This window comes from Mycobacterium arosiense ATCC BAA-1401 = DSM 45069, from assembly GCF_002086125.1.
Classification (GTDB): domain Bacteria; phylum Actinomycetota; class Actinomycetes; order Mycobacteriales; family Mycobacteriaceae; genus Mycobacterium; species Mycobacterium arosiense.
In genome coordinates, this window is the sequence record NZ_MVHG01000001.1 from 115,344 (window position 1) to 172,351 (window position 57,008).

Sequence of the window (57,008 nt, forward strand, 5' to 3'; positions counted from 1 at the left end):
CTGTCCGACGACGATCAGCGGTTCCTCGAAGAAGCGCGCGACTTCCTGCGCAGGCATGTGACGGAAGACGTCAAACGCCGGGACCGCGAAACGGGTGACAACTTCGACGAAGGAGTGCACCTGGCCTTGGGCGCCGCCGGCTACCTGGAACGCGAATGGAAGTCGCAGGCCGACGGCGGATTCAGCCGGCTGCGTCGCCGCATCTGGGAGCTGGAGAAGCGGCGCGCCCACGTGCCCTGGGTGACCTGGGGCACCACCGCCATGGTGGCCCGCTCGGTCGCGAAGTTCGGCTCGCCGCAGCTGCGGGACGAGGTGCTACCGGGCGTGTTCAGCGGCCATGTCCGGCTGTGCCTCGGTTACACCGAACCCGAGGGCGGGAGCGACATCGCCACCTGCAAGACCCGCGCGGTGCGCGACGGCGACGGCTGGATTATCAACGGCTCCAAGATGTTCACCACCGGCGCGCACAACTGCCAGTTCGTTTTCCTCATCACCAACACCGATCCGGGCGCGCAGAAGCACAAAAGCCTCACGATGTTCCTGGTTCCGCTGGACTCCCCGGGCATCGAGATTCAGGGCATCCGCACCGTCGACGGCGACCGCACCAACATCGTCTACTACAGCGACGTGCGCGTCGACGACAAGTATCGCCTGGGCGACGTGAACGCGGGCTGGACGGTGCTGCGCGAGCCCCTCAACACCGAGCACGGGGCGGTAGCGGCCGCGCCGGACGGGCTGCAGGACGTGTCGATCATGATGCACCAGGCCGGTTTCATGGCCGACGCCCTGGACAGGGCCGCGGCAACCGTTACGCGGCCGGACCCGAACGGGCGCAGGCTCATTGACGACGCCGCGGTGGCCTATCGCCTGGGACGCAGTGCCGCGCGGATGGAAGCCTCCCTGAGCGCCCCCAGCATCTTCGGGCGCGTCGCGCTGGCCCAGACGATGCGTGACATCGCCCCGGATCTGATGGACATCCTGGGCACGGCGTCGACGCTGCCCGCCGGCACCGACGGCGCGGCCGACGACGGCGCCGCCGAGTACGTGTACCGGTTCGCGCCGCTGGTCGGGATCTATGGCGGCACCCTCGAGGTGTTCCGCAACATGATCGCCCAGTACGTGCTGGGTCTGGGCAAGCCGGCGTACGCGCCGATCGCGCACAAAGCCTCGTAGCGTGTGAACTGCCGGCGGCTTTCGTCGGCGTGTCGTCGCCCAGGAATCACCCTGAAAGCCAACGATTCACACTCGACACAGCTCAGGTCGTGAGGATGGTCGCCGCGGCGGTGCCCGGCGCGCCGTACAACTGGGAGAATCCCACCTTGGGGTTGCCGGGCACCTGACGATCGCCCGCCTCGCCGCGCAGTTGGCGCACGATCTCGTGGATCTGCCGCAACCCGGACGCGCCGATGGGTTCGCCGTTGGCGATCAGCCCGCCGTCGGTGTTGACCGGCATCGCCCCGTGGATCTCGGTGGCGCCGTCGGCCAACAGCTTCTCCTGATCGCCGTGCTCGCAGAACCCGCACTCGGCCATGTGAATGATCTCGGCGCCGGCGTCGGTGTCCTGCAACTGGATCACGTCGACATCGTCGGGGCCGATGCCCGCCTTCTCGAACGCGGTGCGGGCGGCGTAAACGGTTGGGGCCACGCCCTCTTCGACGGGCGCGCACGTGGTGTTCACCTCGTACGCGCCATAGCGGCGGGTGCGGACCTCCACCGCCCGCAGATAGACGGGCTTGGAGGTATAGCGGTGCGCGACGTCCGCCCGGCACATGACCACGGCGGCGGCGCCCTCGTCGGGCGCGCAGAACATGTACTGGGTCAGCGGATAGTTGAGCATCGGCGAGCTGAGGATGTCTTCCTCGGTGATGGGCTTGCGGCGAAAGGCGTTGGGGTTCATGGCCCCGTTGCGGAAGTTCTTGGCGGCGACCTTGGCCAGGGTGTGCTGGGAGATGCCGTGGTCGTGCAGGTACCGGTTGGCTTTCATGCCGAAGAACTGGGTGGTCAGGTATTGGCCGTTCTCGGCATACCAGCGCGGCATTCCGACCAGGGCTGGGTCCTCGGTGAACGCGCCGCGTGGATGCTTGTCCAGGCCGATGGCGATGCCGATGTCGTAATCGCCCAGTCGGATACCGTCGGCGCACGCCTTGACGGCACTGGCCGCGGTCGCGCACGCGTTGAACACGTTGGTGAACGGGATGCCGGTCAGTCCGACCATGCCGACGATCGCGTCCGGGTTGGCCACCGTCCAGCTGCCGCCGGTGGCGAACTGGACGTCCCGCCAGGCGATACCGGCGTCGGCGACAGCGGCGTGGATGGCGTCGACGCCCATCTGCATCGCCGGCTTGCCCTCGAAGCGCCCGAACGGGTGTAAGCCCACGCCGATGATGGCGACATCATTCACTGCGCGCCACTCCTCACGCGATAGCCCCTGCATTCTTGAGTTCCTTGATCCGGTCCCAGTCCATGCCGAGCTCCATCAGGACCAGCTCGGTGTGCTCGCTGGCCTGCGGCGCGCGCGTCGTCGTCAGCGGCTCGTGGTTGAACTGGACGGGGCCGCGCACCACGCGGAAGGGCTTGCCGCCGCCGGCGAGCTCGACTTCGGCGATCATGTCGTTGGCGATCGCCTGCTCGTCGTCGATCAGGTCGACGAGGCTCTGGAACGGCGCCCATTGGCCCTTCATGGTCTTGAGGTGTTGGCGCCAATAGGCAAAGGGCTTGGCGGCGAAGGCCTTTGCGATCAATTCGGAGGCGGCGCCGGCGTTCTCGATCAGCGGGAGCACGTCGGAAAAGCGGGGATCGTCGGCCGCCTCGGGGATGCCGAGGTGTTCGAACGTGTCGCGGATCAGCCCGGTCGGGCTGATGATGCACAGGTTGATGGTGCCGCCGTCGGACGTCTCGTAGTTGCCCATGAACGGATTCACCGACATGGCGCCGGCCGAACCCGGCATGGGGGTGCGCATGACCTCGCCGGTCTCCATGCCCTGCGTCACGCTGGCGCCCGCCGCCCACCAGGCCGTGCTCAACAGGGACACGTCGAGCTCGACGGCCTCGCCGGTGCGTTCGCGGTGCAGCAGCGCGGCCGAGATGCCGCCGGCGATGAACATGCCGCCGATCGAATCACCGAACGCGGGAATGCCTTGTCCTAGTGCGCCGCCCAGCTCCTCGGGCGTCAGGGCGTAACCGATGCCGCTGCGCGTCCAGAACGCCGTGCCGTCGTAGCCGCCGGTGTCACGTTCGGCCCCCTTGTCGCCATAGGCCGAGCCGCGGGCGTACACGATGTTCGGATTCACCGCGCGAATGTGCTCCACGTCGAACTTGTGCTTCTGTCGCTGCGCGGGCATGTAGTTGGTGAGGAACACGTCCGCGGTCTTGGCCAGCTCGTAGATGACCTCCTGACCGCCGGGGGTGGAGACGTCGATGCCGACGCTGCGTTTGCCCCGGTTGGGATGTTCCATCAGCGGGTGCCGGTCCGGATCGACCTGAATGCCACCCATGTTGACGAAGCCGCGCTGGGTGTCGCCGCGTACCGGGTGCTCGACTTTGATGACGTCGGCGCCCCAGTCGGCCAGGATGGCTCCCGCCGCCGGAACGAAGGTGAACTGGGCGAGCTCGAGGACGCGAAAGCCCTGCATTACCTTGACCATTCCCGGGACCCTACTTGGCGTCGAAGGTAACCGGAAGTGCCGTCGGCGAGCGGAACGGATGACCGTGGATGTGCGGGCCATCGTCGGTCAACAACGTGACGTTGGTCAGCCGGTTCAGCAGGCATTCCATCGCGACGCGTGTTTCCAGCCGTGCCAGATGCAAACCCAGGCAGGTGTGCTCTCCGGCGGCGAACGAGATGTGTGGCGTGTGCCTGCGGAAGATGTCGAACTCTTCGGCGCGGTCCCAGCGGCGCTCGTCGCGGTTGGCCGAACCGATGCACACCCCGATCACCGACCGGGCCGGGATCTTCACGCCTTCCAACACGGTGTCTTCGGTCGTGAAGCGCTGCACGGTGGTCAGCGGTGTCTCGTAGCGCAGCCCTTCCTCGATGGCCGGTGCCAGCAGCTCGCGGTCGGCTTGCACCGCGGCGAACTGCTCCGGATGGGTGAGCAGCAGATACAGCAGGTTCCCCGACGAGCGATAGGTGGTCTCCAGGCCGGCGGGTAGCAGTAGACGCAGAAACGAGTAAATCGCTTCGTCGGTGAGCTTTTCGTTGTTGATCTCCGCGGTGACCAGGTCGCCGATGATGTCCTCGGTGGGCTTGGACTTGCGCTGTTCGATCTGCTCGACGAAATAGTCCTTGAGCGCCGTCGAGGCCTCGAAGGCACGTTCGTAGTTGACGTGATAGCTGATCAGCTGCACGGCACGGGTATGAAACATCGGCAGGTCTTCGTCGGGCAACCCGAGTAGGCGGGCGATGACCCGGGTGGGGAATTCGAACGTGAACTGCCGGACCAGGTCAGCCGTGCCGGTCGCGATGAACTCGTCGATCAGGGCATTGCAGATCGGCCGCACGACGGTCGGCTCCCAGCGGGCCAGCGCCTTGGACTTGAACGCCGCGGACACCAGGTTGCGGTGTTCACGGTGCTTTTTGCCCTCCATCGCCAGGATCGTCGGCCCCATGAACAGGCCGATGGTCTTGTCGTACGGCTTGGAGCTGAACGCCCGCCCATCTCGGAACACCGTGTTGACCGCGTCGAACGACATCACGGAGTACTCCTGCTTGGGCAGCAGCGATTCCGGGGTCTTGGAGTAGTCCATCACCGTGCCGGCGAACACACCGGCCTCCCGCCGCTTACGGGCAAAGAACGGGTAGGGGTCGCGCAGGCTGACGGTTTCGTCGCCGGCCCCGGCGGCGGTGTGAACGTTGGTCGTCACCTGATCTCCAGCGTCTTGATCTCAGCACGATCGAACACTTCTTCATAGAGATCCTACTGTAATAATTACAGTAGGCAATATGGGCACCGCTCTTGGGCCTCGGCGACGTCGGAAACTGTGCGCCAGCGGCCCAGCCGGAGACGGTCCCACACTTGGAAACGATTGAGCGTCAGCCGCTTTGCCCGCTTCGTCTCGTCTCGTCCTGCCTCTTCGGCGGTTACCGGCGTACCGGTCAGCCATTGACCGCCTGCTCGCGCGCCCATCGGTAGTCGGCCTTGCCGGACGGGCTGCGCTCGATGGCCGCGCGAAAGACGATCGCCTTGGGGAGTTTGTAGCGCGCCAGCGTCTGCGCGGCGTGGGCGACCAGTTCTGCGGGTTGCGCGCTGGCGCCCGGAGCGAGCGCCACCACGGCGACGACCTCCTGGCCCCACCGCTCGCTGGGGCGGCCGGCGACCACCACGTCGGCCACGGCGGGATGTGATGCGATGGCGGTTTCGACCTCCTCGACGAAGATCTTCTCGCCGCCGGAGTTGATGGTCACCGAGTCGCGGCCCAGCAATTCGATGGAGCCGTCGGTGCCGTGGCGCGCGCGATCACCGGGGACGGCGTAGCGAACGCCGTCGATCACCGGAAAGGTCTTGGCCGTCTTGGCCGCATCGCCCTTGTAGCCGAGCGGAACGTATCCCCGCTGCGCCAGCCAGCCCATCCCGTCGTGCCCGGGTGCCAGGATTGCCGAAAGATCCTCGGCGGCCACGAAAGTGTCCGGCCCGGCCTTGAACGTCCCCGTCGCCACCGCCCCCGACGTCGACAGGTGGTGCATCTGCGCCCCGGTCTCCGACGATCCGACACCGTCGACCACGACGGCGTTCGGCAGCGCCTCGATCAAGCGTTGCTTGACGTACGGGGTCAGCAGGGCGCCGCCGTTGGCGACGATCGCCAGCGACGACACATCGGCCATCCCCTTCTCGATGGCGGCGACCAGGGGACGCGCCATCGCGTCACCGACCACGGTGACCACCATGACCTTTTCCCGCTCGATGGTGCGCACCACGTCCTCGGCGTCCAAGTGGTCGACGACCGTGGGAAAGACGACGGACTGCCCCGTGGTGATCGCGGTCATCACGCTCCACTGGGCCGCACCGTGGATCAGCGGGGGCAGGATCATCAGCTTGGTGCCCGGCCCCGAGGCGGCGCGTTCGACGATCTCCTCGATGGAGCTCGACGGCTCGCCGGTCATCAGGTTCCGTCCGCCGAAGGACGTCATGAAAATGTCGTGCTGGCGCCACAACACGCCCTTCGGCATTCCCGTCGTGCCACCGGTGTACAGGACGTACAGGTCGTCGCCGGAGTGCTGCACGGGCGGCGGCTCCGGGGACACCGACGCCAGCGCGGTCTCGTAATCGACTGCGCCCTCGAGCAAGTCGTTACCCGAGTCGTCGGCGATCTGAATCAGCACGCGCAGCTGTGGCAGATCCGGCAAGATCTCCGCCACCCGCGGTGCGAACGCGGCGTGGTAAAGCAGCGCGGTGGCCCCGGCATCCGCCAGCAGGTAGTGCAACTCGCTCTTCACGTAGCGGAAGTTGACGTTGAACGGGGCGACGCGCGCCTCGAAGCTGCCCAGCAACGCCTCGACGAATTCGTTCCCGTTGTAGGCGTAGAGGCCCAGCAGATCTTGGCCCACTTCGTGGCCGCCGAGCGCGGAGCGCTCGGTGTGGCAGCCCAACCCCTGCGAATGCAGGTATGCGGCCAGCCGGGTGGAACGATCGATCACCTGCGCATAGGTGTAGCGCCGATCGCCCTGGATGATCAGCTCCCGGTCGGGGATCGCGGCGGCGACGGCCTTCGCAACGGCCGGAACCGTGAAGGTTGTTGTGGTGTCGAACATCGTGCCTCTCACGGCTGGTGGGGGAGCAGTCGGACCATCAGGCCATTGGCTTCGCTGAGCAAGGTTCCATCGGCGGCTATCATAGTAGCGTCAATGAAAACCTTCCTGCCTTCGATGTCGGCGATGCGGCCCTGGGCCGTCAGCGGCTGGTCGATCGGGGTGATGTTGCGGTAGTCGACGTGCAAATAGGCGGTGCGCGTGGGGCGGATGTCCGCGGTGGTCACCACCATGCCGAACAGCCAGTCATAGAACAGCGGGATCATGCCGCCGTGTACGGCCCGGTTCCCGCCGATGTGCGAGGTGGTGAAGTGACCGGCCATCGTCACGCCCCCAAGACCGGACTCCGTGACCAGCCAGGGCGGCATCAGGGGATGGGCCAGCCCGGGCAGGCTCAGCACCCGGCCTGCGACCGCCTCGGTCTCCGGGACCTGGTGGCCGTCCAGCAGCGCGCAGGCATTCTCCAGGTGCGCGGCCGCGGCGGCCCACACCGCGGGCTCCGGCCTGGTGGACACGGTCAGGTCCTGCAGGCGGCGCAGCGCGGCGACGAACGGGCCCAGTTCCGCTGGGGCGTCCTCGGCGGGTCTGACGTCGGGGAACCCGCCGCGAACCTCCGGTGCGGTATCGGTCATCGCGTTCCTTCGTCCCAAGTCCGCAGCAGCTCGTCGGTGCTGGTGATGGTGGCCAGCAGCGACAGCGTGTTGGCGATCATCGCTGCACCATAGTCGGCGGGGATGCCGGCGACCGCGTCGCGGGGGACGACCACCCGGTAGGCGGCGTTGACGGCGTCCATGACCAGGTTGGGGATGGCGATGTTCAGCGAAACACCCACCACGACAATGGTCGACACGCCGAGATTGCGCAGCACCGCGTCCAGGTCCGTGCCGCCCATCGGGCCCACACCGTGCCAGCGGCGCAACATTAAATCCGAAGGCTCCGGCCCCAATTCGGGCAGCAGTTCCGCGCCCGGCGTGCCGGGCGTGATGTCCACCCGGCTGACCCCGCCCAGCGCGAAGATCTTGGCGTTGCGGTTGGAGCCGAGCCCGTCGGACCGGCGCTGAACGAGGCAGTGCACGACGCGCACCCCCGCCGCCCGCGCCGCGGGCAGCAGGCGTGCGATGTTGGGCAGCGCCTCGCGTCGGGCTTCGGAGGCGAGCATCGCCAGTCCGGCGTCGGGACCCATCACCGCGCCCTGGCACTCCTGGGTGACGATCGCGGTGTGCGCGGGCGCGGTCAGTTCGGCCAGTCGATCCGTCATGCGTTGGCGCTCACCGGCGCGACGTCATAGAACTGCGTCGCCCACTTGCGCAGGGCCATATAACCTTTCGCGTCCGCCTGGGACAGCGGGGGTTGTTTTACGTACTTCTGGTAGCGCCAGATCTGCAAATCGTCGAACACGGTGGACAGGAACTGCTTCTCGATTACCTCCCGCAGTTTGCCCTCGGGCACGTCCGCGGTGTCGCCGGGCAGTCTCGGCCACCAGATCGAGTAGAACAGGTCTGAGCATTCGTCGTCGACCGGCGTGCAGGTGAAGATCAGCCGGTGGTTCTGCGCACCCTCGAAGACGCTGATCGCGCCGCCGAGGCCGAACAGGTGGCTGTGGAACCTCAGCGCGAGGTCGTCCGGGTTGTCGCTGCGCGCGTCGGGCCAGCCGGCGATGAATTGCCATTCCTGGTCGACGATCTTCCAGTCCAGCACCCTGGGCGTCACGGTGGCGTGATGAACGTACTCGAAATGCGCACTGTCGGGGGCATTCTCGGCCACGATCTGCGGGTGCACGGGTTCGCGCTCCGCGCGCCGGGAAAACTCCGGGTACGCCCGGTAGTACCGCGCCGGATCGGTCTCGAATTGAGGGAACTTGCCAAAGATGTCGGGCATTTCCCACTGCGGCTCCTTCCCGTCCGGCTGGTGCCAGACGAAGGCGCAGTCGTACTGCTCCCGAACGGGATAGACCCGCAGGCGTAGGCCGCGGTTGGGCCGCTCGGGTTGGTAGGGGATGTATTTGTTGCGGCCGTCCGGGCCCCAACGCCAGCCGTGGAAGGGGCACTCGACGCAGTCGGCGACGACCTTGCCGCCGTGGCCGAGGTGGGCGCCGAGGTGCTTGCAGTGCGCTTCCAGGACGTGCAGCTCGCCCTGCTCATCCCGGTAAGCCACCAGGTCTTCGCCGAAATAGCGCAGCGGCCGCGCCTCGCCGACGGGAAACTCTGGGGACCAGCCGACCATGAACCAGCCGGTGACCTTCCAGGTGAATGGGACTTTCACACCCGCGCCTCTCGCGATCGTTGATACTAAATTCATTACAGTATAGATTTCAGCAGTCCGGTCGGCGCGCGGCAAGGAGTGAAATGACTACAGCGGCTGACGACAACCTGAAGATCACCGGCGGTGACGATGGCAAAAGCTGACCCCTCGTTTTCGAAGCGAACCGGAGGACCTGCTGCACGAACTCGACGTCATCGTCTACGTCACCGGTTTTGACGCCATGACCGGTGCTCGTTGCCGCATCGATGTGCGCGGTCGCGGTGGAATGTCGATGGGCGAGTTCTGGGCCGCCGAGGGGCCGCTGTCGTATCTGGGCCTCGCGGTCGCCGGCTTCCCGAACCTGTTCATGGTTCAGGGGCCCGGCAGCCCGAGCGCCGCCACGAACTTTGTCGCTGCCCTCGAACAGCACGTGGAGTGGATCGGACGCATCCATCACAAGCTGGGTACAACGTCGCGATGCCGGTGCAGCCCGGCCACGGCTGCCGGCGACGCCAATGGCCGGTCTATCCCGACATGGATCCGCTGGGCAACGTGGCGGGCATGATGCGCGCGGTTTCCGAGGTGCGCGCCGTGGTGCGCTGGGTGCGGCCCCAGGCCACTTCGGTTGTGGTGGCCGGGATTTCGATGGGAACCCCGGTGGCCGCGCTGGTCTCCCACCTGGAAACGCAGACCGACGCCGTCGCCCTCTACGCGCCCATCCTGGGGCTCAACGCCATGATCGCGCGGCACCTGCAACGGTGGGGCTCATCGCGCGACGGATTCCGCGAACTGCTGGAATCGCCGGTGGTCACCGAGCTGACGTCGGTGATCGATCCCTTGGCGGTGATTCCGTCCCCGCCGCCGCAGCGCCGGCTTATCGTTGGGGCGTGGCATGACGGGATGGCGATGCGCGAGCCCGCGGACGCGTTGCAGGAACGCTGGGGAGGCCAACTGTACTGGTACGACGGCAGCCACGTCGGGCACATCTTCTCGCGACGGGCACAGCGCATCACCGACCGATTCCTGGGCGAGGTGGCCGCGCCGAAAGCGGACGGCGCGGTGCCCGACTGATGGCACCAACGTGGACCGCGCGAACCGTGGTCGAGCTCTACAACCTCGTCGTGTGGAATGAACGCAACATCGAACTGGCTGAGGACTTGTTGGGCGACACGGTGATTCGTCATGAGGTCGGTGGCGCTCGCACATTGTCGCACGGCGAAGCGGTGCAGCGGGTGGTGGACATGTGGAAGCTGGCCGAGTCGTTGCACTTCGACCTCAACATCGTCATCGAGGGCGACGACGGCGAGCACGTGGCGATCGTCTACGACTCGACGATCATCACCAAGGACGGCACCGAGACCAACATCGCCGGCATCGAGGTATTCCGCGTCGTCGACGGCAAGATAACCGAAGTGTGGAACGGCGGCTACCAGCAAGGGGTTTGGAATTGATACGGGCAGCGCTTGATGAATTGGGCTTCTACCTGCTGGCCGGGGCGGGCGGCGAGGGCCCGGCGACGTTGACCGACGAGGCCCGCCGCGGCGAGGAACTCGGCTTCGGCACCGCCTTCATCTCCGAGCGGTGGAACGTCAAGGAGGCGTCGTCTCTGGTCGGGGCGGCCTGCGCGGTGACCAACCGGATGCAGATCGCCACCGCCGCAACCAATCACAACACCCGCCATCCGCTGATCACCGGGTCGTGGGCCACCACCATGCATCGCCTGTCGGGCGGCCGGTTCACCCTGGGCGTCGGCCGCGGCATCGCCGCGATCTACGGGGCATTCGGCATCCCGGCGGTGACGACGGCGCAGATGGAGGACTGGGCCCAGGTCATGCGGCGGCTGTGGCACGGCGAGGTGATCTTCAATCACGACGGCCCGATGGGCAAGTATCCCATCCTGTTTCTCGATCCCGACTTCAACGAGGACATTCGGCTGGCGCTGGTGGCCTTCGGCCCCAACACCCTCGCCCTGGGCGGGCGCGTGTTCGACGACGTCATATTGCACACCTATTTCACCCCGGAGACCTTGCAGCGCAGCGTCCAAACCGTGAAGTCGGCCGCGGAAAAGGCCGGCCGCGACCCGGACGGCGTGCGGGTGTGGTCGTGCTTGGCCACCGTCGGTGACCATCTGCCCGAAGAACTGCGGCTGAAGAAGACCGTGGCGCGGCTGGCCACCTACCTGCAGGGCTACGGCGATCTGCTGGTGCGGACCAACAACTGGGATCCCACTGTGCTGCAACGCTTTCGCGAAGACTCGGTGGTCACCTCGATCGCGGGCGGGATCGATCACAAAGCCACCGCCGAGCAGATCGAGCACATCGCGACGCTGATTCCCGACGAATGGCTGAAGCCCTCGGCCACCGGGTCGCCGCAGCGGTGTGTGGATCGCATCCGTACGGAATTCGACTACGGGGCCGACGCGGTCATCCTGCACGGCGCCACCCCCGACGAGCTGGAGCCGATCGTCGCCGAATACCGCGAGACTGTAACCACCGACACCCGCACTCGGGAAACGCGTCGCTAGTTACAGTTTCGGGCCAGTGCTAAGGCATGATGACGGTCCGGGTGACCGGTTCGGCGGCGGCCTGCCGGCTGGACAGGCCGCGCTTCAAGGACGCCAGCAGCGCGTCGCGCGTCTCACGGGGGTCGATGAGTTCGTCGAAGCCCATGTGTTCGGCCGAGCCGAAGGACGCCTGCAGCTCGGCGTTGCGCAGCTTGGCCGAGAGGTCTTCGCCGGCGTGTGACGCGCGGCTGAGGGCCGCGGCGCTCATGGCGCCCATCGTCGCACCGGGATAGGCGAACGTCGCGACCTGATGGTCGAAGCCCAACAGCGACATGACCATGGACCCGAACCCATACGCCTTGCGCAGCGTGAGATGCAGCTTCAACGTGGTGGCGGCGGTCTGCGCGGCGAACATCCGCGCGCCGGCACGCAGCACGCCGCTGCGCTCGGAACGGCTGCCGGGCAGCATCCCGGGGTTGTCGGCGAGGAAGACGATGGGCAGGTGGAACGAGTCGGCCACCATGATGAAGTGCGCGGCCTTGTCGGCGGCGTCGGCGTCGATGGAGCCGGCCAGCACCTGAGGTTGGTTGGCCACCACCGCAACCGGGTGACCGCCGAGGTGGGCCAGCCCGCAGATGATCGCCTTGCCGAACTGCGGCTGTACCTCGAACCAGTCGGGGCTGTCGAAGACGACTTCGAGCACCGCGCGCATGTCGTAGACGCGGCGGTTGTCCCGGGACACGATGTCGAGCAGCTCCGGCGTCTGCCGCGGCTGGGCGGCCTCGTCCGCGGGAAGCGGCGGCGGGTAGGACCATGCGCTGGGCGGGAAGTAGGACAGGTAACGCCGGACGTCGTCAAGGACGGCCTCGTCGTCCTCGGAGACATTGTGGATCACGCCGCTCGGCAGGGCGACGGTGGGTCCGCCGAGGTCCTCCTTCGAAACCTCTTCTCCGGTGGATTCTTTGACGACAGGCGGTCCCGCGGTGAAGATCGCCCCCTGCCGGCTCATGATCCGGAAGTCGCAGACCGGCGCCACCAGTGCGCCGTGTCCGGCCGAGGGGCCGAGCACGGCCGCGACGGTCGGCACGCGGCCCGAGCACTGCGCCTGGGCCAGCAAGTCGGTGGGGGTCCGTCCGTAATGGCCACCGGTGGGGCGAAAGCCGGCCCCTTCGAGCAGCATCACCAGCGGAATTTTGTCCCGCACCGCCAGTTCGGCGATCCGGTACCGCTTCGAATTACCACCGGGGCCGATGCTGCCCGCCATGGTGGTGAAGTCCTCGGCGCCCAGCATCACCGGCGAGCCGTTGATCTCACCGGAGCCGACGACCAGGCCGTCGGCCGCGATCTCGCCGCCGACCAGGGTGCCGAGCTCGTGGAATGTCCCCGGGTCGAGTAGGTAGTCGATGCGCGCGCGGGCGTCGAGCTTGCCCTTGCCGCGATGCTTGTCGAGCCGCTCCGGCCCGCCCATGCCCCACGCCTGCCGACGGCGCCGCTCGAGATCCTCGAGCGTTTCTCCCCAATCCTGGGCTTTGGCCATGCCTATGTCCTACCTCATAGAAGATTCGTCGCGCGACCAGGTTTGTAGGGTCACATACTGGATTGCTTACGGTAAAGTTACCCGCATGCCTGACGCCGCTGGCAGGGAGGCCGACGAGGCGTCACTAATCGAGGAGTCTCAGCAGTGAGCGCAACGACGATGGACGAGGCCGCGAAGCTCTTGGCGGACCCGTTGGCGTACACCGACGACCGGCGGCTGCATGCCGCGCTGACGCACCTGCGCGCCAACGCCCCGGTGTCCTGGGTCGACGTCCCGAACTACCGGCCGTTCTGGGCGATCACCAAGCACGCCGACATCATGGATATCGAACGCGAAAACATGCTCTTCACCAACTGGCCCCGGCCGGTGCTGACGACCGCCGAAGGCGACGAGATGCAGGCGGCCGCCGGCGTGCGCACGCTGATCCATCTGGACGATCCACAGCACCGGGTGGTGCGCGCGATCGGCTCCGACTGGTTTCGCCCAAAGGCGATGCGGGCGTTGAAGGTTCGGGTGGACGAACTGGCAAAGATCTATGTCGACAAGATGATGGCGGCCGGCCCCGAATGCGACTTCGTTCAGGAGGTCGCGGTCAACTACCCGCTCTACGTCATCATGTCGCTGCTGGGGCTGCCCGAGGCCGATTTTCCGCGGATGCTCACGCTGACCCAGGAGTTGTTCGGCAGCGACGACTCCGAATTCAAACGGGGCAGCACGAACGAGGATCAGCTGCCGGCGCTGTTCGACATGTTCGGTTACTTCAACGGTGTGACGGCGTCGCGTCGCGAGCACCCGACCGAGGACCTGGCGTCGGCGATCGCGAACGCCCGCGTCGACGGCGAACCGCTGTCGGACATCGACACCGTGTCCTACTACCTGATCGTGGCCACCGCCGGCCACGACACCACCAGCGCGACCATATCCGGGGGGCTGCACGCCCTCATCGAGAATCCCGATCAACGCCGGCGCCTGCGCGACAACCCAGACTTGATGCCACTGGCCACCGAGGAGATGATCCGCTGGGTGACCCCGGTCAAGGAATTCATGCGGACCGCCGCCAGGGACACCACCGTGCGCGGAGTGCCCATCGCCGCGGGGGATTCGGTGCTGCTGTCCTATGTTTCGGCCAACCGTGACGAGGACGTCTTCAGCGAACCATTTCGCTTCGACGTCGGTCGCGACCCCAACAAGCACCTGGCGTTCGGTTACGGTGTGCACTTCTGCATGGGTGCTGCGCTGGCCCGGATGGAGGTCAACAGCTTCTTCTCCGAGTTGCTGCCCCGGCTCAAATCCATTGAACTGACCGGCGACCCAGAGCTGGTTGCCACCACCTTCGTGGGCGGACTCAAGCATCTGCCGGTTCGGTACTCGCTGGCCTGACCGCGGCCGCGCCGGCTGTCGCTACACTCCCTGTGGAGGTCGAGGCAATGGCGCGTAGGACGATTGTCATCACCGGTGCCAGCGACGGCATCGGCGCGGCAGCCGCCCGTCGGATCAGCCGCGGCGGCGCCAACGTGGTGCTGGTGGGGCGCTCGGAAGGCAAGACCGCCGCCGTGGCCGCGGAGCTCGACGCCGACTACTTCGTCGCAGACTTCGCCGACCTGTCCCAGGTGCACGCCCTGGCGGACAAGATCCGCTCCGAATATCCGCGCATCGACGTGCTGGGCAACAACGCCGGCGGCGTGTTCTCCAAGCCGCACCGCACGGCCGACGGTCACGAGATCACCCTTCAGGTCAACTACCTGGCACCCTTCCTGCTCACCACGCGGTTGCTGGACGTGCTGGTCGGTTCGCGGGCCACGATTGTCAACACGTCCAGTTCGTCGCAGCGGCTGTTGCGCAACGTCAAGCTCGCCGATTTCGATGCGACGGAACGACGCCGGCCCAGCACCGCCTACGCGGTAGCGAAGTTGGCAAACATCTTGTTCACCAGGGAATTACATCGGCGCTTTTGCGCCGATGGTCTTTCGGTTGCGGTGGTTCATCCAGGTTTCGTCAACACCAACATCGGTCATTCGTCCGGCTCGCGGTTCCTGACGACCGTGCAACGCACGCCGGTCAGCGGACTGATCAAGTCCCCGGATGATGGCGCCGATCAGCTGGTCTGGCTGGCCACCAGCGTGCCCGGCGTCGATTGGGCGGTCGGCGAATACTACGTGAAAGGCAAAGTCGCCAAAGCCAATCGGGCGGCCTACGATCCGGTCCTTGCGCGCGAGCTGTGGGATCACACCCTGGCCAAGCTCGCCTAGACGACCGGTCGGCAAACATTTCAATACTCACTAGTATCCATTCGATACCGAGGAGTATGCTGCTGACCATGTCACCTGTCAAGCCGCTCCGAACCCGCCCCACCCGCGGCGAGGTTCGCGACCGGATCCTGGACGCGGCGTCGAAGGTTTTCGCCGCCGAAGGATTCGCCGGGGCCACCATCGACGCCATCGGCCAGGCCGCGGGCTTCACCAAGGGTGCGGTTTACTCGAACTTCGAATCCAAGGACGAGCTGTTCCTGGCCCTGCTCGACCGCGAGTTCGAGCTGCGCGGCGAGCAGATCGCCACGGCCCTGGACAGCAGCGGCGGCGACACCGATGCGGCAGCACGCGAATTGAGTCGGTCATGGCTGCAGGCCGTTCGCGACCACTCCGATTTTTACGTGTTGTTCGTCGAATACTGGCTGCGCGCCCAGCGTGACCACCAGCTGCGCGAGCGCCTCATCGAACGCCGCCGCACCGCGGCCGCCGACCAAGCGGTGCACATCGTCGAAACGACCCCGTCCGCGGCCGACGATCGGGAGCTGGCCGACCTCGCCCAGCTCGTCGTCGCGATCAACCTCGGCATCGCGATGGAAGAGGTCCTGCGTCCCGGGACCATCAACCCCGACCTGCTCACGCGGCTGATCACCGCAGTGCTGCAATCGATCCCGGCTTCGGCCGATCAGGAAGAGCCCCATGGATACAGATGACGAGCCGGACACGGCGGCGCCGGTGATCACCGCCCACGGTTTAGGCGTCGACGGCGAGCACGGCCCGCTGTTTTCGGATATCGACCTCGCGCTCAGACCGGGTTTTCACGCGATTCAGATGCCCGGCGGGCCGGGGCAGACCACGCTGCTGCTGACGCTCGCGGGACGCTTCAAGCCGAGCCACGGCACGCTCACAGTCCTCGGCGAAACGACCCCGCGCGCGATCCGACGGCAGTGCTCGATCGCGGCCTTCGATGACATCGACGAGCTGGAGGATTCGGTGACCGTGGGGACCGTGATCGCCGAGCAACGTCGGTGGCTGGCGCCGTGGTATTCATCGGTGCCGCTGGAATCGGGTCCCGCCGAGTTCACCGAGGTCTTCGGGGAGATGGCCCCGCCGTCCCACGACACCTACATCGTCGAATTGTCGGACCTCGACCTGTTTTTGCTGCGAATCACGTTGGCGTTGCTGTCGAACCGTCCGATCCTGGTGGTCGGCGACCTCGAGCAGGTTCGCGACAGTTCCCGGCGAACGACCGCGGCGGACAGGCTCGGCGTGATCGCGAGGCGGCGCACCGTCGTCGTCGGGGTGACCAACCCGCTCGGCGCGGACGCACCCGACCACGAACTACACGATCACCGCATGTTGACCGGAGGGGGCTGAAAGATGCTGGCTGGACTCGCTTTTGGCTCAGAGATCAAACGCTTCGGCCGTAGCCGGTTGACCCGCGTGGCAATCGTGGTACTGATGCTGCTCCCCTTGGTGTATGGGGCGCTGTATCTGTGGGCGTTCTGGGATCCCTTCGGCCACACCAACAAGATGCCGGTGGCGCTGGTCAACCGCGACCGTGGCGCCGTCGTGTCCGGGCAGCAGTTCAACGCCGGCGCGGAGATCGCCAAGAGCCTGACCGCGGACGGCGGCCTTGACTGGCACGTCGTGGACCTGCCGGAGGCACGCAACGGAGTCGATCACGGCAAGTATTACTTCATGGTCGAGTTGCCGCCGGACTTCAGCGCGGCGATCGCCTCGCCGGTGACCGGGCAACCCAAGAAGGCCAATCTCATCGCCGTCTACAACGACGCCAACAACTACATCTCCACCAGCATCGGTCGTACCGCCATCGGGCAGGTGCTCAACGCCGTATCCAGCCGGATCTCGGGCCAGGCCGTCAATCAGATGCTGTCGGTGGTGGTTTCGTCGGGATCGGGTATCAAGCAGGCCGCAGATGGGGCGGCTCAACTCGATGACGGTGCCGGTCAGCTGGTGACCGGCCTCGACAGCGCGCGGTCCGGCTCGGCGACGCTTGCCGCTGGTGCCAAGCAACTGTCAGACGGGATCAACCAGGCCACCGACCCGCTGCTCGCGGTGACCAAGGCGGTGTCACAGATCGGTGGCAGCACGCAGCAATTGCAACAGGGCGCAACCGCGCTCGCGCAGGCTAACGATCAGCTCGGCGCCATCGCCGCGGCGCAGGATGCCGCCGCGAGTTCGCTGTCGTCGGTGATCGATCAGCTCTCCGCACGACGGGATCCGCTGGCGAACAACCTGCGCGGCATCCAGGATCAGCTCCGGGGCCACCAGTTCACGCCCCAGATACGCCAACAGCTCACCGATGCGCAGAACGCAGCGATCGCGATGACATCGGGGTTGCGTGGCCCGGGCAGTCCGCTCGGGTCGGCGCTCGACCAGGTCGGCAGCAAGGGACAGGAGTTGACGAACAAGCTCACCCAGCTGCGCGACGGAGCCCAGCAGGTCGCCACCGGCAACGCCGAATTGGCCGGCGGCATCGCCAAACTCGACGACGGCGCACGACAGCTCAACGGGGGGTCGGCCGAGCTGGCGACCAAACTCGCTCAGGGCGCCAAGCAGGTACCCAATTGGACGAGCCAGCAAAAGGATGCGGTCGCCGACACCATCGGCGGTCCGGTACAACTCGAGGCTTCACACGAGAACGCCGCGCCCAACTTCGGCACCGGGATGGCGCCGTTCTTTCTCACGCTCGCGTTGTTCTTCGGCGCCTTGGTGCTTTGGATGGTACTGCGTCCCTTGCAGACTCGCGCGATCGCCGCGGAGGTGCTGGCGTTCCGCGTGGTGCTCGCCAGCTACCTGCCCGCCGCCGCGATCGCGCTTTTCCAAGCCGTCGTGCTCTACTGTGTGGTCCGGTTCGCCCTCGGGATGCACGCCGTCCACCCGGTGGCGATGCTGGGGTTCATGGTGCTGATTTGCGGCGCGTTCGTCGCCGCGACGCAGGCGATCAACGCGCTCGTCGGTCCAGCGGTGGGCCGGGTGCTGATCATGGCTCTGCTCATGCTGCAGCTTGTCAGCGCGGGCGGGATGTATCCCGTGGAGACCACGTCACGGCCGTTTCAGATCCTGCACCGCTTCGACCCGATGACCTATGGCGTCAACGGACTCCGCCAGCTCATCCTCGGCGGCATCGACGCCAGGTTATGGCAGGCGATCATCGTGCTGGTCGGGATAACGGCTGTCGCGCTGGCGATCTCCTGCCTGTCGGCGCGAAGAGACCGGCTCTGGAATCTCAGTAGGCTCATTCCGGCGATCAAGATGTAGGCAGCGTTTTCAGGCGATCCCGAAATCGATGATGCCCCGCACGATCCTGCCGCTGAGCAGGTCGTCGTAGGCGTCGTTGACCTCGTCGAGGCGGTAGCGCTTGGTGATCATCTCGTCGAGCTGGAGCTGACCGGTCTGATAAAGCCGGGCCAGCCGGGAGATGTCCGCCTTCGGATTGCACGAGCCGAATATGGTGCCCGCCAACGTCTTGTTCATCAGGATGAAGTCCTGCAGGTCGATCTTGACCGAGCGGGTCAATTGCGAGGTCATGCCGGTGAGCACGCAGGTGCCGCCCTTGCGGGTGAGCTTCACCGCGTCACGGACGTCCTCGGCCGTGATCAACGACGGCGAGACCACCACCGCGTCGGCCATCACCCCGTACGTCAGATCCCGCACCAAATCCATCGCCTCGGCGATGGTCGCCGCGCTGTGTGTCGCGCCGAATTGCAGCGCCGATTTCTGTTTGAAGTCCACCGGGTCGACGGCCACGATCTGGGCGGCGCCGTTGATCCGGGCACCCTGGATTGCGCCAGTCCCGATTCCGCCCACACCGATCACCGCGAGGGTGTCCCCGGCGCGCATGTTCGACCGGTTGGCGACCGAACCGTAACCGGTTGGGATGGCGCAGGACAGCAGCGCGCTCGACGTCAAGGGCAGGCGTTCATCGATCTTCACCAATGAATTGGTCGACACCACGGTGTGTTCGGCGAAGGCGCCGATCTTGGCGATGTGACCAAGGCTGCGGCCGTCGGCGGTGTGGTGGCGGAAGGTGCCGTCCGTCGGCATTCCCGGGATCATGGTGCCGATGCCGACGTCGCACAGGTACTCGATTCCGCTGGCGCACCAACGGCATTGGCCGCACACCGCGACGAACGACATCACCACGTGATCACCCGGGGCGAAGTCGGTGACGCCGGGGCCGACCTCACGCACGATGCCGGAGCCCTCGTGGCCGCCGATCGTCGGGAACATGGTCGGCAGCCCCATGGATCGCATCACCTCATTGGGCGCCGACATGTCACCTTTGAGGATGTGGTCGTCGGAATGACACAAGCCGGCGGCCGCCATCTGTACCAGGACCTCGCCGGCCTTGGGCGGATCGAGCTCGAATTCCTCGACAGACCACGGCCCGCCGACGTCGTGCAGGATCGCTGCGTGGCTTCTCATGCGGCGGGCGCGAACGTGACGGGAAGCTTGTTCGGCGACCGGAATGTGAGCCCGACGATCTTGGATTCCTCGCCGGTTCCGTCGTCAGGCACGAACGCCAGCCGGTCGACGCGATCGAACAGGCTGTTGAGCATTACCCGAGTTTCCAGGCGGGCCAGGTGCATGCCGAGGCACATGTGGATACCGCCGGCGAAGGCGATGTGGGACTGGCGCGGCCGGCGGATGTCGAACGTGTTCGGATCGGTCCAGCGGCTCTCGTCGCGATTGGCCGAGCCCATACACATGTCGATCTGCGCCTCGGCCGGAATTGTCTTGCCGCCGATTTCGACCTCTTCGGTGGTGGTCCGCATGACCGTGGTCAGTGGCGTTTCGTACCGCAGCCCCTCCTCGATCGCCATCGGTATCAGGGACCGATCCTGATAGACCATCGCCAGTTGTTCGGGATGGGTCAGCAACAGGTACAGCAGATTGCCCGAGGAACGATAGGTGGTCTCCAAGCCGGCCGGCAACAACAACCGCAAGAAGGCGATGATGGCCTCGTCGGTGAGTTTTTCCCCGTCGATCTCGGCGGCAACCAGGTCGCCGATGATGTCATCGGTCAGCTTGCGCCGGCGCTGCTCGACTTGTTTGAGGAAATAGTCGTAAAGCTCGGTGGCGGCGTTCAATCCCGCCACGATGTCGGTGGGGATGGAGATCAGGTCGAGGGACAGCCGCCGGAACAGGTCGAGATCCTCGGCGGGCAGACCGAGCAGCGTCGAGATGATCCGGGTGGGGAATTCGAACGTCACCGCCTTCACCAGATCGGCATGACCGTCGTTTTTGATTTCGTCGACCAGTTGACCGCAGACCGGCCCGATGACCTTGGGTTCCCAGCGTTCCAGCGCGGTCGCGCGGAACGCTTTAGCCACCAGGTTGCGGTGGTCGTGGTGTTCTTTGCCGCCCATCGCCAGGATGGTGTGTCCCATCACCAGCCCGATCGTCTTGTCGTAGGCGGCCGAAGTGAAGATGCGGTCGTCGCGAAAAGCTTGGGAGACACCGTCGTAGCCGAACAGGACCCATTCGTCGTCGGGCCGCAGCTCTTCCGGCAACTGACTGTTATCGCCCAGCGAACCGTGCCATACCGGGTCGGTGTGGCGCATGTGCTCAAAGAAGGGGTAGGGGCTGATTTCGCCGGTCAAATCCAATGCAGGCACGACGGGCTGACCGTTCGGGTCAGTGCTGAGCGTCATCAGCGCTCCTCCTGAAACAACCGATAAGGCCGTTCACGCGGACCGAAGCGAGTGCCCGCGAAATCCACGGCGGGTGGAACCCAGCGGAAAATAGCTATCATAGTATAGATAGCAACGTAGCCCAACGGCTCGGACACATTCATGACCCCCCGGCCAGGTTGACGGGTTCCGATGTCGACCCCTGAAAGCGCAGGTCTACTTTGAAGGTGGTGTCCGGTAAGGCCTACCGTCACCGAACCGCCGATGAGCCCGCACGACGAGCCCGAAAATTGAGTTGACATGACACAGACGAATCTGGCCCGGCCACACGGCCTCACCCGCATTGATCCGGTGCTGCGCGACGCCGCCGTGGCGTTGGGCGCCTTCGAATTCCGCGCCGAGACGCTGGCGGCCGAGCGTGAACACGCCAACCTGCTGGCCGCGCAGCGCGCCGCGTCGGCCGACACCACCGGGGTGTCGATCGACGACCGCTCCATCGCCGGTCCGGACGGTCAGCAACTGGGCCTGCGGCTGTATCGCGGCCACGCCGAATCCCGCGCGCCACTGGTCATATACGCCCATGGCGGCGCGTTTGTCACCGGAAACCTGGAGACCGACCACGCGCACTGCGCGGAGTTGGCCCGTGACGGCGGTTGCCTGGTGGTTTCGGTCGACTACCGGCTCGCGCCGGAGCATCCGTGCCCGGCGGCGCTCGACGATGTCGAAGCGGCCTTGCGTTACGCCGTCGAGAACAGCGAGGAGCTGGACGCCGATGCCTGCCGCATCGCGGTGATGGGCCGGGATGCAGGTGCGGCGCTGGTTGCGGGACTGACGCAGCGCATGTTCGACCAAGAGGGTCCAGCGATCCTGATGCAGATCCTGCACCAGCCGATGCTCGATTCCGACGCCACGCCCTCGCGCCGCGAATTCCAGCGGACCCCGGGCCTCAACGGTCCGGCAGTGAGCCGGGCGTGGAACCACTACCTCGGCCACGCCAGCGCCAATGGTCAGCATGTCCCGGCGCACCGGGCCAACCTCGAAGGCCTGCCGCCGACGTTCGTCAGCTGCTCGGAAATCGATCCCTGTCGCGACGAGGCCATCGACTACGCCAACCGGCTGTTGCACGCCTTCGTCCATACCGAATTGCATGTAATCGCCGCTACCTTCAACGGCTTCGATTCGATGGTGCCGGATTGGGTGGTTTCGCAGGAGAATCGGGCGCTACACGCACTGGCGTTGCGCCGCGTGTTCGCCATGTAGCAGCGGATTCGCTTCCGGCCGGCGTGCTCCCGCGCATTACCGACTGAGCTCCGGTATCTCTTACCGTATTGGGCGTTGCTAACATCGGAAACGCCAGCCAACCGAGGACCGATCGGGCGGATGATCAACCACTCAAACCGTTTCCGTTGCAGCCGCAGCGATCGAATGTCAAGAAGGATTCCCTCGGCATCATGACCACCCTCGACTCTCCGGAAAAGAGCCTTTTCACCTCGACCACCCAGGCCTTCCTGGATAAGGAAACGCCGCTGCGCCGGGTGCGGGAGCTGCACGCCGAGGGCACCTCGTTCGACCCCGCATGGTGGCGGCGCGCCGCCGAGCTCGGCTGGACCGCCCTGCTGGTCCCGGAGGAGTTGGGCGGCGGAAACGTCTCGGGGAACGGCTTCGCTGACCTGGCCACGGTCGCCGAACAACTCGGGAAGACGGTGGCGCCCGGGCCGCTGTATCCGGTCAGCACCGTGCTCACCGGGCTTGTCGAGTGCGTAAATTCGGGCGAGCACGCCGACACCATCGAGTCGCTGATCTCCGGTGAGACCGTGGCCTCCTGGGCGGTGTGTGAGCCGGGTCAGGGCTGGGCACCGTTGAATCCTTCGGTGACGGCCACCGAGACCGACTTCGGTTACCGTATCGACGGCGTCAAGGACCGCGTCGAGGCGGGGGCCCAGAGTGCGGCGCTGTTGGTGGTGGCGCGCTGCGGCGCGAATGCCGCGCAGATCCGTCAGTTTCTGGTGCCGACGGACGCGCCGGGCGTCCGGATCGAACCGCAGCAGTCGGTCGATCTGGTTAAGCAATACGCCCGCGTGCACTTCGACGGTGTCGCGGTGCCGCGCTCCGCGGCCGTCGGCACTCCCGACGAGACGGGCGCGCTCATCGAGCGGCAGAGCCAGATCGCCCAGGTGCTGCAATGTGCCGAAGTCGTCGGCGCCCTGCAGACCGTCTTCGATCTCACCGTGCAGTGGGCGTTGGACCGGCACACGTTCGGTCGTCCGCTGGCGTCCTACCAAGCCCTCAAGCACAAGTTCGCCGACATGAAGCTCTGGCTGGAAGCCTGTCGCGCCACCACCTCAGCGGCGGTCGCCGACGTGGCGGCCCGCGCGCCGCAAGCGAACCTGTCGTCCAGCATCGCCAAGTCCTACGTGGGCGAGATGGCGGGCCAGATCGTCCAGGCCTGCGTGCAGATGCACGGTGGTATCGGCGTTACCTGGGAACACGACCTGCACTTGTATTTGCGTCGGATCACGTTGTACCGCAGCACGTTCGGCACTCCCGAGGAGCACAATCTGCGCGTGTACGAGTTCGAAAAGGCGGGCCGTTCGGCGAAATGAGGAAGACCCGATGACGTCGACCGAGTCCGTTGCGCAGTTCGCCGCCCGGGCCAGGGCATGGCTGGCGGACAACATGCCCGCCATCGACCGTGAGGCGCCGCCTGCCGCGCCGCGTGACGACGAACGGTCGTGGTTGCGGGCTAGGGAACTGCAGAAGCGGTTGTACGACGGCGGATTCGCCGGCATCTGCTTTCCCCGCCAGTACGGCGGCCTGGGGCTGGACTACGAATACCAGAAGGCGTTCGACGCCGAGTCCGTCGACTATGAGATGCCGTTGATTCTCAACACCCCGACGTTCACCATCTGCTGCGCCACGCTGCTCGACACCGGCAGCGAAGACCAGAAGAAGCACCACATCGCCGCCGCGCTGCGCGGCGAGGAGGTGCTGGTGCAGTTGTTGAGCGAGCCCAGCGGCGGATCGGATCTGGCCGGCGTCCTAACCCGGGCCGAGCGCCGCGGCGATCGGTGGATTATCAACGGCGCCAAGACCTGGAGCACGAGCGCGTTCGCCGCCGATTACGGCTTGTGCCTGGCCCGCACCAACTGGGATGTGCCCAAGCACGAGGGCCTGACGATGTTCCTGGTGCCCATCGCGCATCCCGGAATCACGTTGCGGCACATAACGATGCTCAGCGGATCCACCGAATTCTGCGAGGAGTTCCTCGACGGGGTCGACGTGGGAGATGACGCCGTCGTCGGTGAGGTCAACGGCGGCTGGGCGGTGGCCTCGCGGCAGCTCTACCACGAGCGCCGGGCGGTGGGGCAGGGGTCCGAGTTCGCCAGCGGCAGCGGCAGCGAGGGCGGCAACGCGATTCCGGTGGACTACGTGGCCCTTGCGGATAAGACCGGACAGGCCGACAACCAACGCGTGCAGGAGATGGCCGGCCGCGCCCTGGTGCACCGCGCGGTGGCCGAGCAACTGATCGGTCACGTCTACCGCAGCGTCAGAGACGGCGCGCTGCCGCCGGCCGCCGGGACGCTGATCCGGCTGTTTCACTCCGAGACCACGACGACGGATGTCGACACGGCGCTTGCGATCGCGGGAAGTGCCGGCGTCGTGGGCGAACCGGGCGCCGGACTCGAAACGGGTGTGCGCTATCTGTCCCGCCAGACCGTCGCCATCGGCGGCGGCACCACGGAGATGGCCCGCAACGTCATCGGCGAGCGGGTGCTGGGCTTCCCCCGTGAATACGCCGCCGACCGCGGTGTGCCGTTCAACCAAGTGCGCCACGGCGAACGGGCCGACCGGGCTTAACCCTCGGCGACGACGTTCTCGGCGAGGCCGCTCACCACGGGGATCTGGACCAGCGATAAGACATGGTGGGCCGCGCTTCCGGGCGGTGCCACCAACAGGTATTCACTGCCCTGTCGCTGCGCCCGCTCGCGGGCGGCGGCCAGCGCGCTGATGCCCGCCGATCCCAGATGGGTGACGGCGCTGAGGTCGACCGTCAAGGGTGCGACGCCGGAACGACTTTCGACGGCAATCTGACGGTCCAACGTCGGCGCGGTGTTGGAGTCGACATCACCACCGACCACGATGCGGCCCGGTTCGCTGACCTCGGAGACGAATTCCGCGCTGACCGTTCGACGCTCGGCCGCGCGGCTGATCACGGAATCGGTGACGAAACTCGCCGGCCGCGAGAGCGGGTGCGTCACACTGGCGGTCGTTCCCTCGGATTTGTGACTGACGTGCGCCTCCGACACCAGGGCCTCGGCCATGGCGAGGCCGCGACCACGCCCCGTCGCGCCCTCGCGGTGATCCTTCCACCGGCCACGGTCAATCACCGAGGCGTGCAGGTTGCCATCGCCGGACAGCATCGCCTCCGGGACAACGCCGTCGGTGACCTCGGTGGCGTACCCGTGCTCGACCGCGTTTTCGACGAACTCCGAAATCGCGTGCACCACATCGGAGATGTCGTCCGCGTCGGCGGCCACGTCCGACAACCATTGCCGCAGGTGGGTGCGTGCCGCCCGCGCCGCACCTATTGTTGCATCCAGTGTCAGGTGCAGCGGTGTCGGCGGCGTCCGGCGTTGTGCCGCAAGGAGTGTCACGTCGTCGCTGTATCCGGTCGAGCGCAGCAGCAATTCCAGTGTCTCCGAACAAATGCGGTCGATCGCCCGCATCGAGGATTCGATGACGAACCCGCGCTGTCCGCCGGCGATGTTCGCGGCCAGCTCGGCGAATTCGGCGGTGCTGGCACCCAATGGCCGGCCGGGTCGTTCGATGAGACCGTCGGTGTATAGCAGGATCGAGTCGCCCACGTCGACGAATTCGGTGCGCACGGGAAAGCCGGTGCCGCTGCCGAGGGGCCCCGCACCGGACGGCTCGAGGTACCGCGCGGTGGCGTCCGCCGTTACCAGCGGTGGCGGCGGGTGTCCCGCGGTGCAGTAGCGGAATTCGCCGGTGCGAAGTCCAGCGAGCCGACGCACATCGTGGCCGTGTTCGACCCCGGTACGTGCTTGCGGAATCGGTCGACCGCCTCGAGCGCTTCGGCGATCGGATATCCCGCGACGACCTGCATCCGCAGCACGGTACGCAACTGCGACATCACCGCGGCCGCTCGACGCCATGGCCGACGACGTCACCGCAGCCGGTCGCCGAGGGGTATTTGCGTCGAACCAGTCGCCACCGGCCGCGGTGTCCTGCGCGGCGACGAGATACTGGGCGGTCACGTCCGCGCCGGGAGTGACGGGCACCAAGGGTGCCAGCAGCGCCTGCTGCATGACGGTGGCGGAATCGCGCACGTTGCGATACCGCTCGGAGAGCTCCTCGAGGCGCGCTTCGGCGGCCATTCGCGCCTGCACGCGGCTTGTGAAGTCGAGGAAGGCAAGTTGCACGCCTTCGATCGAGCGGTCCTCCGCGCGCCGCGGCGTGACGATGAAGTCGAGAAAGTGTTCCTGTGGGTGTCCCTCGCGGTCGAAGTCCGCCTGGACCCGCCATTCTGTGCCCAACTGTGGCTCGCCCGTTTGATATAGCTGGTCGAACATGTGGAGGATTTCTTGGCTCTCCAGCTCGGGATAGATGTCACGCACAAATAGCCCGATGGAGTCAATTGGCGGACTGAGTGTGCGATAGCCGCGTTGACCGCGATAAATCGGTGATCGGGCCCCTCGAGCCCGACCAACAGCGCGGGGACGTTCTCGAAGACGCGGCGTACGTCCTCGGCCGCACCGACGGTTCGGTCCCAGTCCTTTTCGGCCACCATCTGGCCGTCCCTCCTAGCAGCCTCGAGCGGCCCACAACGAAGGGTCGTGTCGAAAACCGGGTCAATGGGCCGACCTAATTTGCACAAATAGTCGTCCAGATTAGCAATGGGTCATGGCTGCGTATTGCGCGGTTTGGTCACCGCCGTTAATTGTGTCGCCAATTCGCTTGGTAATGCAATTGACGCCTGCGACAATCGCGGCCTCGGACGGCAAAACGGCGCCGTTTGCGGCCGGTTTGGCGCGGGTACCTCGCTGTCGTGGCCGATCTCGTGGCTCGACGCGCGGCGGCGCTGTGGCGGCGGTTGCTGACGTCACCAGTGCTCACCCTGAACGGCTGGGTGGCATTTAACTTGCCCCGTGCGGTGACCGCGCTGGGCGGGACGCTGCTGACCGGTCTGGTTGCGGTGCACGCTTACGTTCTGGCCACCCGGCCGCATCTGCCAGGGTATTTCGCCGCCTACGTTGTTGTGCTGGCAGGCGCCTGCCTGATCGCCGCGAGTGCCATGCTGATGGGCATCAAACCCTCAGTGCCCCAAGTCGGTTGGTATCTCGGCAGCCTGATTTGCTCGGCCTTTCTCGTCGTCTATCTCCTCACCCGGTGGGTCGGCCTGCCGGCATTGGAAGCGGTGACCGCCCGATGGGACTTCGCGCCGGGAACACTGGCAATGGTGTGCGCGGCTGCCTTCATCGCCGTGCACACGACGGTGTTGTCGGGGATCAACGTGGCCTATCCGCACCGCCAGCAGTGGTATGACTGACGGGGCCCGGGCATGACCACGTTGGACTATCCGGTATGGCTGCGCATCGATCATTGGTTGAACGTGCTCTTCGTGACGCTGATTCTGCGCAGCGGCATCGAGATCCTGGCCACCCACCCGAAGTTGTACTGGCACGACGACAGCAAGCCGGGCTCGGAGTGGGCCCGCTTCACCCGAAAGGTCATGCCGCGGGACAGGATCTACGACACCCTTGACGAAGAAGAGGAATACAGCCCGTTCATCTCGCTGCCCGGCCGCGCGCAGCTCGGCGTGGGCCGCCACTGGCACTTCTTCGTGGTGATCGGCTGGATCTTGTTGGGCCTGTCGTACTACATCCTGTTGTTCGCAACCGGCCAATGGCATCGCTACTGGCCCGCCTCATGGTCGATTTTCCCCGAAGCCTGGGACGACATCGTCACGTACCTGTCGTTCAACCTCCCGCCGGTGCTGCCCAGCGAGCCGCTGGACGCCATGCAGAAACTGACGTATGCGGGAGTCGTCTTCGTCCTTGCGCCGTTTCAGATCTTGACCGGGGCCGCACAGTCGCCGGCGATCGAGGCGCGGTTCCCGTGGTACGTGCAGATGTGGGGCGGTCGGCAATGGGCACGCAGCTTGCACTTCTTGGGCCTGGTCGCCTTCCTGATTTTCATCACGATTCACCTGTCGATGATCTTCTTCTGGGGTTGGGGCCGGCTGACGGCGGCAATGATTTTCGGCGCCGTACGCAACACGTACTGGGCGACCGCGATCTCCCTGCTGATCGTTGCCGCGATCATCGGCGTCCATGTCGCGGCCACGGTGTGGAGTCTGCGCAACCCGCGGTCGGTGCAGCGTGTGCTGGGGGCGGTGGTCACCGCGGCTCGTCGTCTGCTGTTGCGGCCGCTGAACTCACGGCAGAACTATCCGGCGCACAAGATCTCCAAGCAGCACCGTGTCAATGGAAAGCCGCCCACCAGCACGGAATACAAGGTGATGGCGGTGCACAACTTTGTTGACTGGCGACTGCGGGTCGGCGGCCTGGTGGAAAACCCGGTGACCCTGGACCTCAGTGCCCTGCGGGCGCTTGCCGAGCCGGAAACCCAACGCGTGATGCACAATTGCGTCCAGGGCTGGACCAGCATCGGCGAGTGGACCGGAGTCCATCTGCGTCAGCTCGTTGACTTGGTGCGGCCGCTGCCCCAGGCCCGCTACGTCTGCTTCCTGACCATGCAGGACAACAGCACCGACGAGCCGGCGTCGCACGGCGGGGGCCAGTTCTACGAAGTGATCGACCTCGAGTTCGCCGACAAGCCGCAGACCCTGCTGGCGTACGAAATGAACGGCACGCCTTTGCCGATCCAGCACGGCGCGCCGTTGCGTCTGCGGGTGGAAACCCAAGTGGGATTCAAAATGGCCAAGTGGATCAACCAGATCGAGTTCGTCGAGGACTACGCCGGTATCGGCATGGGTACCGGAGGCTGGCGCGAGGACCGCGTGTATTACGACAAGGACGTGGAAATCTGAGATGACCGACATGGCGACCGAGGGGGTCGGGGTACGCCCCGAGTTGATCAGCTTGGATACGGTGGCCAGGCACCGCGTCCTCGAGCAAGTCGCCGCCAAGGGTGGACATTGCGAAGCCTGCGGCGCAACCGATTTCGCCGTCGGCGGCGCCCTTTACCTGGGTTATCTGTTTCTCAATGAGGACGCCGACGCCTACATGGTCGCCCTGACCTGCCGCAACCCGGACTGCGCGAAGCCGCGAACCGCGATCAGACTGTCCGACAAGGACTTTCTCACCTACGTGCCAGGCGCCACGGACGCTTCCGAGCATGACCCCGACCGTTAGCCTGACCGTCGGTGGACCCGGGGAGCTTCGGGCGAGTCAGGTCGAATCGCTTTATCAGAGGCGATAACTCGCATAGCTGATCACACAGCGATTCAAACCGCCGCTGATCGGCGTCGCAGAGTTGGCCCAGCGAACTGTAGTGCGCCATGCGCGGCAGCCGTCCCGCGAGCGCGGTGCCCCACCGGATGTTGAGGTCGAAGACGTCTTCGTCGTCGACGTCGTCGCGCTGTCCGAGTCGTTTGACCGCGTCGATCTGCTCGGTGAGAAGCGCGACGTCATCATCGATATTGACCGGCGTCCCGTTGTCCGGTGCCCCGCTCATCTGCCCTCCATCGTTGCGAGCGCGGACGCGTCCCAAGAAAACGCAGACCGGCGCCGATCAAGCCGAGACCGGCTTCTTGGCCGGCGCGGAAACCTTCATGAGCTTCATCAGGTTGCCGCCCATGATCTTTGCCTTATCCTCGTCGCTGAAGTCGGCGAGCTCGTCGACGAAGGTGATCGGGTCCTTCAGGCCCTCGGGGTGGGGCCAGTCGGATCCGAAGACCACCCGGTCGGTACCGACCATGTTGACGATCTCGGTGAACCGGTCCTCCCAGAACGGGCTGACGTAGACGCAGCGCTTGAACGTCTCGATCGGATCCTCGGCGAACGCCTGCGGCATCTTCTTGTAGACGCCCTTGAGACCCTTGAACAGGTGCGGCACCCAGTCGGCGCCGTTCTCGATCGACAGGATCCGCAGATCCGGGTTGCGCGAAAGCGCGCCGTGACAGATCAAGGCGCCGAAAGCATCCTCGACCGGCCGATGTCCCATGGCGAGGCTGCGGAAGGCGGTCGGTTTGAAGGGCAGGAATTCGTCGCCGGGCTCCCAGATGTTGAGCAGCTCCGAGTAGCCGCTGTCGGAGGCGTGCATCGACACCGGGACCTCGGCGCGCACGCAGGCCTGCCAGAACGGGTCGAATTCCTCGAGGCCGAACGATCGGCTGCCGCGGTAGCCGGGCACCGGCGCGGGCCGGACCAGCACGGTGCGCGCGCCGCGGTCCAGGCACCACTGGAGTTCCTCGAGCGCGCGGTCGACGATCGGCAACGTGATCACCGGGGTGGCGAAGATGCGGTCCTTATAGTTGAACGACCACTGCTCGTACATCCACTCGTTGAGCGCGTGGATGACGTCATGGGTCATCTCCGGGTCGTCCTTCATGCGCTCTTCGACCAGACTGGCCAGCGTCGGGAACATCAGCGCGAAGTCGATGCCGAGCTCGTCCATGACCTCCAGGCGGGCGCCCGGTTCCCGAAACGCGGGGATGGCTTTCATGGGCTCGCCGAGGATTTCGCGGTAGCTCTTGCCCTGCGAGCCGTTGCGGAAGTACTCTTCCTGGGCGCCCGGGCGGGCCACCACCTCGAACGTCGGGTTCGGGATGTACTCGCTGATGTGGCCGCGCACCACGATCTTGGTGCGGCCGCGAACCTGGACATAGTCGATGACGTTTTTGCGCTTTTCCGGCAGGAACTTGGTCAGGGCTTCCTGCGGCTCGTACATGTGGTTATCCGCGTCGAAGACGGGGAAGGGCAGTTCCCGGGACGGCATGACAATCTCCTAGCAGAAGTCTCTATTCTCACCCGCGGTAACGACGTTACCACTTTTGCGCAACAGGGTATAGCGGTTCAGGCGTCGGCCCGCAGCCCCGTCGTCGGGGTGTCGCCGTCGATGACGGCGAAATTCACGGTGGCCGTGGCGAGCAGTTCGTCGTCGCCGTCGCCGTAGATGTCCACCTGCATCACCATCGCCCGTCGTCCGGATCGCAGCATCGTGGGCACCGCGAACGCCGCCCCCTGCCGAACCGGCCGCAGGTAGCGGATGAACAGATCCGCGGTGGTCATGGTGGTGCCGGGCTGTAGGTGGTCCAGGCCGAATTGTCCGCCCGCCACGTCCACGAGCGTGGCGATCAGCCCGCCCTGCAGCGCGCCGGAGGTGTTGACCACCGCGGGGCTGACCGGCATGGTCATGGCGAATTGGCCGTTGCGGGTGCTGGGGCGCATGCCGATCTGGCCGAACAGCTCGGCCAGCGACGGGACGGTCGACTCTTCATCGGCATCGCGGATGCCCAGGGCGCGACTGCAGAAGTCGTACAGCTGGCCGGCGTGGACCGGCGTTCCGTTCAATTCCGAACCGAGCCAATGCAATCGCTGCGCACCCATCATCGTCTGCATGACGATGGCGGCCGCCGCGCCGACGTCCAATCCGGGGTTGAAGACCCCCTCGGTGATGCCCTGCCCGACGATGTCGCGAATCAGGCCGTGCAGGGGAGAGAGCACCCGGGCGTATTCGCGGGGCCGGGTCTCGGCCAGGTGCTGGTTGTAGAGGGTCAGCGCGCGATTGAGGCTGTCCTGGATGCTCGATTCCGGTTGCTGGCTTAGTCGGTCGATCAACAGTTTCAGCGCCGAGGTGCTGTCCAACCCCGTCGTCTCGGCGCGCCAGGCCTTCACCGATTGGGCAATGGTTCGGTCGAACAACGCCAGTAACAGCTCGTCCTTGCTGCTGAAGTGCTGGTAGAACGCGCGCAACGACGTCTTGGACCGCGCCACCACCTCTTGTACGGTGAAGTCGGTGCGTCCCGTTTCGCCCAATATCGCCACGGCCGTCTTGATGAAGCGGTCGCCGCGCGTCACCTCGATGTCGTCACCGGGGTCGGCCATGAGCGAGTGATCCCCTTCCATCGCGCGCTGCTCGCGCCATGAGAACGAGGTTACCGCGCGACTGGGGCCGTTCGCTGCTCGGTTACCGGGCCGTCTGGACCTGCGGGTGCGGGGCTGCAGCTGCCGGGGTCGCGGAGTCGGTGGTGTCTTTCAAAAGCAGCCACCGCACCATCGGGTAGGCGGTCGCAAAACCCAGCCACATGCCGGCCCACATGACCAGCCAGAACGCCATGGAGTCGGGGGAATAGCGCAGCACGAATGCCACCACCAGCATGGAGGCGCCCATGCCCACGTCGAATGCGGCAATCGCGAGAATCGAAACGCGCGCCGCCACCCACCAACGACGGCCCGCCGACCTGATCTGCCCGGCCGATCTGAGCGCGTGGAACTCAAAGGCGGACAGCAGCGGCAGCGCAAAGGCCACGATCAGCAGCATCATCGGCCAGACCCCCTGACCGCCGATCGTCCACCCCGTCCACATGACCAGCGGCATGGCGATCATGTGGCCGACGAATGAGACCGCCCCACCGGGGAGGGTCTGCACGGCAGCCGTTGCGGCACGGCCCGTTTGGGGCGCCCGGCCGTGTTGCTCTTGCCATCGGAAGGTGGCTGGCCGGCCCCACCGGTAGTAGGCCCACCAGGCGGCCGGACCGGCATAGATCGCCGTCACCGGCCAGACCGCCTCCATTGCCTTCAGCGGCTGCCGATAACCGCCCAGATATATATCGGTGAGTATGACACCGGCAACCATCACACCAAGGATGGTCACTATCCAGGCCACGACTGTCACCCACTGCGGCGCGGGCATTGCCATCATCATCATGATTTGAGTCCTTGCTACTTTCAGGTCGTTTGGGTTCGACGAAAACGTTGCGGTCCCGTTTGTACTGTGCGCCAACGTGTTTCAGGCGACGCCTTGGCCGGACAGCACCACGTTGGCCAACTCGGTCACCTGGAGCGCGCAGCCCCAGGACAACGTGACACCGGCACCGCCATGGCCGTAGTTGTGCACGATCCGGGTGCCGGGCTGGACTTGCAGCCGCACCCCGCCTTCGCGGAACGGTCGCAGTCCGACTCGCACCGGGTCGTGTGGGTCGAGCTGGGCTTTGCGGAGAACGGGCAGGAATTCGGCGCAGCGCTCGAGCATGTCGCGCAGCGGCGGATAGTTGTCCAGGTCGAGTCGGGTGTCGTATTGGTCCGGCTCGACCAGTCCGCCTATCAGCAGCCGATCGGCGCCGCGGGGCACGATGAACACCATGTCCTGGTTGTCCGTGCTGGTGTCGTTCGCGACGGCATGCACGGCCGTCACCCACGCCATCGCGTTGCCGTCGTTGATCATCCGCAGCAAGGCGCCCCGGTGCGGCTCCATCGTCGAGTCGCCGGCCAGCTCGCGCGCACCCAGCCCGGAACAGTTGACGATCAGTTCGGCGGCGTACTCGGTGCGTAACTTGATTTCCTGCTCGGCAAGCGATCCGCGGATGCGGCGAGTGGTCAGGCTCACGCCGGCCGCCGCGGCCTGACGGTACAACCAGGTCAGGTACTGATCGGTGTCGATCGTCGGTGCCAGGTACGAGTACGCGTCGACCATGCCGGCGTCCGGATTGATGCCGTGGGCGTCGATGAGTTCAGCGTCGTGAACGAACCCGGGCACGAACTGTTCGACCTCGGCCATTTTCGCCGACTCGGCCGGATCCTCCGCGACTGGCCGCGGGAAGTAGAAGATCGCGGGTCGCAGCCGCACACCCGTGCGCGGGTCGGCGGCCAGTCGGGCAAAGCGCGGGTAGGAATCCCTGGCCCACCCGGCCGAGCGAGCCAGGACGGTTTGGCCGTGGTGACGGCCGCACACCGACGGCGGCCACTCCCACACCGCACCTGCGACCGTCGACACCGTGTCGCGGTCGAATCGATCAGCAGCGACGGTGACTCGCCAGCCGTCACGGGCCAGCATCAGCGCCGTGGTAAGGCCGCTGACCCCCGCCCCGATCACCAGCGCGTGCGGTCTTAGCGTGCTCATGACCGCGACGCCATCGTTGGATTGTTAAAGACGTTGGCAGGCAACGTATTGCGATATTCGGATACGACAAAGTTCATCTGACATGCTCGTTTCTGAATCTCCCGCGCGGGCGCGCGGCAGCGGACGTGGGCAGCGACGCCAAGCGCAGATGGTGAACGCTGCGGCCTGGCGTTGGCCGGTCAGATTCGGGCGATGCAGTGCTGGGTCAGGATGCGCCGACCCGGCCGATGTCGAACGAAGCCGGCTGGCCGTGGCGGGCCGCGGGTCAACACCACCGGCCAAGCCAGCGATGCGGCTACCACCATGAGCGTGACCGCAACGGCAAGGGCTACCAAATCGGTTGTCGTGGCAGCCTGCGCCACGTGCTGGCAGTCCCGATCCATCGGCGAACAGGGCTGGGCGCCGACGGGGGCATGCTGGACCGCCGCGATGACGGCAGGGTGTGTCGCAGTTGCCGACATCGTCGGTGGATGCGAAACCGGCATTGCCATGTGGGGCAGGTGGCACCCGGCGGCGGCGCCCAGCACCCAGAAAAGGGCCGCGACCGCGGTCGCGTAGCGCAGCCACTTGTTCGTGCGGGCAGTCCTCGGGTGCATCACGACTCGAATGCTAGCACCCCCGGGGGGTATATGCGAAACTCGACATACGAAGCGCACACCCGACATGATGGGATGTCAAAGATGTTATGAAACAGGCGATTAGCCGTTTACTGCGGCGCGCACGGTGAGATATCTTCTCAGACTGTACGGGTACGGGGTATCGATTCGCTGAGCTGCGGTTCGGGTCGGACGTCAAAACGGTGGCGGTTCGGCGTCGGGTGGTGGGTCGTGGCAGGAACGTCGAGCCCGGCGGGCCTTACGGTTTTGGCGCCATCCAGAAAGTCTTGATCCAAGGCCACCGGCACTGACGCGCCGTTACCCGCCGCGGGCCGCGATCAGGGCCGACCGGTTGACCTTGGTCGCCGCGGTGCGCGGGATCGCGTCGACGAACTCGACGGTCTTCGGCGCCTTGTACGGGGCGAGGCGGTTCTTCGCGTACTCGATCACCTGTTGTTCGGTCAGTGGCTCGGCGCCGTCTGAGTCGGCGCGCTGAACCACCGCGTGCACCCGGCGCCCCCATTGCGGGTCGGCCAGCCCGATCACGACGACGTCGGCGATGCCGGGGTGACCGGCGAGTGCGGACTCGACTTCGGCCGGAAAGACGTTGGCGCCGCCGCTGACGATCATGTCGACGCGGCGGTCGACGATGTAGAGGTAGCCGTCCTCGTCGAGGTGGCCGATGTCGCCGGCGGAGCGGAAGCCGTCCTCGGTCGACGGCAGCGGGGGCGCTCCGCCCAGATAGCGGTATCCCGCGCTCATCGGCGCCCGCAGGTACACGTCACCGTCTTCGCCGGGACCCAGCGGTCGCTGGTCGGCGTCCAGAATCCGGATCTCGGTATCCCGAAAGCCGCGGCCCACGCTGCCCGGGTGGGCTAGCCACTCGTCGCCGCGCAGGGCGGTGAGCCCGAGGTTCTCGGTCATGCCGTATGCCGTCACGATCTGCTCGGGACTGAGCAGATCGAACCAGGTGTGTAGCAGCGACGGCGGCATCACCGCGGCGCCTTGCAGGATGAAGACGATGCTGGACAGGTCTCGCTGCCGCACGTCGGGCCGCGCCGCGATGCGCGCCAGCATGGTGGGCGTGGCGGTGAAGTTGGTGATCCTGAACCGTTCGATGACATCGAGAACCAGTGTCGCATCGAACTTTTCGAGTATGACCAGATGGTCGCCGCCCAGCATCATCAGGAAGGTGGCGAAGCCGTTAGTGTGGTACATCGGCGCGGGCACCATGATGGTCTGCGGCTGGGCCACCGGCGTCCAATTCGACAGAAACGGTTCGCCCTGCTGGGCGATCCACAGCGACGGGGCCAGGTTGAGGATCACTTTGGGCACGCCGGTGGACCCGCTGCTGCAGATCCCGTTGGCGGTGGGGGAGACGGCGACCGGGAGGGCGTCAATGGATTCGCCTGCCGCGCCGGCGTCGAGCTCCCAGCGGCTCCGTTCGTCGACGACCACGACGGGGTTGATGACCTCGCGCACCCGGTTTCGCTCCCATTCGGGAAGATCCCAATGCATGGGGACGGGCACCGCGCCGATCTTCCAGCACCCCAGTGTCGCCAGCACCAGATGCTGGGAGTTCGGAATGGCCAGTGCCACAAGTGAACCCTTTTGCGCGCCCCGGCCGGCCAGCGCTCGGCCCCACTGGTTGGCGCGGGCATCGAGTTCACCAAACGTCAGCGAGGCCGCGCCGCCGTCGAGCGCGACGATCGTCACGGCCGTATCGTCGCGCCGTTCTTCGGCCAGCTGCTGAAGCTTCTTCCCGAAAGGGATTCCCTCGTCGAACGGATTGGGAGTCACCGCGGCCGCCGGGGCTGGGCTCATTTGCGCCGCTCTCGCCCGCAAGCGGGCGGGGGTACCGCCCACTTGTGGGGGCGTGCCCCCGCTGCATCGTCACCGGCGCGGGTCATGCCGATACCGGCTCACTGAACAGCGTCTCGAATGACCCGTCCGATACGCAGGGGATCAGGCGCAACGCGAGTTCCTCGGTGCCCAGCGGCAACCGGATCAGCGGTTGGGTGTGCCGGTCGAGCACGCTGACGTCGGACTCGTCGCAAAAACCCAGGGCCCCGAGCAACTGGTGCGACGTGCGCATCACCTGTCGTGCCGTGTCGGCGGCCTTGAGCCGAAGAATCAGGGCGTCGGCCGATTGAGTCTGTGCTGCAAGCGATTCCGGACGGCAGATGGTGAACTTCGCGAGTTCGTGCAGTCCGCGGACCGCGACGGCGGCGTCGGCGACGGCGAACCTGACCGCTTGAAAGTCCGCGAGCGGCTTGCCGAACTGAATCCGGGCACGCACATGCTCGGTAACCACCCGCAGCGACTGCTGCACCGCTCCCAGAATCCGCCATGATCCCAGCACGAGATGAAGATTAACGTCGGCGGCCGGCACGCTTCCCTCGGGTGCACTCAAGATGGCCGGCACCAGGAACGGTCCCAGCTTGGCGCCGGTCCGCGAGCCGGGCTCGGGCCGGTACCGATTGCCGTCGACGTCCGCGGCAACCCAGTCACCGGCCAGATCGCCGTGGTCGATGCGCGGCGCCTTCGGATTGACCAGGGTCAGGCGCGCGCCGTCGATCGCCAGCAGCTCCTCCACCAACGGATAGGGGAGCACGGCGGCACCGGCGGCCTGACACAGCACCGCGGCGGCCAGCAGGTCATCCGGCGCCGAGCGCACGTCGAGGTCGAAGGCACCGACATCGTTGAGCGCGGTGCGCGCCGCATCCCGGATGGCGTCGTCGGTCTCGGCGTGCAGCGCGGCCGGCGGTCCGCCCAAGCGGGTCAATCGCTTACTCGCGACGGCGGCGAAGTCGCTGATGTCTTGTGGTAGATCGGTTTTCACCTGTGTTCTCCCAATACGTCTCGGGCCACCAGCATGCGCTGCACCTCGATGGTGCCCGATGCCACCGTGGCCGCCTGCGCGTAACGCCAATGGTCTTCGATCGCTCCGTGCAGAGCCGCGGAGCTCCCGCTGTCCAGCGCCACCGGGCCCAGCACGTCGAACAGCAGCTCGGCGACGAGCTGATCGCACGTGGTGGTGATGATGCGCGCGGCACTGGCGGCCGCCCCCGCCGCCGGGTCATCCTGCAGCGACACGGCGCGATAGGCCAGCAGTCGGGCGACGCGCAGGTCGACGAGGGCCCGCACCCACCGGGTGCGGATCGTTTCGGGCAACCGATCCCAGTCGTCGCCCAGTTCGGCGCGCATCCGTTCGAGCAGGGACTCACAGCGCGCGTAGCGTGCGATGCCCACCCGTTCGAAAGCCAGGGCTTCGCGCATCACCCGCCAGCCGTCGCCGACCTCGCCGAGCACGTCGCCGGGATACGCCCGCACGTCGTCCAGGAACATCTCGTTGAGGTGGTGCGGTCCCAGCATCGACGGGATCGGCCGGACCGTGAATCCGGGCCGGTTCATCGGAATGAGAAAAAGGGTGAGCCGCTTGTGTTTCGGGGCTTCGGGATCGGTGCAGGCCGCCAACACGCACCAGGACGCCATCAGCGCGTACGACGTCCATACCTTCTGGCCGGTGATGCGCCACCCGTCACCGTCGGCGACGGCGCGGGTGCGCAACGACACCAAGTCGGTTCCGGCCTCCGGCTCGGAAAAGCCCTGGCACCAGATCACGTCTCCGGAAGCGATGGCCGCCAGGTGCTTGGCTTTCTGTTCGGCAGTGCCGTATCGCATGAGTGCGGGCCCGACCCAGTTGATACCCATGTACTGCGGACCCCGGGGCTCGTGCTGGGCCCACATCTCCTCGCGCAGCACCGTCTGCTGCCAGACCGAACCACCGCCGCCGCCATGCTCTTTCGGCCACGCCAGCGCCAGCAGCCCTTCGGTGGCCAGCAGTTTGCAGAACGTTTCGGTGGTGGCAAGGTCCTGCGGATTTTCGGTGCAGGCGCCCAGGAAGTCGGCGGGGATGTGGTTGGCAACCAGCTCGCGCAGGTGGCTGCGCAGTTGGCCGGCGTCGTCGCCGAGGTCGTAATCCATTGTCGTCATCCCTTCGGCAGCCCGAGCAGGCGCTCGGCGATGATGTTGCGCTGGACCTCCGACGTGCCGCCGTAGATGGTCGCGGCCAACGCGTCCTGGCGTTCGAACAGCAGATCCGGGTCGGTGGCCGACTCGGGGCCCGCGGCGGCCGCGCTGAGCTCCCAAACCCGTTGTAAAGTAAGCGATCCGAACAATTTCATGGTGTCGGCTTCCGGGCTGGGCCGCCCCGCGAGTTCGTTGCTCAAGGCGCGATAACCGGTGGCGCGCAACGCGTCGGCGTCCGCCAGCAGTGAACCGAGTTCGGCGTATACGTCGCGGCTGCCGTCCGCGGCATCGCGCACCGATTCGAGTCCGCGTTTGATCTCGACCCAATTCATGATCCAGATCATCTGGCGTTCGTGGTGCAGCGACGACATGGCCACGGTCCAGCCGCCGTTGAGTGGTCCCAGCAGGTTCTCCGCCGGCACCTCGACGTCGTCGAGGAAGACCTCGCAGAACGTCTCGTCAGAGATCGACGACATCCGGATGGGTTCGATCCTGACCCCGGGCGAGTGCAGGTCGAGGATGAGGCACGAGATGCCACGGTGTTTCGGCGCTTCGGGATCGGTCCGGGCATACAGGGTGCACCACCGCGACAGGTGCGCCTGGGTGGTCCAGATCTTGTGGCCGTTGACCCGGAACACGTCGCCGTCGCGCACCGCGCGGGTCCGCAGGCCGGCGAAATCCGACCCCGCTTCGGGCTCGGACATGCCCAACGCCCACCACTCGTCGCCGCGCAGCAGCGGGACGAGCAGGCGCTCGATCTGGGCGGGCGTGCCGAACTGCCGGATGCCCGGCGCGGCGACGTTGGGTCCGGCGATGTTGGGCAGCTTGGGTGCCGACCGCAGCGCCGCCTCGATCCGAACTTCCATGGCGTCGCGCAGGCCCAGCGACCGGCCGCCGTGCTCGCGGGGCCAGGTCGGCTGCAGCCACCCGGCCTCGAACGAGGCCCGCTGGTAATCTCGCCGCAACCGCAGGTCCCAGCGGTAATGCCGATAGTTCGCGTAGTAATCGTCGGGCAGAAACTGCGCCAGCCACGCGCCGAATTCCTCCACTACGGGGCTCACGGGCACCGCTCCTCCGCATCGCTGCGTCCCCCGCAAGCGGGCGGGGGTACCTCCCACTTGTGGGGGCGTGCCCCCGCTGCATCGTCGCCGGTGCGGCTCACGCGGCACCCCCGCAGAATCGCCGGCCCACCTCGTAATACAGCGCGCGGCTGTCGCCCAGCAGGGCGGCGCCCTGCCAGGCGCGCCTGACGTAGAGGTGGGCGTCGTGCTCCCAGGTCTGACCCAGGGCGCCGTGCACCTGGACCGCCGTGCGCGCACAACTGGCGGCCGCATCGTTGGCCGCCGCCTTGGCCAACGCCGCGGCGGTCCACACATCGGTCGATGGCGTGTCCGGATCGGCGAGCCGGGCCGCCGCGGCGTACGTCAGGCTGCGGGCGCGTTCGACACCGACGTAGTTGTCGGCCAGTGCGTGTTTGATGCCCTGGAACGCGCCGATCGGCTGGCCGAACTGGCGCCGTGACTTCGCGTACTCGACCGAGCGGTGCAGCGCGGCGCTCGCCACGCCGAGAAGATCGGCGGCCGCGGCCACCCAAGGCGCCGTCAACGCCGATTCGAGGTCGACGGGCGCCACCGCGATGGGTTCGGTGTCGATCTCGACACCGGCCAACGGCTGAGCCGGATCGGTGGATTCGGGCGCCGGCACCACGGTGACGCCGTCGCCGCAGCGGGCGACCGCCGCCACGGCGTCACCGTCGTCGGAGCGGGCCAGCGTGACGACGAGCTCCGCGCGGGACAGATTGGGAACGGTAACCGCCGTGCCGCGCAGGCGTCCCTGGCGCAGAGTCATGGGCACCCCGGGCAGCCGAGATCTGCGGGGGTGGACGGCCAGGGTGGCCACGACACCATCGGCGATGTCGGTCAGCACCGAGTCGAGCCCGCTGTTGCGCAACAGACCCGCGGCCAGACCGACGCTGCCCAGCAAGGGAATTGGGGCCAGCGCCGCCCCGCATTCCTCGAGAACCAGGGCCAGTTCGACCGGTCCGTAGTCGCCGCCGGGCGTGGCGAGCTCGGTCCAGCCGAGGTCGACGACCGTCTTCCACAGCGTGCGCCAGCGCTCGGGATCGGTGATCGCTTGCCGCGCGGCGTCGGGTGGACACTCCGTACGCAATATGTCGCGTACGGTGTCACGCAGCGACAGCTGGTCCGTGTTCAGCCCGACATCCATAAGACCTCTAACATAGTAAAGATAATAAACTAGCCGTGCCGTCGCAATGGCACGGATCGACGCAGAGGTGGCGCATGGCCGAGTGGTATCTGTTCCTGCCCCAGGTGCGATTGTCGGCGGCCGACATCGTGGACCGGGCACGTCACGCCGAGGCCACCGGTTTCGACGGAATCGCCTTCATCGATCACCTCGAGGCGCCCGGGCTGCCCGACGAAAGCATCTGGGAGGCAATGAGCATTGCCACCTGGGTGGCAGCCAAGACCGAGCGCCTGCGGATCGGGAATCTGGTGCTGTGCGACGCGTTTCGGCACCCTGCCGTGCTTGCCAAACAGGCCGTCACGCTGTCGGAGGCGTCGGAGGGCAGGTTCGAGTTGGGCCTCGGCGCGGGATCATGGCCGTCGGAGTTCACCAGATTCAATGTCGGACAACAGGATCCGCGAGCCAGGGTCGAACAACTCGGTCGGCATCTGAGAGTGCTCAAGCAGTACTGGGGCGATGGCGACGAGCGATCCGGACCGGTCCCGCAAGCTCCGCCGAGGTCTCACCCGATACCGCTGGTCCTGGGTGGGAGTGGACCCAAGATGATGGAACTGGTTCGCGAGCACGCGGATTGGTGGAATCTGCCGGCAAACCAGCTCGACCGGCTGCCAAAGCTTGTCCCGGCCGCGGGACCGGCCCGGAAGTCGATTCAGCAGATGGTGGGGTTCGTGCGGTCGGGCGGTGATCCCGCGACCGTGCGCGCGGTCAGCACCCGGCGATTCGGCAATCTCGGTGCGGGACTGGTCTGCGGCGACGCCGACGAACTGATCGGACACTTCCGTCGTCAGGCCGCCCAGGGGGTAGAGCGGTTCTACGTCTGGTTCGCCGACTTTGCCGCCCCCGAGTCGCTGCACGAGTTCGGCGAATCGGTGATCAAAGCCTTTCCGGCGCCGTAGGCCTCAACCGCGTCGCGCGCGGCGCCGGGCTTCGGTCGGTACGACCGGCGGCCTCGCGAACGGGCCGCGCTCCACGGCCGACAGTCGGATCTCCGGCAGATCGACGGACGGGTCGACCGTGTCCAGCCGGGCGACCGCGTCGGCGACATCCGCCACCTGAATCGCATACATCTCGAAGGGAACGTCCTGCAGCATCTCGGTGGCCACCGGGCCCGGCGTGACGATGTGCACGCTGATGCCGTCGCGGTCGACCTCGAGCGCCAGGGCTCGCGCGAACGCGTTCATCCCGGCCTTCGACGCGGAGTAGGCGGTGCGGGCCGGCATCGGCTCGTGCGCCGCCGACGACGAGACGAACACCAGCCGCGAGCCCGCCGACATCTTCGGCAGGACCGCAGACGTCACCACAAAGCACGAGTCCAGGTTGGCCGACATGATGGCCCGCCACTGCTCGAAGGTCTGCTTGCGCGCGTAGGTTCCGCCGAGCGCGCCGGCCGCGTGCACAACCAGATCGATCGCCTCCAATGTGCTTATGGCGGCGGGAAATCCGCTCGGGTCGGAAGCGTCGGCCACGATGTGGCGGGCACCGATCTGTTCGGCGGCGGCTCGGAGCGGGGCCTCGCGGCGAGCCGAGAGGACCACGTCGTAACCGCGCTCAACCAGCTTGCGGGCGCACCCCATTCCGATCCCGCCGCTACCGCCGGTGACCAATGCGGTTCGCATGACCGTTGCGGCCGCCCTTCAGGAGTGCCGGATATCCCGCGGCCGCGACAACGCCTGCGGGGAGAGCGCGTAGATGCGTTGATCGTACTGTCCGGACAAGACGTAGGTCTGCGTGTCGGCCAGGTGGCGGCCCGCGATGCGGCGGGCCCGGTCGACGTTGCCCTCGGCGATCGTCTCGGTCAGCTTGATGTGCGTGCTGAGCGCGGCGCGGCGCTGGGTGAGCGACGGGTAGGTGCCGCGCGACGCGCTCTCGTCGGCCCACTGCCGTTCGTGACTGGTCCACAGCGTCTCGAGGCTGCCGACCACCGCGATGATCGTGTGATTGCCGCAGCCGCGGACAACCTGATCGTGGAATTGACGCCCGATTTCGGTGAAAAGTCGTCCGTCGTCCAGGTTTTCGGCCATGGACTCGTTGATTCGGCTGAGTTCGGGCACCAGGGTGTCCGCCCGATCCGGCCGGCGGGCGGCCAGGGCGGCGCAGGCGGGCTCGAGTTCCTGCAAGGCCATGCCGAGATCGGCGGCCTCGACGGACTCGCTCTGCAACAACAAGCCGAGCATGTAGGCTGCGCTGGCCTTCGCCGGTGCATGCACGACGGCACCACCTCGGTTGCCCCGCCGCACCGAAACCAACCCCTCGGTCTCCAGAATTCGCAGGGCCTCGCGCAGCGACACCAGGCTCACGTTGAACTGTTCGACCAACACCTCTTGGCGCGGCAAGAGATCACCGTCCGCGAGCTCGCCGTCGATGATCCGACGGCGCAACTCGCCGGCTACGATTTCGGCGATCCGCGGCGCCGACAACCGGCGCCGGGCATCGGGGCCAATTCCCAAGGCGGTCATCCGATCCTCGAAACACAAGCAACTCGCTGGCTTAGCTATTTTAGCAGTAATGATATAAATAGCTTCTCTGGTCGCATGCCGATCGGAAGGGCGGGTGTAATTGAGCGAGCGGGCCGAAAGCCGGCCGACACCGCTACACGATTTGCGTGTCGTCGAGATCAGTGACCGGATAGCGGGCAGCTACTGTGGGAAACTGCTGCTCGACGCCGGCGCGCAGGTGCGTAAAATCGAACCGCCGCAAGGGGATTCGTTGCGGAGCTACTCCGCCAGCGGTTCCCCGGTTGCCCAGGGGCGCGCCGCGCCGTTCTTCAGCTACCTCAATGCGGGCAAGCGCAGCGTGACGTTCGCGCCGGATTCGCAGCGTTACCGCGACGAACTGGCCGGTGCCGACGTCATCGTCGTGACCGCCGGCCGGGCGCGGGCCGCGGCGCTGGGCATCGACCCGGACCAACTGCTAAAACACACGCCGCGAGCGATCATCGTCACCATTTCCGACTTCGGCTGGACCGGACCGTACGCCGAGCGGGCCGCCACCGAGTTCACCTTGCAGGCGTGGTCCGGCTCGCCCGGCTTCCGCGGCGACCCCGCCGGGGCGCCGATCTGTATCGGCGGCGATCTCGGGGAGTACATGGGCGGCGTGTTCGCCGCTTTCGGCGCGCTGGCCGTGCGCCGCCGCGTCGAGCGCGGCGGTCCCGGCGAGCACCTGGACCTGTCCATGCTGGAGGCGCTGACCACGATGCAGAGCAGCGAGTGGCTGCATTCCCAGCTGCTGCAAGTCCCGCCGATCCGCCGCACCACCGAGGTCCCCTCGATCGAACCCGCCAAGGACGGCTTCGTCGGGATCACGATGGTCACCGGTCAGCAGTGGCTCGACTTCGCCGCGATGGTGGAATGCCCGCAGTTGGAGGAGATCGAACAGCTGCGGTTTCAGATCGGTCGGTGGCAGTACCGCGACCTGATCCGCGAACAGATCCATCCGTGGCTGGCCGAGCGGACCGTCGCGGAGATCGTCGAGCTCGGACAACTGTTCCGGCTACCGATCGCTGCGCTGGGCAACGGTGCCACCATCCGCGAGCTGGAATACGTGCGCGAGCGCGGGGTCTTCGTCGTCAATCCCGCCGGGTTCCATCAACCCCGGCCGCCCTGGCTGATGGCGGCCTGTGCGCCCAGGCCGGTGGGCGATACGCCCCTAGTCGGGGAAGCCGATGACGAGTCCCCTTGGCGCCGTTCGGAACTGGAAGCGGAGCCGGAGCCGGACGGGCTACCGCTGGCCGGTGTTCGCATCGTCGACCTGACCGCCTTCTGGGCCGGGCCCGCCGCAACCCATCTGCTGGCGGCCTTCGGCGCCGACGTCGTCAAGATCGAGTCGATCCAGCGCCCCGACGGCATCCGGTACTCGGGCGGGATGCGCACCGACGTGGACGACTGGTGGGAGTACGGCTGGGTGTTCCACGCGATGAACACCAACAAGCGTTCGGTCACACTGGATTTGGGCTCCGAGCGGGGCCGCGGCCTGTTCACCGAGCTGGTGGCCGGCGCCGACGTGGTGATCGAGAACTTCTCGCCGCGGGTGATGGAGCAGTTCGGGCTGACCGACGATGCGCTGCGCAAGGTCAACCCGAAACTGGTGTTCGCCCGGATGCCCGCGTTCGGCGTCGAGGGGCCATGGCGCGACCGAGTCGGGTTCGCGCCCACCATGGAACAGATCGCCGGCCTGGCCTGGGTGACCGGCCTGCCCGACGGGCCCCCGGTGACACCGCGGGGGGCCTGCGACCCGCTGGCCGGTGTGCACGCCGCGTTCGCCGTGCTGGCCGCGCTGAACTTCGCCGAACGGACCGGGACGGGCCAGCTGGTCGAGCTGCCGATGCTCGAAACCGTGCTCAACGTCACCGCGATTCAGGCGATCGAGTCCGAGGTATTCGGGGTGACGCTGAGCCGTCGCGGCAATTGCGGTCACGACGCGGCGATCCAGAACATCTACCGGTGCGCCGGATCCGACGACTGGATCGCGATCACCGTTGGCGACGACGCGCAGTGGCGGGCGCTGGTGGAGCTGATGGGCCGGCCGGCGTGGTGCGACGACGAGGAGCTGTCCACCATCGCCGGGCGGCATGGTCGAGCCGACGACATCGATGCCCGGCTGGCGGACTGGTTCATCGGGCGGCCACGTGATGCGACCGTGGAGATGTTGGCAGGCGCGGGAATTCCCGCCGCGCCGGTGGTGTCGCCGTCGCTGGTCACCGACAACCCGCAACTGCGCGCGCGCGGCTTTTTCGAGGCACTGCATCATGCGAGTACCGGACTCGGGCTCTACCCCTGCCCGCCGTTCGCTCGGCTCGCCGGCCAGCAGCGGTGGCTGCGGCGGCCGCCGCCGAAGCTGGGCGAGCACAATGGAGACATCCTGCGCGAAAGGTGCGGGCTGAGCGACCAAGAACTGACCCGCCTCGCGACGGGCGGGGTGATCGGGACCCGACCCAAGGGCCTCTAGAGAAGTGGAGGGCATCTGATGCGCGTTACGGTCGACGAGAACTTGTGCGAGGCCAACGGCTTCTGCGAATCGCTAGCGCCCGAAGTGTTCGAGCTGGGCGACGAGGACGTCGTGCAGATCGCGGATGGCCCGGTGCCGCCGCGTTTGGAGATCGACGTGCGGGCTGCGGTGGACCAATGTCCCAAGGCCGCGTTGCGGTTGCAGGACTGACATCGGTCGGTCCGAGCCGCTGACTCAGCGCCGCTCGGTCAGCGATATGGCCATCTCGTCGTAGATCGACATGTTGGTGGTCAGATTCGGATGGGCCACCTTCGCCGGACCGATCTCGATGTCGTCGCAGCGCAACAAGAGCTCGTCGAGGACCGCGCGCAGTTCGGCCCGGGCCAGCATCGCGCCCAGGCAGTGGTGCGGTCCGCCGCCGCCGAACGCCACGTGCGGGTTGGGCTGTCGGCCGATGTCGAAGGTGAACGGCGAGGAGAACACCTCCTCGTCGCGGTTGGCCGAACGCAGTGTCGACACCACGCGTTCACCCCTGGCGATGTGCTGGCCGTCCATCTCGACGTCGACCTTTGCGGTGCGCGTCCAGTACGCCACCGGTGAGGCCCAGCGCAATACCTCCTCGACCGCGCTGGCCCGCAGGTCTTCCCGCTCGCGGTAGCGTTCCAGCTGCCCAGGGTTGGCGACGAACGCCTGCAGCCCGATGGCCAGCGCATTTTTGGTGGTGTCGCTGCCGGCGAACGCCAGCACGAAGAAAAAGAATTCGAGTTCGTTTTCGGGCAGGCTGAACTGCTCGCCGTCGTCCCCGGTGATCACCGCGGACGCCAAAGTGCTCCAGATGTCGTCGGTCGGATTGCGCCGCTTTTCGTCGGTGAGCTCCATCGCGTAGGCGAAGACCGAGGCGAAGAGCTCGGTTTCGGCATGCCCGCTCGGGTGCTCCTCGGGAGCGAGCGCCTTCAGGATGCGGTCGAACAGCTCGAAGATCCGCGGCCGGTCCTCCTCGGGGATGCCGATGATGTCGCCGATGACCGTCATCGGTAGCGCGTCGGCGACGTCGGCGATCCAGTCCCCACCACCCCGGGCGAGCAGGCCGTCGATCATCCGCGCCGCACGCGACCGGATGCCGTTCTCCAGCTTGGCGATCGCGCGCGGGTTGAAGGCGCTCGAGATCAGTTTGCGGCGCTTGTTCAGGTCCGGCGGGTCCAGCGTGATGATCGTCGGGGATGCCGAAAACATCGCGACCGGTTGAATGAGCGGGCCGTCGGCCGCGGTGAACGAGTCGGTGTCGCGATGCAAGCGGACCGCGTGCCGGTGCTTGGTGGCGACCCAGAATTGGCGCCGGACGGTGTCGGCGACACCCGGTGTCAGGTCGTGCCGAAACAGCGGCCGGCTACGCCGCAACTCGGCGAACAGTTCGTCGGGAAAACCGTTACGCCACAGAGCGAAATCGGAAAGGTCCACCGCAGCGGCCGTCATGCGAACCCCCATTGGCTGGGACGCCACGCGACGCCCGACCGACGGCGCGTTGACGTTCAATGTCTAAAATAGTAAAAATAGACGGTAGTCGTCGAAACGCGGTGAGTTAAGAGCGGCCCAGATGCGCCCGGCCGCGTGGGAAACGGAGTTCTCGTGACGAATACGATTCCAGAGTCAGACCCTTCGGAACGGGAGTTCGGGCAGTCTGGCATCGCGTTGTCGACCTACCGTTTCCCGACGGGATGGTTCATCGTCGCCTTCGGTTCCGACCTGGCTCCCGGTCAGGTCAAGCGCGCGCACTACTTCGGTGAGGAGCTGGTGCTGTTCCGCACCGAGTCGGGCCGCGTCCACGTGATGGAGGCCTATTGCCAGCACCTGGGCGCCAACCTCGCCGTGGGCGGCACCGTGGAGGGCGAGAACATCGTCTGCCCCTGGCACGGGTGGCAGTGGCGTGGCGACGGCAGCAACGCGCTGATTCCCTACAGCAAGATCGGGTGCAAGAACAACGTGCGCATCCGGACCTACCCGAGCGTGGAGTGGTACGGCTTCGTCCTGGCCTGGCACGAGCGGCACGGGCGGGCGCCGTACTGGCAGCCGCCGGTGCTACCCGAGCTGGAGACCGACGAGTACTACCCCCTGCACCCGCACACCCAGATGCTCAACCGGGTCAAGGTGCATCCGCAGATGATCATCGAGAACGCCGCCGACCCGTACCACGTTCAGTACGTGCACAAGGCCGCCAATCCGGCCACCACGGCGTCGTTCGAGGTGGCCGGCTATCACCTGCACGCCACGGTCAACGCCCACTTCGGCGGGGGCCGCGCCCAGACGTGGCTGACCCCGAACGGTCCGGTGGACGCCAAGATCATCTACGACAACTATTCGCTGGGCCTCGGCGTGGTGCGCTTCCCCAGCGAGCTGGTGGCCACCGTGCAGGTCACCGGCCAGACGCCGGTCGACGAGGACTACACCGATTACTTCTACACCCAGGCTTCCGTGCGCGAACCGGGTGACAGCGGCGACGTGCCCACCGGCCGTGCCGCCCGATTCCTCGCGCTGCAGCAAGAGGTCATCAAGCAGGACTTCTTCACCTGGGAGAACATGAAATACCTGGAGAAGCCGAACCTGGCGCCCGAAGAGGCGCACGACTACGCGGCCCTGCGCCGCTGGGCGCACCGCTTCTACCCGGGGGAGCAACCGTCGCCGTCGGATTTCGGCTACACCGCCGAAGGCGAGCCCGACCCGGCGGCCGCCAAAGCTTGATCAGCGGCTCGATGCGCCCGGACGGGAGCGGACCGCTCGGCCCCTCCGATTTCGGGGTCGACCGTTTCACCGTGCCGGCCGTGCTTGATCGCCGCGCGCACCAGCACCCCGAGCGGGTGATGATGTCGATCGCCGGTATCGACGTGACCTTCGAGCAGATGCGTCAGCGGTCGTGCGCGGCGGCAAACCTGTTGACCGATTTGGGTGTCGAGCGAGGTGACCGCATCGCGTTGTTCACCGGCACGTGTCCGGAGTGGATCTACTTCTGGTTGGGTGCCGCGCGGATCGGTGCGGTGAGCGCGGCGATCAATGCCGCGAACAAAGGCGATTTCCTGTTGCACGCCCTGCGGGCGTCGCAAGCCAAGGTGATGCTGACCGACGCCGAACGCCGGCCCCGCGCCGCCGAGGTTGCCGACGCGGTGGAAACCTTGACAAACGTTGTGGTGCAGAATGGTTCGCTGACCGCGGCGCTGAGTCAACGCACCGGCGATGCGCCGGCCGGTGACCCGGGCCAGGCCGACGACCTGGCCTGCCTGTTCTTCACCTCGGGCACCACCGGCCCGTCCAAGGCGGTCGCCACGACGTGGCACTACCTGTTCTCCGTGGCCGCCACCGTCTCATCGGCCTGGCAATTACGCGAAGCAGAGGTGTTGTGGACGGCGATGCCGTTGTTTCACCTGAGCGCGGCACCTAGCATCCTGGTGCCGATGCTGGTCGGCTCGACGACGGTGCTGGCCGGGTCCTTCCATCCCGGCGAGGTGTGGGACGACATACGCGCCCGCGGCGCCGTCGGATTCGCCGGTGCGGGGGCGATGGTATCGATGCTGCAGACTCTGCCCGCGGATCCGGGTGACGCACGGCTGCCGCTGCGGTTCATCTCCGCCGCGCCGATCGACGCCAACTCTTACCGCGACATCGAAAAGCGGTACGGCTGCCGCGTTGTCACGATGTACGGGCTCACCGAGGCGTTTCCCATCGCGGTCAAGACGGTCGCCGATGACGGGGTTCCCGGGACCTCGGGCCGTCCGAATCCCGATTTCGAGGTGCGGATCCTCGACGAACGAGGGAATGCACTGCCGCCCGACGCCGTGGGTGAAATCGCCTGTCGGCCCAGGCGCCCGCATGTGATGAGCGAGGGCTACGTGGCCGCGGATTCGCGGATAAAGCCGCATCCGGAATGGTTTCGCACCGGCGATCTGGGCCGGCTCGATCGTGATCAGAATCTGACCTATGTGGACCGAATCAAGGATGCGTTGCGCCGGCGCGGCGAGAATATCTCTTCGGTCGAGGTGGAGGCCGTTGTCACGAGCCATCCCGCCGTGGCCGAGGCCGCCGCGGTCGGCGTGCCCAGCGAGTTGGGCGAGGACGATGTCCTGGTGGTGGTCACGCTGCGGCCCGGCGCGACACTGGATTTCGTGGAATTGCTCGACTTCTGCTCGGCCCGCATGCCGTATTTCTGCGTTCCGCGATTCGTGGAGATCGTGAGCGAACTGCCGAAGAACGCGATCGGCCGGATACGCAAAGACTTATTGCGCGAACGGGGCGTCGCTCGCCGAGCGTGGGATCGTGAAAGTAGTGGGTATGTCGTTCGCCGTTAGGTTCCGCTAATGTCACGTAATAGTCGACGAGTTGCACTAATGTCCCGTCAGCGCAGTGTCGGCGGAGGTTTCTGAGAGAGGCTGGAAGCGATGACCATGACTTATCAGGAACAGCAGATGCTGCAAGCCGCCACCGGACGCGCTGCCATCCTGGATCTGGATGCCCGGCACAATCGGGCCTACTCCGACGGTGATCGCGACCGCTGGGTCGCCACCTTCCGTCATTCCGGTGCCAGCTATACCCGCGACGGTGAGCAGTTCAGCGACCTGCGTTCGGCCTTCGACGGTGGTGACGGCCAACGACTGGTCACGGTCGATCACGAGATCCGCGTCGACGGGGTCAACGGGACTCAGCGTTGTGTCGCCGTGCTTTTCGCCGCGATGTATGGCGACACCACGCTGCGGGCCACCGGGACCTTCCGCGACACATTGATCTACGAGCGGGGCGGCTGGTACTTCACTTCGCGTACCCTGCAATGGGATTCCGTCCCGAGTCGCCACCCCCTCGTTATGTGAGCGGCACCGATACGTGGACCAGGATTTCGGTCAGCGGTTGGCCTTCGGCACCTACGACGATGCGCTGCGGATGGTCGGCGCGCAAAGCGAGCCACGCGTCGCCAAAACCGCGGTCAGCGCCGCACGCATCCAGCTGTTCGCCGCGATGGTGCGCGACGGAAACCGCTCGTACTGGGACCCGGAGTTCGCCCGGCGGCATTGGGGAGGATTGCTCGCACCGCCCGCGCTGTTGATGGGCTGGCTGATCCCACCGCCGTGGCAACCCGGGGGGAGGAGCACTCCTTCGTTGATCGCCCTTCAGGTGCCGCTGCCCGGCACCACGTTCATCAACGCGGCCAACGAGGTTGAGTTCGGTCAACCCATCGTCGAAGGCGACGTGCTGACCGCAGTCGACGAGCTGGTCGCGGTGTCGCCGGAGAAGCAAACGCGGCTGGGCGTCGGCCATTTCGTCGAGACGCTGGAGACCTATCGCCGTCAGGACGGGACCGTGGTCGCCACCAATCGCAATACCTTGTTCCGGTTTACGCCGGGAGCGTCCACGTGACCGACGACGGCCTGGATTGGCACCGGATCACCGTTCCCGTCGACCTGCCCGAGGTGATCGACCACATCAGCTACCAGCGGGTGGTGGAGAACGCCGGGGCGACGTGGGACTATTTCCCCGGCCATTTCGATCCGAATTACGCTCAGGCGCAGGGCAATCCGACGATCTACGTGAACACGATGCACCTGGCCGGATTCGCCGACCGCGTCGCGACCGACTGGGCGGGTCCGCGATCCCGCGTGGTGCGCCGGTCCATGCGGCTGGCCGGGTCGGTGTATGCCGGCGACACGATGATCGGCCGGGGCCGGGCCGTGGCGAAGCGCCGGGACACCTCGGTGTTCCCGCCGCGCTGCCTGGTCGACGTCGAAATCCAGGTGACCAATCAGCATGGCGCGCTGTGCTGTCCGGTTGAGCTGACCTTGCAGGTGCCCGGATCCGCGCAGCACGGCGATGGATGACGTGGGCGAGTCACCTGATATTGAGTCCACTCGGATTCAGAGTCGGGCTATTGTGTTCCGGCTTCAGTTGATCTCGCCGGCAACATCGTGTGCAGCACTGGAACACCGCCCCAGAACACTTCGACGACCTCCGCCGGGAACTCCGCAGTAAGCCCGCCACGCATGCCGTTCACGTTAAAGGCGGCATGGAAGAAATCACCACCCCAGGCTCTTTGAGCGGGACAGACGTTTCTGCGATCCGCGACGCTGGACGGACCTAGTGGGCGCCGGCGAGCAGTGGGCTCAAGTGTGCGTGCCGTTGTGCGCTGGTCTCGTTCATGCCGACCAGGGTGACGTTTTTGCCCTTGGACTCGTATTTGTTCGTGATGGCGTCCAGGGTGGCCACGCTGGAGGCGTCCCAGATATGGGCGTCGCTCATGTCGATGACGATGTTAGTTGGGTCGCTGGTGTAGTCGAATTGGTAGATGAGGTCGTTGCTTGAGGCGAAGAACAGCTCACCTCTGACCGCGTAGACGCGGGTGTCGTCGTCGGGATGAGCGATGTCGACCACGTCGGTGACATGCGCGACGCGTCGCGCGAACAACACCATCGCGGCCAGCGTGCCCACAGCTACACCAAAGGCCAGGTTGTCGGTGGCGACGGTGACGGCGACCGTGGACAGCATCACGACGGTCTCGCTTTTGGGCATGCGTCGCAACGTTTTCGGATTGATGCTGTGCCAGTCCATGGTGCCTACTGACACCATGATCATGACAGCGACCAGAGCGGCCATGGGAATCTTGGCGACCAGATCGCCAAGCCCGACGACCAACGCCAGAAGAAACGATCCGGCTAGGAACGTCGAGATCCGGGTGCGGGCGCCACTGATTTTGACGTTGATCATGGTCTGGCCGATCATTGCGCACCCGCCCATGCCGCCGAAGAAGCCGGTGACGACGTTGGCCACGCCTTGGCCGAGGGCTTCGCGTGGCTTGTTGGAGTGGGTGTCGGTGATGTCGTCGACCAGTTTGGCGGTCATCAGCGATTCGAGCAGCCCGACCAACGCCATCGCCAGCGCGTAGGGGGCGATGATTCCGAAGGTGTGCGTAGTCAGAGGCACGTCCGGCATCAACAGCCGCGGCAGGCTGGTGGGCAGTTGTCCTTCGTCCCCGACGTTGGGTACCGACCACTTCAGCACGATGGTCGCGGCGGTCAGAACGACGATCGCCACCAGGGGCGCCGGAATGACGGTGGTCAGCCTCGGCAGCAGCACGATCATGGCAATGCCCGCGGCGACCATCGGATACACCAGCCATGGCACCCCGCGTAGGTGCGGCATCTGGGACAAGAAAATGAGAATTGCCAAGGCATTGACGAAGCCGACCATGACGCTGCGCGGCACGAATCGCATCAGCTTCGCCACACCGAGTCCGCCGAGGAGGAGTTGCAACAGCCCAGCCAAAATGACGGCGGCAACCAGGTAGTTCACGCCGTATTCGCGGGTCAGCGGCGCCACGACCAGGGCCACCGCACCGGTGGCCGCTGAGATCATCGCGGGCCGTCCTCCCACGATCGCGATCGTGACGGCCATGGTGAACGCTGCGAACAATCCGACCCGTGGATCGACCCCGGCGATGATGGAAAATGCGATGGCTTCAGGGATCAACGCCAGCGCAACCACGAGGCCCGCCAGCACTTCCCTGCGTAGGCGGCGCGGTGAGCGCAGTGCGCCCACTACCGACTGTTCGTCAGCTGGTGTGGTGGCCTGTGTTGCCACGGTTGTCATGACAGCTCCGTTTCGTACGGACGCGCGGCGAGGCGCGGGCGGCTAAGTCAATTGCCAACGTAATCGCCGCACTGCACGAGAAGCGTTGCCGCCGAGCACCTTTGCATCACTGCGTAAACAACGCCTGCCCGGTCCATCCGGATCCGGTGCGACTCGGCTAACCGAAACTCTACCCGTACAGCAGGGCGAGGCGGCAAATTCAGATGCCGCGATTGTGACCAAGGACACAACGATCCTCCGGACTAGAAGGCAGCCAACCGCAGACTTCGGTTATCGGCGACGGCAAAGCCATGCGAGATGTTTGCCGAGACCCAACCGATGAGCGGCTGATGCCGGATCTGACCCTTGATGTGCTGGTGCATACCGGCTGGACTCCGGATGGTGTGAAGTGTTGACGTTGGATTGCCGGCAGATGCCCAGGCCGTGGCTCGCGCCCAGGATGTTCAATGCCCGGTCGCGATAAGCGGCGGGAGAAACGAACTCGAGGTGCAGGCAAGGCTTTTGGCACGGCATGGCCGCGACCCGTCGTGGAGACCGGAAACGCTATAGCGGTGGCATCTGCCCCTTGCATATCACCGTCTGCAACTCGACGTACTCGTGCAGCCCCTCGGGCCCGAACTCCCGCCCGATGCCGGACTGCTTGAAGCCGCCAAAGGGTGCGCCGATGTCCAGGGTGTACATGTTGATCCCGTAGGTCCCGGTGCGGACCGCGGCCGCAACCTCGAGGCCGTGCTCGATGTCGGCGGTCCAAACCGAACCCGCCAAGCCATAATCGGTTTCGTTGGCGATGCGGACGGCGTCGTTCTCGTCGCGGTACCGCAGCACGGTCAGCACCGGCCCGAAGATCTCCTCGCGGGCGATGCGCATGTCGTTGGTGGCGTCGGCGAACAACGTCGGCTGCACGTACCAGCCGCGCTCGGATGGGCTCTGTTCGCCCCCGAGCACGACGCGAGCGCCTTCGCTGCGGCCCGACTTGATGTAGTCCTGCACGCGGCGCTGCTGTCGTTGGGCCACAAGAGGTCCGATGTCCGTCGACTCGTCGGCCGGGTCGCCGACATTCAGCGCCGACATCATGCCGGCTAGCGCGTCGACGACCGCGTCGTGCTTGCGGTCGCTGACCAGGATCCTGGTCTGCGCGACGCAGGCCTGGCCGTTGTTCATCAGGCCCGCGGACTTCAGGCCGGCCACCGTCTTGTCGATGTCGGCGTCGTCGAGGATGATGGCCGCGGACTTGCCGCCCAGCTCCAAGCTCACCCGCTTCAGCTGCTCGCCGCACAGCGCGGCGATGCGGCGCCCGACGGCACTGGAACCGGTGAACGCGATCTTGTCCACTCCGGGATGGCGTACCAGCGCCTCGCCGACCTCCGGGCCGCCGGGCAGCACCGACACCACGCCGTCGGGCAACCCGAGCTGCTCGATCATCTCGGCCAACCACAAGGCGTCCAACGGGGTTTCGGGTGCGGGCTTGATGATGACCGTGCAGCCCGCGATCAACGCCGGGATCAGCTTGGGCATGATCAAAAATTGCGGCACGTTCCATGGCACGATCGCCCCGACCACCCCGACCGGAGCCCTGCGCAGGTGTACTTCGCCGAGCACCCCTTGGCGGCGTTCCTCCCATGGGAACTCCCGGGCGGCGGCCAGCGAAAAGTGCATCAGCGCTGCTGCCGCCGCCCCCTGGCCCATCCGGCTGAAGCTGCGCGGCGACCCCATCTCGTCGGTGATGAGATCGGCCATCTCGTCGGCGTGGCCGGCATAGATTCCGGCCAGCTCTTCGACCTTGGCCATCCGCTCGGCATGGCTCAGCCGTGGCCACGGACCGTGATCGAAGGCGTGCCGTGCGGCGGCGACGGCCGCCTCGACGTCCTCGGGGCCTGCGACCTGGACGTGCCCGATCGGCTCCTGGGAGTGGGGCGAGATCACCGCGAGCTGCTGGGGATTGGCGGGTTTGCGCCACTGCCCCCCAACGAACAACTCGTCATAGCAGCGATGGCCGGAAGTCTCTGTCATCGGGGCACTTCCTCGGGGGATCGGAGCGCGACCGCAATTTCGCTATTCACGCTAACATAGCGAAAAAAGCAGCGAGGCCCGATATGACCAGCGATTGGCGCAGTTACCCGTTTCGTTTGGTGCCCGGCGATGACCAGTTGGAATTTCCCGCCGCCGAAGGCGAACATGCCGACCAGGAGTCGGACACCTGGTTCATCGCCGGCCCGCTCGACGCCGCCGCGACCGGTCGATCGTTTGCCTTCCTGACCATCTTCAACAAGAACCGGCCCGGGGGCACGGTGGTCGCCGACTTCTATACGCTGGCGCTGTTCGACCTCGACACCGGCGACTACGGGACGTTCACCGACTACGACATGCCGCCGGGCAATATGGAGCCCGGCGCCCAGCCGAAGCTGACGATGGCGTCGGGCCATCTCGACATCAACTATCACAGCGGCGCGGGAACCGCGTCGTGGACGACCAGCCGCAACGGCGATGGCGAACTGCTGCCCTACACCTACCGGGTGAGCCTGGTCGGAACGGATCAATCCGGCCGGCCCATGCGACTGGATCTGGCCGTAACACCAACGCGCGCACCGACACCGGTGGGTGCATCGACGTACAACGGAAAGATCGTCTGCTTCGGTCAAAGCGACACCTATTCCTATTTTCAGACCGGAATGGCCATGACCGGCACCTTGCGCTGGGGGGACGTGGTCCAGCAGGTATCCGGCACCAGCGGGCACGTCGACCGGCAGTGGTTCCCCAAGTACGCCGGCGGAGGTGGGTCCGGGGGAGACCCGCGGGCCAGGTCGCACGAATGGCGCACCATCAACTTCGACAACGGCGTCGACCTGAGCATCTGGCGCCAGTTCGACCGCACGGACGGCAATGCGCTGCAGCCGTTCACCGGTATCACGACAAGTCACCCAGACCCCGCGATCGCACCGCAGTGTGCCGAAGACATCGAGGTCACGGTCAGCAGCTACGTGCGATGGCCCGAGGCCATGCGTCCCCTCGTGCGACCGCTCGCCCCGGCGCGGTACATGCCCGACCGGCACCGGATCACCTGTCCCACATTGCAATTGGACCTGGTTGGTGAGCCACTGGTGCCCGCCCCGGCACACGGGCTGCCGATCGAATACATGGAGGGCCCCTACCGCTACCGCGGAACCATGTGGGGAGAACCGGTGACGGGCTTCGCTTTCAACGAGCGCTCGCTGGCACTATACCGGGATTGGGAACTCGTCGACGTGCTGTCCACCACCGTCGCGAACCTGGCCCGGCCGAAGCCCGGATTACAGACCATGGTGGATCAGCTCGCGCCCCTGGTGGCCGCCGGGCGCCGCAAGGACGCCGTTGAGCTGCTGTTCAGCTCGGCGCCTGTCGAAAACGACATGCTGGCAAGACTTTTCGACGATCTTATCGCGGTGCTGTCAGTCGGCGGAGGCTGAGCGCAACAGCGCCCGGGCCCACGTGATGTGGCGATGCTGCAAACCCGGCTCGTTGCGGCCGAACACCAGGTGATC

At 66.3% G+C, this 57,008-nt stretch carries 51 protein-coding genes and 2 pseudogenes (2 of these 53 cut by a window edge); 25 read left to right on the plus strand and 28 right to left on the minus strand.

Going from position 1 to position 57,008, the window contains the following annotated elements; genetic code table 11:
- Nucleotides 1-1,173 carry the 3' portion of an acyl-CoA dehydrogenase family protein gene (locus tag BST14_RS00550; RefSeq protein ID WP_083062654.1) on the plus strand. Its footprint begins 21 nt before the window's first position, so only the last 1,173 of its 1,194 coding nucleotides appear in the window; the start codon falls outside the window, past its left edge; it ends in the stop codon at nt 1,171-1,173.
- Between the two features lie 82 nt (nt 1,174-1,255).
- On the opposite strand, the gene BST14_RS00555 is transcribed toward BST14_RS00550, so the two are convergent.
- The 7 genes from BST14_RS00555 to BST14_RS00585 all read right to left on the minus strand — a co-directional run bounded on the left by BST14_RS00555 (nt 1,256) and on the right by BST14_RS00585 (nt 9,007).
- Nucleotides 1,256-2,401 (minus strand): thiolase family protein, encoded by a 1,146-nt coding sequence (locus tag BST14_RS00555; protein WP_083062655.1) that lies wholly within the window; start codon nt 2,399-2,401, stop codon nt 1,256-1,258.
- A 13-nt stretch (nt 2,402-2,414) separates the two neighbouring features.
- Nucleotides 2,415-3,632, minus strand: coding sequence for a CaiB/BaiF CoA transferase family protein (locus tag BST14_RS00560; protein WP_083062737.1), 1,218 nt, complete (start codon nt 3,630-3,632; stop codon nt 2,415-2,417).
- A gap of 22 nt (nt 3,633-3,654) precedes the next feature.
- Nucleotides 3,655-4,863 carry a cytochrome P450 gene (locus tag BST14_RS00565; RefSeq protein ID WP_083062656.1) on the minus strand — a complete coding sequence of 403 codons (1,209 nt, stop codon included), beginning with the start codon at nt 4,861-4,863 and terminating at the stop codon, nt 3,655-3,657.
- Nucleotides 4,864-5,095: 232 nt separating this feature from the next.
- Nucleotides 5,096-6,748 (minus strand): acyl-CoA synthetase, encoded by a 1,653-nt coding sequence (locus tag BST14_RS00570; RefSeq protein ID WP_083062657.1) that lies wholly within the window; start codon nt 6,746-6,748, stop codon nt 5,096-5,098.
- Nucleotides 6,749-6,756: 8 nt separating this feature from the next.
- A complete protein-coding gene (locus BST14_RS00575; protein WP_083062658.1) occupies nt 6,757-7,377 on the minus strand; it encodes a PaaI family thioesterase in 621 nt (206 codons plus the stop codon).
- Nucleotides 7,374-8,003 (minus strand): cysteine hydrolase family protein, encoded by a 630-nt coding sequence (locus BST14_RS00580; protein ID WP_083062659.1) that lies wholly within the window; start codon nt 8,001-8,003, stop codon nt 7,374-7,376. Before BST14_RS00580 ends, BST14_RS00575 begins: the two co-directional genes overlap by 4 nt.
- Nucleotides 8,000-9,007, minus strand: coding sequence for a Rieske 2Fe-2S domain-containing protein (locus BST14_RS00585; protein WP_083062660.1), 1,008 nt, complete (start codon nt 9,005-9,007; stop codon nt 8,000-8,002). Before BST14_RS00585 ends, BST14_RS00580 begins: the two co-directional genes overlap by 4 nt.
- Before the next feature lie 166 nt (nt 9,008-9,173).
- Here BST14_RS00585 and BST14_RS00590 point away from each other — a divergent pair.
- From BST14_RS00590 to BST14_RS00605, 4 genes and pseudogenes are all read left to right on the plus strand, one after another.
- Nucleotides 9,174-9,431, plus strand: a pseudogene (locus BST14_RS00590) (cyclohexanone monooxygenase); the annotation flags it as partial.
- Nucleotides 9,432-9,463: 32 nt separating this feature from the next.
- Nucleotides 9,464-10,057 (plus strand): alpha/beta fold hydrolase, encoded by a 594-nt coding sequence (locus BST14_RS00595; protein WP_438502115.1) that lies wholly within the window; start codon nt 9,464-9,466, stop codon nt 10,055-10,057.
- On the plus strand, nt 10,057-10,437 hold the full coding sequence (locus BST14_RS00600; protein WP_083062661.1) for a nuclear transport factor 2 family protein: 381 nt from the start codon (nt 10,057-10,059) through the stop codon (nt 10,435-10,437). Before BST14_RS00595 ends, BST14_RS00600 begins: the two co-directional genes overlap by 1 nt.
- Nucleotides 10,401-11,510, plus strand: coding sequence for a TIGR03857 family LLM class F420-dependent oxidoreductase (locus tag BST14_RS00605; RefSeq protein ID WP_083062662.1), 1,110 nt, complete (start codon nt 10,401-10,403; stop codon nt 11,508-11,510). The genes BST14_RS00600 and BST14_RS00605 overlap by 37 nt, the downstream gene beginning before the upstream one ends.
- A gap of 19 nt (nt 11,511-11,529) precedes the next feature.
- Here the strand turns inward: BST14_RS00605 and BST14_RS00610 are convergent, their stop codons facing one another.
- Complete coding sequence (locus BST14_RS00610) at nt 11,530-13,026, minus strand: acyl-CoA carboxylase subunit beta (RefSeq protein WP_083062663.1); 1,497 nt, start codon at nt 13,024-13,026, stop codon at nt 11,530-11,532.
- 159 nt (nt 13,027-13,185) lie between these two features.
- Between BST14_RS00610 and BST14_RS00615 the strand changes: the two genes are divergently transcribed.
- Genes BST14_RS00615 through BST14_RS00635 form a run of 5 tightly spaced genes read left to right on the plus strand, consistent with a single transcriptional unit; the run spans nt 13,186 to nt 18,557 of the window.
- Entirely contained in the window at nt 13,186-14,406 is a 1,221-nt protein-coding gene (locus BST14_RS00615; protein WP_083062664.1) for a cytochrome P450, read from the plus strand.
- Between the two features lie 47 nt (nt 14,407-14,453).
- Entirely contained in the window at nt 14,454-15,275 is an 822-nt protein-coding gene (locus BST14_RS00620; RefSeq protein WP_083062738.1) for an SDR family NAD(P)-dependent oxidoreductase, read from the plus strand.
- 56 nt (nt 15,276-15,331) lie between these two features.
- Nucleotides 15,332-15,985 carry a TetR/AcrR family transcriptional regulator gene (locus tag BST14_RS00625; RefSeq protein WP_083062665.1) on the plus strand — a complete coding sequence of 218 codons (654 nt, stop codon included), beginning with the start codon at nt 15,332-15,334 and terminating at the stop codon, nt 15,983-15,985.
- A complete protein-coding gene (locus tag BST14_RS00630) occupies nt 15,972-16,649 on the plus strand; it encodes a hypothetical protein (RefSeq protein ID WP_083062666.1) in 678 nt (225 codons plus the stop codon). Before BST14_RS00625 ends, BST14_RS00630 begins: the two co-directional genes overlap by 14 nt.
- Nucleotides 16,650-16,652: 3 nt before the next feature.
- Nucleotides 16,653-18,557, plus strand: a complete 1,905-nt coding sequence (locus tag BST14_RS00635) for a YhgE/Pip domain-containing protein (protein ID WP_083062667.1) — start codon at nt 16,653-16,655, stop codon at nt 18,555-18,557.
- Nucleotides 18,558-18,566: 9 nt separating this feature from the next.
- Here the strand turns inward: BST14_RS00635 and BST14_RS00640 are convergent, their stop codons facing one another.
- Entirely contained in the window at nt 18,567-19,724 is a 1,158-nt protein-coding gene (locus tag BST14_RS00640) for a Zn-dependent alcohol dehydrogenase (RefSeq protein ID WP_083062668.1), read from the minus strand.
- Complete coding sequence (locus BST14_RS00645) at nt 19,721-20,953, minus strand: cytochrome P450 (protein ID WP_083062669.1); 1,233 nt, start codon at nt 20,951-20,953, stop codon at nt 19,721-19,723. The genes BST14_RS00640 and BST14_RS00645 overlap by 4 nt, the downstream gene beginning before the upstream one ends.
- Before the next feature lie 279 nt (nt 20,954-21,232).
- On the opposite strand from BST14_RS00645, the gene BST14_RS00650 reads away from it, so the two are divergent.
- The 3 genes from BST14_RS00650 to BST14_RS00660 all read left to right on the plus strand — a co-directional run bounded on the left by BST14_RS00650 (nt 21,233) and on the right by BST14_RS00660 (nt 24,790).
- Nucleotides 21,233-22,192 (plus strand): alpha/beta hydrolase, encoded by a 960-nt coding sequence (locus BST14_RS00650; protein WP_083062670.1) that lies wholly within the window; start codon nt 21,233-21,235, stop codon nt 22,190-22,192.
- A gap of 191 nt (nt 22,193-22,383) precedes the next feature.
- On the plus strand, nt 22,384-23,535 hold the full coding sequence (locus BST14_RS00655; RefSeq protein WP_083062739.1) for an acyl-CoA dehydrogenase family protein: 1,152 nt from the start codon (nt 22,384-22,386) through the stop codon (nt 23,533-23,535).
- A gap of 10 nt (nt 23,536-23,545) precedes the next feature.
- Complete coding sequence (locus BST14_RS00660) at nt 23,546-24,790, plus strand: acyl-CoA dehydrogenase family protein (protein ID WP_083062671.1); 1,245 nt, start codon at nt 23,546-23,548, stop codon at nt 24,788-24,790.
- Here the strand turns inward: BST14_RS00660 and BST14_RS00665 are convergent.
- Nucleotides 24,787-26,741 (minus strand): annotated as a pseudogene (locus BST14_RS00665) (SpoIIE family protein phosphatase). The gene BST14_RS00660 and the pseudogene BST14_RS00665 sit on opposite strands and share 4 nt — an antisense overlap.
- 258 nt (nt 26,742-26,999) lie before the next feature.
- Between BST14_RS00665 and BST14_RS00670 the strand changes: the two are divergent.
- The 3 genes from BST14_RS00670 to BST14_RS00680 are packed head-to-tail and all read left to right on the plus strand — an operon-like array spanning nt 27,000 to nt 29,328.
- The gene (locus BST14_RS00670) at nt 27,000-27,500 is read left to right on the plus strand and encodes an oxidoreductase (protein ID WP_083062672.1); all 501 of its coding nucleotides are present in this window, start codon (nt 27,000-27,002) and stop codon (nt 27,498-27,500) included.
- A gap of 12 nt (nt 27,501-27,512) precedes the next feature.
- Nucleotides 27,513-29,003, plus strand: a complete 1,491-nt coding sequence (locus tag BST14_RS00675; RefSeq protein WP_083062673.1) for a molybdopterin-dependent oxidoreductase — start codon at nt 27,513-27,515, stop codon at nt 29,001-29,003.
- A 1-nt stretch (nt 29,004) separates the two neighbouring features.
- Nucleotides 29,005-29,328 (plus strand): hypothetical protein, encoded by a 324-nt coding sequence (locus tag BST14_RS00680; RefSeq protein WP_083062674.1) that lies wholly within the window; start codon nt 29,005-29,007, stop codon nt 29,326-29,328.
- Here BST14_RS00680 and BST14_RS00685 read toward each other — a convergent pair.
- From BST14_RS00685 to BST14_RS00735, 11 genes are all read right to left on the minus strand, one after another.
- On the minus strand, nt 29,276-29,650 hold the full coding sequence (locus BST14_RS00685; RefSeq protein ID WP_083062675.1) for a hypothetical protein: 375 nt from the start codon (nt 29,648-29,650) through the stop codon (nt 29,276-29,278). The genes BST14_RS00680 and BST14_RS00685 overlap by 53 nt on opposite strands.
- A gap of 57 nt (nt 29,651-29,707) precedes the next feature.
- Nucleotides 29,708-30,913, minus strand: coding sequence for an amidohydrolase family protein (locus tag BST14_RS00690; RefSeq protein WP_083062676.1), 1,206 nt, complete (start codon nt 30,911-30,913; stop codon nt 29,708-29,710).
- Between the two features lie 77 nt (nt 30,914-30,990).
- Nucleotides 30,991-32,022, minus strand: coding sequence for a hotdog fold thioesterase (locus BST14_RS00695; RefSeq protein WP_083062740.1), 1,032 nt, complete (start codon nt 32,020-32,022; stop codon nt 30,991-30,993).
- An 82-nt stretch (nt 32,023-32,104) separates the two neighbouring features.
- The gene (locus tag BST14_RS00700; RefSeq protein ID WP_245845254.1) at nt 32,105-32,830 is read right to left on the minus strand and encodes a DUF4396 domain-containing protein; all 726 of its coding nucleotides are present in this window, start codon (nt 32,828-32,830) and stop codon (nt 32,105-32,107) included.
- 96 nt (nt 32,831-32,926) lie between these two features.
- On the minus strand, nt 32,927-34,036 hold the full coding sequence (locus tag BST14_RS00705; protein ID WP_083062677.1) for an FAD-dependent oxidoreductase: 1,110 nt from the start codon (nt 34,034-34,036) through the stop codon (nt 32,927-32,929).
- Between the two features lie 179 nt (nt 34,037-34,215).
- Nucleotides 34,216-34,632: a putative copper homeostasis (lipo)protein LpqS gene (gene lpqS / locus BST14_RS00710; RefSeq protein ID WP_497795568.1), complete on the minus strand. Its 417-nt coding sequence runs from the start codon at nt 34,630-34,632 to the stop codon at nt 34,216-34,218.
- A gap of 318 nt (nt 34,633-34,950) precedes the next feature.
- Nucleotides 34,951-36,456: a class I adenylate-forming enzyme family protein gene (locus BST14_RS00715; protein ID WP_083062679.1), complete on the minus strand. Its 1,506-nt coding sequence runs from the start codon at nt 36,454-36,456 to the stop codon at nt 34,951-34,953.
- 82 nt (nt 36,457-36,538) lie between these two features.
- Nucleotides 36,539-37,474: an acyl-CoA dehydrogenase family protein gene (locus BST14_RS00720; RefSeq protein ID WP_083062680.1), complete on the minus strand. Its 936-nt coding sequence runs from the start codon at nt 37,472-37,474 to the stop codon at nt 36,539-36,541.
- Nucleotides 37,471-38,628: an acyl-CoA dehydrogenase family protein gene (locus BST14_RS00725; RefSeq protein WP_211280625.1), complete on the minus strand. Its 1,158-nt coding sequence runs from the start codon at nt 38,626-38,628 to the stop codon at nt 37,471-37,473. The genes BST14_RS00720 and BST14_RS00725 overlap by 4 nt, the downstream gene beginning before the upstream one ends.
- Nucleotides 38,625-39,725 carry an acyl-CoA dehydrogenase family protein gene (locus tag BST14_RS00730; protein WP_083062681.1) on the minus strand — a complete coding sequence of 367 codons (1,101 nt, stop codon included), beginning with the start codon at nt 39,723-39,725 and terminating at the stop codon, nt 38,625-38,627. The genes BST14_RS00725 and BST14_RS00730 overlap by 4 nt, the downstream gene beginning before the upstream one ends.
- Before the next feature lie 97 nt (nt 39,726-39,822).
- The gene (locus tag BST14_RS00735; RefSeq protein WP_083062682.1) at nt 39,823-40,890 is read right to left on the minus strand and encodes an acyl-CoA dehydrogenase family protein; all 1,068 of its coding nucleotides are present in this window, start codon (nt 40,888-40,890) and stop codon (nt 39,823-39,825) included.
- Between the two features lie 74 nt (nt 40,891-40,964).
- Here BST14_RS00735 and BST14_RS00740 point away from each other — a divergent pair, with 74 nt between their 5' ends.
- The gene (locus BST14_RS00740) at nt 40,965-41,825 is read left to right on the plus strand and encodes an LLM class flavin-dependent oxidoreductase (RefSeq protein WP_083062683.1); all 861 of its coding nucleotides are present in this window, start codon (nt 40,965-40,967) and stop codon (nt 41,823-41,825) included.
- Nucleotides 41,826-41,828: 3 nt separating this feature from the next.
- Here BST14_RS00740 and BST14_RS00745 read toward each other — a convergent pair whose 3' ends face one another.
- Together BST14_RS00745 and BST14_RS00750 are read right to left on the minus strand one after the other, a co-directional pair.
- A complete protein-coding gene (locus BST14_RS00745; protein WP_083062684.1) occupies nt 41,829-42,545 on the minus strand; it encodes an SDR family oxidoreductase in 717 nt (238 codons plus the stop codon).
- Nucleotides 42,546-42,563: 18 nt separating this feature from the next.
- Nucleotides 42,564-43,385: a FadR/GntR family transcriptional regulator gene (locus BST14_RS00750; protein WP_083062685.1), complete on the minus strand. Its 822-nt coding sequence runs from the start codon at nt 43,383-43,385 to the stop codon at nt 42,564-42,566.
- A 100-nt stretch (nt 43,386-43,485) separates the two neighbouring features.
- On the opposite strand from BST14_RS00750, the gene BST14_RS00755 reads away from it, so the two are divergent.
- Both BST14_RS00755 and BST14_RS00760 read left to right on the plus strand, forming a co-directional pair.
- Nucleotides 43,486-45,873 carry a CaiB/BaiF CoA-transferase family protein gene (locus BST14_RS00755; RefSeq protein ID WP_083062686.1) on the plus strand — a complete coding sequence of 796 codons (2,388 nt, stop codon included), beginning with the start codon at nt 43,486-43,488 and terminating at the stop codon, nt 45,871-45,873.
- 18 nt (nt 45,874-45,891) lie between these two features.
- Complete coding sequence (locus BST14_RS00760; protein ID WP_064884705.1) at nt 45,892-46,083, plus strand: ferredoxin; 192 nt, start codon at nt 45,892-45,894, stop codon at nt 46,081-46,083.
- Between the two features lie 24 nt (nt 46,084-46,107).
- On the opposite strand, the gene BST14_RS00765 is transcribed toward BST14_RS00760, so the two are convergent.
- Entirely contained in the window at nt 46,108-47,346 is a 1,239-nt protein-coding gene (locus tag BST14_RS00765) for a cytochrome P450 (RefSeq protein WP_083062743.1), read from the minus strand.
- Nucleotides 47,347-47,499: 153 nt separating this feature from the next.
- Here BST14_RS00765 and BST14_RS00770 point away from each other — a divergent pair, with 153 nt between their 5' ends.
- The 5 genes from BST14_RS00770 to BST14_RS00790 all read left to right on the plus strand — a co-directional run bounded on the left by BST14_RS00770 (nt 47,500) and on the right by BST14_RS00790 (nt 51,725).
- On the plus strand, nt 47,500-48,609 hold the full coding sequence (locus BST14_RS00770) for an aromatic ring-hydroxylating oxygenase subunit alpha (RefSeq protein ID WP_211280626.1): 1,110 nt from the start codon (nt 47,500-47,502) through the stop codon (nt 48,607-48,609).
- Between the two features lie 11 nt (nt 48,610-48,620).
- Entirely contained in the window at nt 48,621-50,207 is a 1,587-nt protein-coding gene (locus BST14_RS00775; protein WP_083062744.1) for an AMP-binding protein, read from the plus strand.
- Between the two features lie 90 nt (nt 50,208-50,297).
- Nucleotides 50,298-50,723, plus strand: coding sequence for a nuclear transport factor 2 family protein (locus BST14_RS00780; protein ID WP_083062688.1), 426 nt, complete (start codon nt 50,298-50,300; stop codon nt 50,721-50,723).
- 13 nt (nt 50,724-50,736) lie between these two features.
- A complete protein-coding gene (locus BST14_RS00785) occupies nt 50,737-51,267 on the plus strand; it encodes an FAS1-like dehydratase domain-containing protein (protein ID WP_083062689.1) in 531 nt (176 codons plus the stop codon).
- Nucleotides 51,264-51,725 carry a MaoC/PaaZ C-terminal domain-containing protein gene (locus BST14_RS00790; protein ID WP_083062690.1) on the plus strand — a complete coding sequence of 154 codons (462 nt, stop codon included), beginning with the start codon at nt 51,264-51,266 and terminating at the stop codon, nt 51,723-51,725. Before BST14_RS00785 ends, BST14_RS00790 begins: the two co-directional genes overlap by 4 nt.
- Before the next feature lie 256 nt (nt 51,726-51,981).
- Here the strand turns inward: BST14_RS00790 and BST14_RS00795 are convergent, their stop codons facing one another.
- Nucleotides 51,982-53,490: a SulP family inorganic anion transporter gene (locus BST14_RS00795; RefSeq protein ID WP_083062691.1), complete on the minus strand. Its 1,509-nt coding sequence runs from the start codon at nt 53,488-53,490 to the stop codon at nt 51,982-51,984.
- Between the two features lie 543 nt (nt 53,491-54,033).
- Nucleotides 54,034-55,500: an aldehyde dehydrogenase gene (locus BST14_RS00800; RefSeq protein WP_083062692.1), complete on the minus strand. Its 1,467-nt coding sequence runs from the start codon at nt 55,498-55,500 to the stop codon at nt 54,034-54,036.
- Nucleotides 55,501-55,583: 83 nt separating this feature from the next.
- Between BST14_RS00800 and BST14_RS00805 the strand changes: the two genes are divergently transcribed.
- Nucleotides 55,584-56,933, plus strand: a complete 1,350-nt coding sequence (locus tag BST14_RS00805; RefSeq protein WP_083062693.1) for a lipocalin-like domain-containing protein — start codon at nt 55,584-55,586, stop codon at nt 56,931-56,933.
- Here the strand turns inward: BST14_RS00805 and BST14_RS00810 are convergent.
- A protein-coding gene (locus BST14_RS00810) for an aromatic ring-hydroxylating oxygenase subunit alpha (RefSeq protein ID WP_083062694.1) crosses the window boundary here: on the minus strand, nt 56,916-57,008 show its end. Its footprint extends 1,059 nt past the window's final position; 93 of the gene's 1,152 nt are visible here — the last part of the coding sequence; the start codon falls outside the window, past its right edge; its stop codon occupies nt 56,916-56,918. The genes BST14_RS00805 and BST14_RS00810 overlap by 18 nt on opposite strands.

What these genes read in the sequence shown, in the direction of transcription:
- BST14_RS00655 (WP_083062739.1), top strand. Translation starts at nt 22,384, where the DNA reads ATGACCACCCTCGACTCTCCGGAAAAGAGCCTTTTCACCTCGACCACC.
- BST14_RS00750 (WP_083062685.1), bottom strand. Translation starts at nt 43,385, where the DNA reads ATGACCGCCTTGGGAATTGGCCCCGATGCCCGGCGCCGGTTGTCGGCG.
- BST14_RS00630 (WP_083062666.1), top strand. Translation starts at nt 15,972, where the DNA reads ATGGATACAGATGACGAGCCGGACACGGCGGCGCCGGTGATCACCGCC.
- BST14_RS00800 (WP_083062692.1), bottom strand. Translation starts at nt 55,500, where the DNA reads ATGACAGAGACTTCCGGCCATCGCTGCTATGACGAGTTGTTCGTTGGG.
- BST14_RS00675 (WP_083062673.1), top strand. Translation starts at nt 27,513, where the DNA reads ATGACCACGTTGGACTATCCGGTATGGCTGCGCATCGATCATTGGTTG.
- BST14_RS00725 (WP_211280625.1), bottom strand. Translation starts at nt 38,628, where the DNA reads ATGACGACAATGGATTACGACCTCGGCGACGACGCCGGCCAACTGCGC.
- BST14_RS00660 (WP_083062671.1), top strand. Translation starts at nt 23,546, where the DNA reads ATGACGTCGACCGAGTCCGTTGCGCAGTTCGCCGCCCGGGCCAGGGCA.
- BST14_RS00745 (WP_083062684.1), bottom strand. Translation starts at nt 42,545, where the DNA reads ATGCGAACCGCATTGGTCACCGGCGGTAGCGGCGGGATCGGAATGGGG.
- BST14_RS00780 (WP_083062688.1), top strand. Translation starts at nt 50,298, where the DNA reads ATGACCATGACTTATCAGGAACAGCAGATGCTGCAAGCCGCCACCGGA.
- BST14_RS00765 (WP_083062743.1), bottom strand. Translation starts at nt 47,346, where the DNA reads ATGACGGCCGCTGCGGTGGACCTTTCCGATTTCGCTCTGTGGCGTAAC.
- BST14_RS00735 (WP_083062682.1), bottom strand. Translation starts at nt 40,890, where the DNA reads ATGGATGTCGGGCTGAACACGGACCAGCTGTCGCTGCGTGACACCGTA.
- BST14_RS00640 (WP_083062668.1), bottom strand. Translation starts at nt 19,724, where the DNA reads ATGAGAAGCCACGCAGCGATCCTGCACGACGTCGGCGGGCCGTGGTCT.
- BST14_RS00760 (WP_064884705.1), top strand. Translation starts at nt 45,892, where the DNA reads ATGCGCGTTACGGTCGACGAGAACTTGTGCGAGGCCAACGGCTTCTGC.
- BST14_RS00685 (WP_083062675.1), bottom strand. Translation starts at nt 29,650, where the DNA reads ATGAGCGGGGCACCGGACAACGGGACGCCGGTCAATATCGATGATGAC.
- BST14_RS00625 (WP_083062665.1), top strand. Translation starts at nt 15,332, where the DNA reads ATGCTGCTGACCATGTCACCTGTCAAGCCGCTCCGAACCCGCCCCACC.
- BST14_RS00570 (WP_083062657.1), bottom strand. Translation starts at nt 6,748, where the DNA reads ATGTTCGACACCACAACAACCTTCACGGTTCCGGCCGTTGCGAAGGCC.
- BST14_RS00740 (WP_083062683.1), top strand. Translation starts at nt 40,965, where the DNA reads ATGGCCGAGTGGTATCTGTTCCTGCCCCAGGTGCGATTGTCGGCGGCC.
- BST14_RS00650 (WP_083062670.1), top strand. Translation starts at nt 21,233, where the DNA reads ATGACACAGACGAATCTGGCCCGGCCACACGGCCTCACCCGCATTGAT.
- BST14_RS00620 (WP_083062738.1), top strand. Translation starts at nt 14,454, where the DNA reads ATGGCGCGTAGGACGATTGTCATCACCGGTGCCAGCGACGGCATCGGC.
- BST14_RS00595 (WP_438502115.1), top strand. Translation starts at nt 9,464, where the DNA reads ATGCCGGTGCAGCCCGGCCACGGCTGCCGGCGACGCCAATGGCCGGTC.
- BST14_RS00695 (WP_083062740.1), bottom strand. Translation starts at nt 32,022, where the DNA reads ATGGCCGACCCCGGTGACGACATCGAGGTGACGCGCGGCGACCGCTTC.
- BST14_RS00645 (WP_083062669.1), bottom strand. Translation starts at nt 20,953, where the DNA reads ATGACGCTCAGCACTGACCCGAACGGTCAGCCCGTCGTGCCTGCATTG.
- BST14_RS00795 (WP_083062691.1), bottom strand. Translation starts at nt 53,490, where the DNA reads ATGACAACCGTGGCAACACAGGCCACCACACCAGCTGACGAACAGTCG.
- BST14_RS00580 (WP_083062659.1), bottom strand. Translation starts at nt 8,003, where the DNA reads ATGACGGATCGACTGGCCGAACTGACCGCGCCCGCGCACACCGCGATC.
- BST14_RS00705 (WP_083062677.1), bottom strand. Translation starts at nt 34,036, where the DNA reads ATGAGCACGCTAAGACCGCACGCGCTGGTGATCGGGGCGGGGGTCAGC.
- BST14_RS00575 (WP_083062658.1), bottom strand. Translation starts at nt 7,377, where the DNA reads ATGACCGATACCGCACCGGAGGTTCGCGGCGGGTTCCCCGACGTCAGA.
- BST14_RS00600 (WP_083062661.1), top strand. Translation starts at nt 10,057, where the DNA reads ATGGCACCAACGTGGACCGCGCGAACCGTGGTCGAGCTCTACAACCTC.
- BST14_RS00700 (WP_245845254.1), bottom strand. Translation starts at nt 32,830, where the DNA reads ATGCCCGCGCCGCAGTGGGTGACAGTCGTGGCCTGGATAGTGACCATC.
- BST14_RS00715 (WP_083062679.1), bottom strand. Translation starts at nt 36,456, where the DNA reads ATGAGCCCAGCCCCGGCGGCCGCGGTGACTCCCAATCCGTTCGACGAG.
- BST14_RS00560 (WP_083062737.1), bottom strand. Translation starts at nt 3,632, where the DNA reads ATGCAGGGCTTTCGCGTCCTCGAGCTCGCCCAGTTCACCTTCGTTCCG.
- lpqS (WP_497795568.1), bottom strand. Translation starts at nt 34,632, where the DNA reads ATGCACCCGAGGACTGCCCGCACGAACAAGTGGCTGCGCTACGCGACC.
- BST14_RS00610 (WP_083062663.1), bottom strand. Translation starts at nt 13,026, where the DNA reads ATGGCCAAAGCCCAGGATTGGGGAGAAACGCTCGAGGATCTCGAGCGG.
- BST14_RS00635 (WP_083062667.1), top strand. Translation starts at nt 16,653, where the DNA reads ATGCTGGCTGGACTCGCTTTTGGCTCAGAGATCAAACGCTTCGGCCGT.
- BST14_RS00680 (WP_083062674.1), top strand. Translation starts at nt 29,005, where the DNA reads ATGACCGACATGGCGACCGAGGGGGTCGGGGTACGCCCCGAGTTGATC.
- BST14_RS00775 (WP_083062744.1), top strand. Translation starts at nt 48,621, where the DNA reads ATGCGCCCGGACGGGAGCGGACCGCTCGGCCCCTCCGATTTCGGGGTC.
- BST14_RS00805 (WP_083062693.1), top strand. Translation starts at nt 55,584, where the DNA reads ATGACCAGCGATTGGCGCAGTTACCCGTTTCGTTTGGTGCCCGGCGAT.
- BST14_RS00690 (WP_083062676.1), bottom strand. Translation starts at nt 30,913, where the DNA reads ATGCCGTCCCGGGAACTGCCCTTCCCCGTCTTCGACGCGGATAACCAC.
- BST14_RS00615 (WP_083062664.1), top strand. Translation starts at nt 13,186, where the DNA reads ATGGACGAGGCCGCGAAGCTCTTGGCGGACCCGTTGGCGTACACCGAC.